Annotated in this window: 56 protein-coding genes, 1 tRNA gene and 2 pseudogenes (1 of these 59 running past the window's edge); 32 read left to right on the top strand and 27 right to left on the bottom strand. The window is 49.3% G+C overall.

Annotated elements, in window-relative coordinates; genetic code table 11:
* The 7 genes from UM181_00295 to UM181_00265 all read left to right on the top strand — a co-directional run.
* A protein-coding gene (locus UM181_00295) for a GatB/YqeY domain-containing protein (GenBank protein ID WQC63088.1) crosses the window boundary here: on the top strand, positions 1-156 show its 3' end. The gene continues 306 nt to the left of window position 1, outside the view; 156 of the gene's 462 nt are visible here — the last part of the coding sequence; its start codon lies beyond the left edge, outside the window; the stop codon is at positions 154-156.
* 601 nt (positions 157-757) lie between these two features.
* Entirely contained in the window at positions 758-2188 is a 1431-nt protein-coding gene (locus UM181_00290; GenBank protein ID WQC63087.1) for a mannose-1-phosphate guanylyltransferase/mannose-6-phosphate isomerase, read from the top strand.
* Positions 2189-2200: 12 nt separating this feature from the next.
* Positions 2201-3319, top strand: a complete 1119-nt coding sequence (gmd, locus tag UM181_00285; GenBank protein WQC63086.1) for a GDP-mannose 4,6-dehydratase — start codon at positions 2201-2203, stop codon at positions 3317-3319.
* Between the two features lie 9 nt (positions 3320-3328).
* The gene (locus tag UM181_00280) at positions 3329-4282 is read left to right on the top strand and encodes a GDP-L-fucose synthase (protein WQC63085.1); all 954 of its coding nucleotides are present in this window, start codon (positions 3329-3331) and stop codon (positions 4280-4282) included.
* A 437-nt stretch (positions 4283-4719) separates the two neighbouring features.
* Entirely contained in the window at positions 4720-5523 is an 804-nt protein-coding gene (locus UM181_00275; protein ID WQC63084.1) for an SDR family oxidoreductase, read from the top strand.
* The gene (locus tag UM181_00270; protein WQC63083.1) at positions 5516-6325 is read left to right on the top strand and encodes a glycosyltransferase family 2 protein; all 810 of its coding nucleotides are present in this window, start codon (positions 5516-5518) and stop codon (positions 6323-6325) included. The genes UM181_00275 and UM181_00270 overlap by 8 nt, the downstream gene beginning before the upstream one ends.
* Complete coding sequence (locus UM181_00265) at positions 6325-7503, top strand: DegT/DnrJ/EryC1/StrS family aminotransferase (protein ID WQC63082.1); 1179 nt, start codon at positions 6325-6327, stop codon at positions 7501-7503. The genes UM181_00270 and UM181_00265 overlap by 1 nt, the downstream gene beginning before the upstream one ends.
* A 180-nt stretch (positions 7504-7683) precedes the next feature.
* Here the strand turns inward: UM181_00265 and UM181_00260 are convergent, their stop codons facing one another.
* Positions 7684-8859 (bottom strand): hypothetical protein, encoded by a 1176-nt coding sequence (locus UM181_00260; GenBank protein ID WQC63081.1) that lies wholly within the window; start codon positions 8857-8859, stop codon positions 7684-7686.
* 501 nt (positions 8860-9360) lie between these two features.
* Between UM181_00260 and UM181_00255 the strand changes: the two genes are divergently transcribed.
* Together UM181_00255 and UM181_00250 are read left to right on the top strand one after the other, a co-directional pair.
* Positions 9361-10173 carry a glycosyltransferase gene (locus UM181_00255; protein WQC63080.1) on the top strand — a complete coding sequence of 271 codons (813 nt, stop codon included), beginning with the start codon at positions 9361-9363 and terminating at the stop codon, positions 10171-10173.
* 70 nt (positions 10174-10243) lie between these two features.
* Positions 10244-10858: an iron-containing alcohol dehydrogenase gene (locus UM181_00250; GenBank protein WQC63079.1), complete on the top strand. Its 615-nt coding sequence runs from the start codon at positions 10244-10246 to the stop codon at positions 10856-10858.
* A 222-nt stretch (positions 10859-11080) separates the two neighbouring features.
* On the opposite strand, the gene UM181_00245 is transcribed toward UM181_00250, so the two are convergent.
* From UM181_00245 to UM181_00230, 4 genes are all read right to left on the bottom strand, one after another.
* A complete protein-coding gene (locus tag UM181_00245; protein ID WQC63078.1) occupies positions 11081-11602 on the bottom strand; it encodes a DUF2244 domain-containing protein in 522 nt (173 codons plus the stop codon).
* A gap of 312 nt (positions 11603-11914) precedes the next feature.
* A complete protein-coding gene (locus UM181_00240; protein ID WQC63077.1) occupies positions 11915-13588 on the bottom strand; it encodes a cytochrome c oxidase subunit 1 in 1674 nt (557 codons plus the stop codon).
* A 185-nt stretch (positions 13589-13773) separates the two neighbouring features.
* Positions 13774-14433, bottom strand: a complete 660-nt coding sequence (lipB, locus tag UM181_00235; GenBank protein WQC63076.1) for a lipoyl(octanoyl) transferase LipB — start codon at positions 14431-14433, stop codon at positions 13774-13776.
* A 47-nt stretch (positions 14434-14480) separates the two neighbouring features.
* On the bottom strand, positions 14481-15107 hold the full coding sequence (locus tag UM181_00230; protein ID WQC63075.1) for a CBS domain-containing protein: 627 nt from the start codon (positions 15105-15107) through the stop codon (positions 14481-14483).
* Between the two features lie 613 nt (positions 15108-15720).
* On the opposite strand from UM181_00230, the pseudogene UM181_00225 reads away from it, so the two are divergent.
* A pseudogene (locus UM181_00225) lies at positions 15721-16853 on the top strand (IS3 family transposase).
* A 187-nt stretch (positions 16854-17040) separates the two neighbouring features.
* Here UM181_00225 and UM181_00220 read toward each other — a convergent pair.
* The 3 genes from UM181_00220 to UM181_00210 form a co-directional block, all read right to left on the bottom strand.
* The gene (locus UM181_00220; protein WQC63074.1) at positions 17041-18018 is read right to left on the bottom strand and encodes a quinone oxidoreductase; all 978 of its coding nucleotides are present in this window, start codon (positions 18016-18018) and stop codon (positions 17041-17043) included.
* Between the two features lie 174 nt (positions 18019-18192).
* Positions 18193-18567, bottom strand: coding sequence for a cyclic nucleotide-binding domain-containing protein (locus tag UM181_00215; protein WQC63073.1), 375 nt, complete (start codon positions 18565-18567; stop codon positions 18193-18195).
* A gap of 374 nt (positions 18568-18941) precedes the next feature.
* A complete protein-coding gene (locus UM181_00210; GenBank protein WQC63072.1) occupies positions 18942-19157 on the bottom strand; it encodes a DUF1127 domain-containing protein in 216 nt (71 codons plus the stop codon).
* 217 nt (positions 19158-19374) lie between these two features.
* Here UM181_00210 and UM181_00205 point away from each other — a divergent pair, with 217 nt between their 5' ends.
* From UM181_00205 to murD, 9 genes are all read left to right on the top strand, one after another.
* On the top strand, positions 19375-20439 hold the full coding sequence (locus UM181_00205) for an Mrp/NBP35 family ATP-binding protein (GenBank protein ID WQC63071.1): 1065 nt from the start codon (positions 19375-19377) through the stop codon (positions 20437-20439).
* A gap of 636 nt (positions 20440-21075) precedes the next feature.
* Positions 21076-21573, top strand: coding sequence for a division/cell wall cluster transcriptional repressor MraZ (gene mraZ / locus UM181_00200; protein WQC63070.1), 498 nt, complete (start codon positions 21076-21078; stop codon positions 21571-21573).
* Between the two features lie 11 nt (positions 21574-21584).
* The gene (rsmH, locus tag UM181_00195; protein WQC63069.1) at positions 21585-22571 is read left to right on the top strand and encodes a 16S rRNA (cytosine(1402)-N(4))-methyltransferase RsmH; all 987 of its coding nucleotides are present in this window, start codon (positions 21585-21587) and stop codon (positions 22569-22571) included.
* Entirely contained in the window at positions 22568-22924 is a 357-nt protein-coding gene (locus tag UM181_00190) for a cell division protein FtsL (protein WQC63068.1), read from the top strand. The genes rsmH and UM181_00190 overlap by 4 nt, the downstream gene beginning before the upstream one ends.
* Entirely contained in the window at positions 22917-24731 is a 1815-nt protein-coding gene (locus tag UM181_00185) for a penicillin-binding protein 2 (protein ID WQC63067.1), read from the top strand. The genes UM181_00190 and UM181_00185 overlap by 8 nt, the downstream gene beginning before the upstream one ends.
* A 48-nt stretch (positions 24732-24779) precedes the next feature.
* Complete coding sequence (locus tag UM181_00180; GenBank protein ID WQC64794.1) at positions 24780-26288, top strand: UDP-N-acetylmuramoyl-L-alanyl-D-glutamate--2,6-diaminopimelate ligase; 1509 nt, start codon at positions 24780-24782, stop codon at positions 26286-26288.
* Complete coding sequence (murF, locus tag UM181_00175) at positions 26285-27700, top strand: UDP-N-acetylmuramoyl-tripeptide--D-alanyl-D-alanine ligase (GenBank protein ID WQC63066.1); 1416 nt, start codon at positions 26285-26287, stop codon at positions 27698-27700. Before UM181_00180 ends, murF begins: the two co-directional genes overlap by 4 nt.
* Positions 27700-28782 carry a phospho-N-acetylmuramoyl-pentapeptide-transferase gene (gene mraY, locus UM181_00170; GenBank protein ID WQC63065.1) on the top strand — a complete coding sequence of 361 codons (1083 nt, stop codon included), beginning with the start codon at positions 27700-27702 and terminating at the stop codon, positions 28780-28782. Before murF ends, mraY begins: the two co-directional genes overlap by 1 nt.
* Before the next feature lie 110 nt (positions 28783-28892).
* Positions 28893-30284, top strand: coding sequence for a UDP-N-acetylmuramoyl-L-alanine--D-glutamate ligase (murD, locus tag UM181_00165; protein WQC63064.1), 1392 nt, complete (start codon positions 28893-28895; stop codon positions 30282-30284).
* A gap of 18 nt (positions 30285-30302) precedes the next feature.
* On the opposite strand, the gene UM181_00160 is transcribed toward murD, so the two are convergent.
* Positions 30303-31496: an NAD(P)/FAD-dependent oxidoreductase gene (locus UM181_00160; protein ID WQC63063.1), complete on the bottom strand. Its 1194-nt coding sequence runs from the start codon at positions 31494-31496 to the stop codon at positions 30303-30305.
* Between the two features lie 142 nt (positions 31497-31638).
* Between UM181_00160 and UM181_00155 the strand changes: the two genes are divergently transcribed.
* Genes UM181_00155 through murC form a run of 3 tightly spaced genes read left to right on the top strand, consistent with a single transcriptional unit; the run spans position 31639 to position 35302 of the window.
* Complete coding sequence (locus tag UM181_00155) at positions 31639-32802, top strand: putative peptidoglycan glycosyltransferase FtsW (protein ID WQC63062.1); 1164 nt, start codon at positions 31639-31641, stop codon at positions 32800-32802.
* The gene (locus UM181_00150; protein WQC63061.1) at positions 32799-33899 is read left to right on the top strand and encodes a UDP-N-acetylglucosamine--N-acetylmuramyl-(pentapeptide) pyrophosphoryl-undecaprenol N-acetylglucosamine transferase; all 1101 of its coding nucleotides are present in this window, start codon (positions 32799-32801) and stop codon (positions 33897-33899) included. Before UM181_00155 ends, UM181_00150 begins: the two co-directional genes overlap by 4 nt.
* A complete protein-coding gene (murC, locus tag UM181_00145; protein WQC63060.1) occupies positions 33896-35302 on the top strand; it encodes a UDP-N-acetylmuramate--L-alanine ligase in 1407 nt (468 codons plus the stop codon). The genes UM181_00150 and murC overlap by 4 nt, the downstream gene beginning before the upstream one ends.
* Here murC and UM181_00140 read toward each other — a convergent pair.
* The 4 genes from UM181_00140 to UM181_00125 all read right to left on the bottom strand — a co-directional run bounded on the left by UM181_00140 (position 35299) and on the right by UM181_00125 (position 38749).
* Positions 35299-36363, bottom strand: coding sequence for an AbrB family transcriptional regulator (locus tag UM181_00140; GenBank protein ID WQC63059.1), 1065 nt, complete (start codon positions 36361-36363; stop codon positions 35299-35301). The genes murC and UM181_00140 overlap by 4 nt on opposite strands.
* 70 nt (positions 36364-36433) lie before the next feature.
* The gene (locus UM181_00135) at positions 36434-36643 is read right to left on the bottom strand and encodes a hypothetical protein (GenBank protein ID WQC63058.1); all 210 of its coding nucleotides are present in this window, start codon (positions 36641-36643) and stop codon (positions 36434-36436) included.
* Complete coding sequence (locus tag UM181_00130; GenBank protein WQC64793.1) at positions 36643-37827, bottom strand: aromatic ring-hydroxylating dioxygenase subunit alpha; 1185 nt, start codon at positions 37825-37827, stop codon at positions 36643-36645. The genes UM181_00135 and UM181_00130 overlap by 1 nt, the downstream gene beginning before the upstream one ends.
* A 103-nt stretch (positions 37828-37930) precedes the next feature.
* Entirely contained in the window at positions 37931-38749 is an 819-nt protein-coding gene (locus UM181_00125; protein ID WQC63057.1) for a helix-turn-helix transcriptional regulator, read from the bottom strand.
* 218 nt (positions 38750-38967) lie between these two features.
* Between UM181_00125 and UM181_00120 the strand changes: the two genes are divergently transcribed.
* Positions 38968-39330 (top strand): hypothetical protein, encoded by a 363-nt coding sequence (locus tag UM181_00120; protein WQC63056.1) that lies wholly within the window; start codon positions 38968-38970, stop codon positions 39328-39330.
* Positions 39331-39533: 203 nt separating this feature from the next.
* The gene (locus tag UM181_00115) at positions 39534-39761 is read left to right on the top strand and encodes a hypothetical protein (protein WQC63055.1); all 228 of its coding nucleotides are present in this window, start codon (positions 39534-39536) and stop codon (positions 39759-39761) included.
* A gap of 136 nt (positions 39762-39897) precedes the next feature.
* On the opposite strand, the gene ilvN is transcribed toward UM181_00115, so the two are convergent.
* The 6 genes from ilvN to UM181_00085 form a co-directional block, all read right to left on the bottom strand.
* Positions 39898-40455, bottom strand: a complete 558-nt coding sequence (gene ilvN, locus UM181_00110) for an acetolactate synthase small subunit (protein WQC63054.1) — start codon at positions 40453-40455, stop codon at positions 39898-39900.
* A 33-nt stretch (positions 40456-40488) separates the two neighbouring features.
* Complete coding sequence (locus tag UM181_00105) at positions 40489-42246, bottom strand: acetolactate synthase 3 large subunit (GenBank protein ID WQC63053.1); 1758 nt, start codon at positions 42244-42246, stop codon at positions 40489-40491.
* A gap of 449 nt (positions 42247-42695) precedes the next feature.
* Complete coding sequence (rplI, locus tag UM181_00100) at positions 42696-43325, bottom strand: 50S ribosomal protein L9 (protein ID WQC63052.1); 630 nt, start codon at positions 43323-43325, stop codon at positions 42696-42698.
* A 12-nt stretch (positions 43326-43337) separates the two neighbouring features.
* Positions 43338-43565 (bottom strand): 30S ribosomal protein S18, encoded by a 228-nt coding sequence (gene rpsR, locus UM181_00095; protein WQC63051.1) that lies wholly within the window; start codon positions 43563-43565, stop codon positions 43338-43340.
* Between the two features lie 24 nt (positions 43566-43589).
* Positions 43590-43955: a 30S ribosomal protein S6 gene (rpsF, locus tag UM181_00090; protein ID WQC63050.1), complete on the bottom strand. Its 366-nt coding sequence runs from the start codon at positions 43953-43955 to the stop codon at positions 43590-43592.
* A gap of 486 nt (positions 43956-44441) precedes the next feature.
* Positions 44442-44873 carry a hypothetical protein gene (locus UM181_00085; protein WQC63049.1) on the bottom strand — a complete coding sequence of 144 codons (432 nt, stop codon included), beginning with the start codon at positions 44871-44873 and terminating at the stop codon, positions 44442-44444.
* 262 nt (positions 44874-45135) lie between these two features.
* On the opposite strand from UM181_00085, the gene UM181_00080 reads away from it, so the two are divergent.
* The gene (locus tag UM181_00080; GenBank protein WQC63048.1) at positions 45136-46473 is read left to right on the top strand and encodes a proline--tRNA ligase; all 1338 of its coding nucleotides are present in this window, start codon (positions 45136-45138) and stop codon (positions 46471-46473) included.
* A 24-nt stretch (positions 46474-46497) separates the two neighbouring features.
* On the opposite strand, the gene UM181_00075 is transcribed toward UM181_00080, so the two are convergent.
* The 5 genes from UM181_00075 to UM181_00055 form a co-directional block, all read right to left on the bottom strand.
* Positions 46498-46866, bottom strand: a complete 369-nt coding sequence (locus tag UM181_00075) for a DUF2237 domain-containing protein (GenBank protein WQC63047.1) — start codon at positions 46864-46866, stop codon at positions 46498-46500.
* A 43-nt stretch (positions 46867-46909) separates the two neighbouring features.
* Entirely contained in the window at positions 46910-47683 is a 774-nt protein-coding gene (locus UM181_00070; protein WQC63046.1) for a DUF2332 family protein, read from the bottom strand.
* 276 nt (positions 47684-47959) lie between these two features.
* Positions 47960-48655, bottom strand: a complete 696-nt coding sequence (pth, locus tag UM181_00065) for an aminoacyl-tRNA hydrolase (protein ID WQC63045.1) — start codon at positions 48653-48655, stop codon at positions 47960-47962.
* A 129-nt stretch (positions 48656-48784) separates the two neighbouring features.
* Positions 48785-49426 (bottom strand): 50S ribosomal protein L25/general stress protein Ctc, encoded by a 642-nt coding sequence (locus UM181_00060; protein ID WQC63044.1) that lies wholly within the window; start codon positions 49424-49426, stop codon positions 48785-48787.
* Positions 49427-49579: 153 nt separating this feature from the next.
* Positions 49580-50743, bottom strand: coding sequence for an alpha-hydroxy acid oxidase (locus UM181_00055; GenBank protein WQC63043.1), 1164 nt, complete (start codon positions 50741-50743; stop codon positions 49580-49582).
* 88 nt (positions 50744-50831) lie between these two features.
* Here UM181_00055 and UM181_00050 point away from each other — a divergent pair, with 88 nt between their 5' ends.
* Positions 50832-51269 carry a MaoC family dehydratase gene (locus UM181_00050; protein ID WQC63042.1) on the top strand — a complete coding sequence of 146 codons (438 nt, stop codon included), beginning with the start codon at positions 50832-50834 and terminating at the stop codon, positions 51267-51269.
* A gap of 17 nt (positions 51270-51286) precedes the next feature.
* On the opposite strand, the gene trpA is transcribed toward UM181_00050, so the two are convergent.
* Positions 51287-52078 (bottom strand): tryptophan synthase subunit alpha, encoded by a 792-nt coding sequence (gene trpA / locus UM181_00045; protein ID WQC63041.1) that lies wholly within the window; start codon positions 52076-52078, stop codon positions 51287-51289.
* Between the two features lie 196 nt (positions 52079-52274).
* On the opposite strand from trpA, the gene ychF reads away from it, so the two are divergent.
* The 5 genes from ychF to UM181_00020 all read left to right on the top strand — a co-directional run bounded on the left by ychF (position 52275) and on the right by UM181_00020 (position 55302).
* Positions 52275-53372 (top strand): redox-regulated ATPase YchF, encoded by a 1098-nt coding sequence (gene ychF / locus UM181_00040; GenBank protein ID WQC63040.1) that lies wholly within the window; start codon positions 52275-52277, stop codon positions 53370-53372.
* Between the two features lie 542 nt (positions 53373-53914).
* A tRNA-Ser gene (locus UM181_00035) sits at positions 53915-54004 on the top strand.
* 498 nt (positions 54005-54502) lie between these two features.
* The gene (locus UM181_00030) at positions 54503-54694 is read left to right on the top strand and encodes a hypothetical protein (GenBank protein WQC63039.1); all 192 of its coding nucleotides are present in this window, start codon (positions 54503-54505) and stop codon (positions 54692-54694) included.
* Positions 54687-54998: a hypothetical protein gene (locus UM181_00025; GenBank protein WQC63038.1), complete on the top strand. Its 312-nt coding sequence runs from the start codon at positions 54687-54689 to the stop codon at positions 54996-54998. Before UM181_00030 ends, UM181_00025 begins: the two co-directional genes overlap by 8 nt.
* Positions 54999-55107: 109 nt before the next feature.
* Entirely contained in the window at positions 55108-55302 is a 195-nt protein-coding gene (locus UM181_00020) for a hypothetical protein (GenBank protein WQC63037.1), read from the top strand.
* Positions 55303-55397: 95 nt separating this feature from the next.
* On the opposite strand, the gene UM181_00015 is transcribed toward UM181_00020, so the two are convergent.
* Positions 55398-55721, bottom strand: a complete 324-nt coding sequence (locus tag UM181_00015; protein ID WQC63036.1) for a hypothetical protein — start codon at positions 55719-55721, stop codon at positions 55398-55400.
* A gap of 63 nt (positions 55722-55784) precedes the next feature.
* Entirely contained in the window at positions 55785-56249 is a 465-nt protein-coding gene (locus UM181_00010; protein ID WQC63035.1) for a hypothetical protein, read from the bottom strand.
* A 286-nt stretch (positions 56250-56535) separates the two neighbouring features.
* On the opposite strand from UM181_00010, the pseudogene UM181_00005 reads away from it, so the two are divergent.
* Positions 56536-57668, top strand: a pseudogene (locus UM181_00005) (IS3 family transposase).
* The last annotated feature ends 3 nt before the right edge of the window (positions 57669-57671 follow it).

The following is a 57671-nucleotide window of genomic DNA, read 5'->3' as shown; positions in this document are numbered from 1 at the left end:
GAAATTTCTCTTGCGGTTGAGACAGCGATTGCAGACATGAACGCCAGTTCTATCCGGGATATGGGGCGCGTCATGGGAGTTTTGAAAAGCAAATATATCGGTCAGATGGATTTTGGCCACGTTGGCCCCTTGGTGAAAGAGAGGCTGACGGCTTAGAGAAAATCCGAGTGGATTTTATCAAGCTGCGAGGCGCTCCTTATCTGGAACAGCTTCGCAAATCGTTCTTTGAATTTTCTTTGATTAAGGAGGCGGGCGATTGAAATTTATCATCTCGACAGCTTACCTTTTAACTATTTTTCATAAAAGTGCGTTTAGTACCTGATCATTAGATTATTAACCAACGCCAAGTCTACCATACCGCTTGTGCTTAGTCTAATGAGTGTGCACGTATAAACTACGTCGTTGAATTTCTATTTATGAAGCATACGCGTTCCCTATCAAAACCTGAGTTTGTTTTAAATTTGTTACAATGCCTCGCGGGTTCATTCGCATTTTCGCCATCTAGGCGTCTGTTGCTCAAATATAGCATTGGAACTAGTCAATTGGAGTTGCTCACAGGCGCAACTCTCGGTTATACAAAGCATACCATGGAATTGAGAGTTCGGATAAGCGAAAAGGTCAATTTTGAAGAATTTTAAATTTCCTTAAGTTGAATAGAAAATATTTTAGTTATTTACATAAGCTCTCCGAAACGATCAAAACTAGACAAGAATGAATACAAGAGATAACGGTTCCCTATTTGGAAAAGGTGATCTTTGTGGCAATATATCCCGTTTTACTCGCTGGTGGGTCTGGAACGCGCCTTTGGCCATTATCACGGAAATCATACCCAAAGCAGTTCTCGAAGCTTATTGGAGATAAGACACTGTTTCAATCGAGTGCACAGCGACTGACATCCTCCAGCACACTAGATTTTGCTCCGCACATTACACTTACGCACTCTGACCTCCGTTTCATTATTGGCGATCAATTACAAGAAATTGGTATTGACCCCGGCCCCATTTTAATTGAGCCAGAACCAAAAAATACTGCTGCTGCCATATTAGCAGCCAGCATTTTCGCGCTTTCCAGAGATGAAAAAGCCGTCTTACTGGTTGCACCATCTGATCACGTGATACCTGACACGAATGACTTCCATGAATCAATTAAGGTGGGTTTAACACATGCCCAAAATCGAAAGATGGTTACATTTGGCATTAAGCCAACACACCCAGAGACAGGATATGGATATTTAGAACTCTCGATAGATCCCCTTGATGATTACGGTTCATCTGATCTCAAAACCTTTGTCGAAAAACCTAATTTGCAGAATGCGAAGCAGATGGTGGAGGCTGGTAACTATCTTTGGAATGCTGGGATCTTTTTATTCCGTGCGCAGGATATGATTGATGCCTTTAGGACCTACACGCCAGAAGCTTTAGATCTGGTTTCACAATCCATAAATGAAGCCTCAGCAGACTTAGGTTTTTTACGCCTGGCTGCAGAGCCTTGGTCCAAGATCGAGGGTATCAGTATCGATTATGCCATTATGGAGAAAGCGCAGAACCTCGTTGCAGTTCCTTATGCTTCAAAATGGTCTGATCTGGGAGGCTGGGATGCAGTCTGGTTAGAGAGTGAGCCAGACACATCAGGCAATGTTACCTCTGAAACTGCACATGCGATTGAATGCTCGAATAGCTTACTGCGCTCTGAGAGCGGTAGCCAGCAGGTGGTTGGCCTAGGATTGAATGACATTATGGCAATCGCTATGCCCGATGCGGTGCTTGTCGCTCCCAAAGAGCGTGCGCAAGATGTTAAAAAAGCTGTAGGATTGCTTAAGTCAAAAGACATCGCTCAAGCAGAAATATTCCCGAAGGATCATCGCCCATGGGGCTGGTTTGAGAGCCTGGCTTTAGGTGAGCGTTTTCAGGTTAAGCGCATTTGTGTAAAGCCTAGAGCGGCGCTGAGCTTACAGAGCCACAAGCATCGGTCAGAGCATTGGATTGTTGTTGAAGGAACGGCAAAAGTCACAATTGACGATGAGGTCAAACTTGTGAGCGAAGGCCAATCAGTCTATGTGCCACTAGGTGCCAAACACCGCATGGAAAACCCCAGCAAGCTTCCAATGGTCCTAATCGAAGTACAAATTGGAACTTACTTAGGCGAGGATGACATTATTCGATATGAAGATGTATACGCTCGTAATTAGAAGAGACATAAAATGAAGCGCGCATTAATTACAGGTATTACTGGCCAAGACGGCTCTTATCTTGCGGAATTTCTGCTCGAGAAAGGCTATGAAGTACATGGCATCAAGCGACGCTCTTCTCTCTTCAATACACAGCGCATAGATCATATTTACCAAGACCCACACGTAGAGAATAGCCGCTTCAAACTTCACTACGGCGATTTGTCTGACACTTCAAATTTAACGCGTATCCTTCGCGATATTGAGCCTGATGAGGTCTATAACTTGGGTGCTCAGTCCCATGTTGCTGTAAGCTTTGAAAGCCCTGAATATACTGCTGATGTAGATGGCGTTGGCACGTTGCGTATGCTTGAGGCCATTAGGTTTTTAGGTTTGGAGCAGAAAACAAAATTCTACCAAGCTTCCACGTCTGAGCTCTATGGATTAGTTCAAGAAACACCGCAAAAAGAAACGACGCCTTTTCATCCGCGTTCGCCATATGCGGTTGCGAAACTGTATTCCTATTGGATCTGTGTAAACTACCGAGAGGCATATGGAATGTATGCTTGCAACGGTATCTTATTTAATCACGAAAGCCCCCGCAGAGGCGAAACTTTTGTTACGCGTAAAATTACGCGGGGATTAGCCAATATTGCAATTGGGCTAGAAAGCTGCCTGCATATGGGAAACATTGATGCATTGCGCGACTGGGGACACGCAAAGGATTATGTCCGTATGCAATGGATGATGCTGCAGCAAGATGAAGCCAAAGATTATGTAATTGCGACAGGCAAGCAATATTCGGTGCGAGAATTTATTACTTGGTCAGCAAATGCACTTGGTATTGATATAGAGTTCAAAGGGACAGGTTTAGATGAGGTTGGTGTCGTCACTGGCATCTCAGGCGATCTTGCACCGAAGATCTCAGTCGGACAAGTAATTGTCAGAATTGACCCGCGTTACTTCAGGCCTGCAGAAGTTGAGACCCTTTTGGGAGATCCATCTAAGGCAAAAGCTGAATTGGGGTGGGAGCCTGAGATAACTGCGCAAGAAATGTGTAAAGAAATGGTTGCAGAAGACCATAAGGCGGCGCGGCGTCTTGCGCTTCTGAAAGAGCATGATCTTGAACTTCCTGTATCGATCGAAAACTGAGGCTACGTGATGAAAAAGATCTTTGTAGCAGGTCACAGGGGTATGGTTGGCAGTGCAATATGCCGACAATTACAAAAGCAAGCAGATGTTGAAATCATCACGCGCGCGCGCGATGAGCTAGATTTATGTGATCAGCCAGCAGTTCATGAGTTTATGAACTCAGAAAAGCCTGATGAAGTTATTCTAGCCGCGGCTAAGGTTGGAGGCATTCACGCGAATAATACCTATCCGGCAGAGTTTATTTACCAAAACCTCCAGATCCAAAACAATGTCATCCATGCAGCGCATATAAACGATGTGCAAAAACTACTCTTCCTTGGTTCATCTTGTATTTATCCACGTGCGGCGGAACAGCCGATGAAAGAGGAAACGCTTCTTACGGGCGTACTAGAGCCAACAAATGAACCTTATGCGATTGCGAAGATCGCAGGCATTAAGATGTGCGAGAGTTACAATCGTCAGTATGGCAGGGATTATCGCTCTGTGATGCCAACGAACCTATTTGGACCAGGAGATAACTATCATCCAGAGAATAGTCATGTTGTTCCGGCACTCATCAGACGGTTCCACGAGGCGAAAGAAAACAACCTAGATGAAGTAGTGGTATGGGGGTCGGGAAGGCCAAGGCGAGAGTTCCTTTATGTAGACGACATGGCTAAAGCGAGTTTGTTTGTGCATTACCTGGATACGGAAACTTTATTAGACGCTACGAAACCAATGCTGTCGCATATCAATGTAGGTACTGGGACAGATGTTACGATTAGAGAGCTAGCTGAAACAGTGAAAGATGTAATTGGGTTCACTGGAGCCCTTGTGTTTGATCGAACCAAGCCAGATGGACCGCCAAGAAAACTGCTGGATACAGCATTTTTAAAAAGGTTGGGATTTTCCAATACTATTAGTTTGAAAATGGGATTGGAGATTACTTATGAAAATTTTACCTCTTTAACTGGAGAGTGCTGAAGTAAAACATCGAATGTACAATAGGCAATTGTAAAGTTTTTTGTGAATTCAAAAAGATTACGGACATTGGATAAGACCCTAGTTTAATGATGCGCCTTGCATTTAGTCCGTACCACAATAATTCTTCACTGTTCGTACAATGATTTCTCATGATGTTGCACTAATGACTCGGAAATCTAGTGGACATTGAGCTTTATTGACGATCTTTCAAATTTATTCACATTACGATGACTTTCCCGTTTTACTTACGTCTTTATTCCCCCAACTTTATTGCTTAGGCGGTAAAAGGTTTGATCACTGCTGTAGGATCAAAAGCAAATCGGCCAATAAAAAAATTCTTTACTGATCATAGGTTCAAATTGAATATTCTACTCTGGTAACTTTTGCTGACTTCTTCTAATTAAATAATGCCAACGGTTCGAGGGTTATAGGAATAGATGGTACTACGAGTTTTGGTAACAGGAAGTGGTGGAATTGTCGGAAGTCATGTAGTTAATGCACTTCAGTCAAGGGGTGAATCTATCGAGATTGTTTGCTTCTATGGCGATTTGACAGATAGCGCCAATACTAAGGCCTTCATCAAAGAAGCGGGTAAACTGGATACGGTTATTCATTTAGCTGCTAAAGTAGCTGTAGACAAAGTAAAAAAAGATCCCTCAAATGCATATTTAGTGAACGTTGGTGGTACGATCAATCTTCTCAATGCAATCGCTGAAATTGAGCATAAGCCCAGTCTTTTCTACTGTTCATCGGCGCATGTCTATGCTCCGCAAACTAACACAGTTTCTGAAGATTCTAAAACTGAGCCTATTTCTCTTTATGGGCGCACTAAGTTAGTTTCCGAAACTATCGCCAAAGATGTTTGTTTGGCATATGATATTTGCCTGTGTATCGGTCGAGTGTTTTCTATCCATGATCCTAAACAAACCGGGTCATATCTACGACCTAGTATTTTAAGGCGTCTTGCTACACATGATTTCAATCGTTCTTTCGACTTATATGGCGCTGACAGTGTTCGCGATTTTTTAACTGCGCAGCAAGCTGCTAAGATTATCGTAGACTTGGCAATCAACAAATACGCCGGCATAATAAATATTGGATCAGGCCAACCTACAACGATCCGTGATTTTGCTCAATCATTTTCGACAGAGCCTTTGAATATCGCTCATTTGGGAGCGCGAGACAATCTTGTGGCGGACACGACTCTTCTTGCCTCATTCATGGAGAAGCTTGTTGATTGAACTTAAACGTACAGGCGGCGACAAATCGCTGGTGAGCATTGTCATTCCGACTTTTAATCGTGCAAAGATTTTGCAAAAAGCAATTGATAGCTCGCTTGCACAGAGCCATGATGTTGAGGTCATCATTGTAAATCATGGCTCTACCGATAATACAGATGAAATTGTGTCTTCTTATGGAGACCGTGTTTATTATATAAAACGGGACAGAGATTTTGGACCTCACTTTTGTTGGCTTGATGGAGTCCTTCATGCCAACGGTGATTTTGTTCACCTACAATTTGATGATGATTGGATAGACGTAAACTTTATTAGAGAAAGCATGGCTGTTTTTGATGAAAAAGTTGGATTTGCCTTTAGCGCAGTAAATCTTGTTGACGAAAACAAAGGTGGGCTCGATAAGAAAATGTTCTCTGATTGGCTGCCAACAACTGGTATCTATCCGAAAAGAAAAATTGAGCGTCGTATACTACGGTCTTTGATTTCTCCTGGCGCTGCTGTTTATAGAAAACAAATCCTTTTGGATGCGCTCTATCAAGGGCGGTTACCTCTTTCCAAATCTGAATATCATGGGGTGGGGCCAGACTGTTTAGTTACTCTACTATCAATGTTGCGATATACACATATTGGCTATGTGAAATTGCCCCTTGCAACTTTTAGGATGCATGATACTTCGATCACTATCGATGCACATCAAGATGCGAGCAAAAAAGAGCAACTTAAACGTGCTTACAAAGAGGTAAAGCGTTATTATCGCGAGATGAAAGCTTTACGAATTTTACGCAGATTAACGGGGTTCAATTGATGCTAAGTGCAAGCAACGAAGTACTTTTAGCTGACGACACAATAACAATGCCTGAATTAGAAGCATTATCGGAATGGATGCTGGATGGAAACAGGCTCACAAAATCTGAGCAAACAATAGCGTTTGAAGAAGAGTTCAAAGATTGGATGGGATCTCGGCATGCAATCTTCACTAACTCGGGTTCATCATCTAATCTACTTATGATATTTGCCCTCAAAGAGGCAGGTCTTTTGCGAAATAACAAGGCAATAGCGGCGGCGGTTAGCTGGGTAACAACGGTTTCTCCACTGATGCAATTTGGCTTTGATGTATCGCTTTGCGACTGTGACTCAAAAAATTTAGGGTTGGACTTAAACCACCTTGAGTTTCTCTGTAAGACTCAGCAACCATCCATTCTAATTCTTGTTCATGTACTTGGTCATGCCAACCACCTTAAGGAAATCAAACAAATCTGCGATCGTTACGGTGTGCTAATGCTCGAAGATGCTTGTGAGGCACTAGGGAGCACATATGGCGAAAAAAAGCTTGGCTCACATGGAGTGGCAGGCTCATTTTCATTTTATTATGGACATCACATTTCAACTATCGAAGGCGGAATGGTCGTGACAGATGACTCTGACTTGCATCAAATTATGTTATCACTACGTTCACACGGGTGGTCACGCGATCTATCAGAGGATCGACGAAAAGTTTTAACATTGCAAAATGACATTGATGCATTTCGTAATTTGTATACTTTTTATTATCCAGGTTTCAATTTACGCTCGACAGATCTTCAAGCATTTATTGGCCGATCCCAATTAAAAAAACTAAATGGTATTATTGAAAAACGAGAACAAAATTTCGAACTTTATAAAACAAACTTGCCAAATTTCTTTTGCCAGACAGGACCAACCCAAAAGCTTTCCTCCTTTGCCTATGGAACTTTGGTAACAAACCGTCTCGAAATATTTGAATTTTTGAAACAACAAAATATCGAGTGCCGACCATTAATTTGCGGTAATATAGGTAAACACCCATTTTGGTTGCGGTCGAATGGAATGTCCGAATTACCTAATGCCGATAAAATACATGATTTTGGAATTTACCTTCCGAATCATCACAATCTTACAGATGAAGATATTATGCGGGTCACCGAAGCCTTCCTGACGGTTGCTCGTCCCTATGACGAAGAGTGAATCTAAAATTGCCTTAAAGAGGTCAGTCCACCTGTGGGTTGAACTTTCTCGGACAAGATTTAGATTTCCATAAATAGAGTCGTAATCTGTAATTTTGAAGGAAATGAGATTTATCTTTACAAGGTGAGTAACCTGATAATGCTTTTAAGTTTTTTCAGATCAGGAAATTTCAAACTAAGTCTACATATCACCGTAATTTGGTGATCGGCCTTCTGCAAGAGTATCTGCCGACTTTTGTATCTGTGCTAATATAGCGTCTCGTGCAAGGAGTGTTTTGGCGCGATATGCATCAAAGTTTTGCACCATAGCCATGATTTTTAACGCAAAATCAGCACTATCTGTAGCCGCCTCTGCATTGCCGAAGATTAGAAACTCCTCCATCCCGATCCCATTTGTATAAACAATAGGTTTTGCGGCCAGTACACCATCGATGATGATACCCGATCCGCGGGCCTGATAGGCTTTTAAGTTGTAGGGAATAAGCAAAAAATCTACCGAATGAATGGTAGAGACAAATTTCTCAGTCGATAATTCTTCGGGCAGGAGAGTGAGGTTTATCTTTTTTTGAGGCTTTACAGTATTTCGTAGACTACGACGCATTTTATAATCATGAATTACCTTTCGTAATCTTGTTTTGTGCTTTGGCGTTTGCATCACTAACTCAAATGACAGCTCTTTATCGAAATTGTTGAGCAAGTTTTTTAAATCTGCAAAAATTTGTGGTAATTTGTCTAAGCCTTGTTCTTTTCGTCCCCCTCCAAGATAGCCAATCTTAAAATGTGAGCTAATGCTTGCCTCATGGTGAGGTGCTTTGTCCTTCGGATCAACAGAGCAGGGCAATAAAAATTTATTTTGCGCATTGATTTGGTATTTACTTCGTAATAGCTCGGATAAAGCTTCCGTTTCGGTGACAATGCTGATTAATCCGGCCTCGACATAGCTTTGTAGGCTTGCTCGCTGAGATTTAGTGAGTTTGTTGACGCACTGATAAGTAAGAACTCTTAGAGTGAAGACTATCTTAGTACTATTTTGAGCAAGCAGGTCCATGCAGACTAGGAGCTCATGTTTTTCAGCAGTTGGTACTAGGATGCGAAAATTTTTGCTATCATTTGATTGGCGAATTATATTTTTGAGAACAGAAACATCATGTTGGAGTGCTTTTAATTTTTTTTTCTTTTGCTCTTGTCGGGTCGATAATACACGTTTGATAATATAGGCGGGTGGCAAAAGTACATTCGAATTGCATGCCGTCAGAATGATCAAATTTTCATCTTTCGCAAGATTTTCTACGGCCTTAATTTGCGACAGCCAATGTCCGCCAGTCTTATCAAGATGTTTTTCGATTATTGTGATCATTCAGAATTTACCATATTTTAGTCGACGCGCTTTATGCATTATTACTAAAAACAAACTGCTAAAAATGCCTATTTAAAGCGTTGACCTCTAGAAATTCAAATAGCTTAATAATTTTATACGGCTTATTAGCAAGTGGCATAATCAATAAAAATAGAATAATCTCAGAGCGGTGACATGAGTGCGTGTAAGTGTTCTTTTCGAGTTTATCATTATTTAGCTTGGCGTCACAAGCTCACTCTATTAGTATACAAGAAATACCTCCACGGCGTTTTAAATTGCAATTAATTTATCGATCGCGTCACTAATGCTATCTACCGGATTTCATGTTTCAAAAATAGAGTCAGAAAGGAGTTGCGGTATTTACCTTTAATAATCCTATAGACGTAACCAGCTGATTTAGTTGGTATTATTGAAACGTTTGTACCGAACCAAAAATTGCCACTTCCGTTAGTGAACGAAAACTTTTAACAAATGATGCCGAACTGACTACTTGGATGCTAAATGATTACAGAACTTGTTATAGCGACTTTCCAGAAACCGAGGTATTTGGCGACTGTTCTGCAATCTCTCCTAAAACAGCATTGTTTGCCAAGCGAAATTTGCATTGCCGACGATGGTTCAGATCGCGATACAGAAAATGTTATTCAAAATTTTCAGTATGCAAACCCCAGCTTAAAAATTCGCCATATATGGCACAAAAACTTAGGGTTTCGAAAAAACCTTATCCTTAACGATGCGGTGTATTCCAGCCAAGCGGATTACATAATTTTTATTGATGACGATTGCGTAATGCATCCTTGTTTTATTTCAAGGCATTTGAAAAGAGCTAAAGAGGGTCACTTCGCAACTGGCTCGGTAATAAGGCTAACGAAATGTTTCTCAGATAAGATACTTGATCAAAGAGAAATATCTTGGTCCAAACAATGGCTACCAGTAGGATGGCAACCAAGGTCAATTTCAGAAAAATTAAAATCAATGTCGTTTGATTATCGAGCTATGTGTGTATTAGATTCTTTATCCCCGGTGCGCTGTTCTTGGGCAGGGGGGAATGCATCTACGTTTAGAGACCATATTCTGAAAGTTAATGGTTTCGATACAGAAATGGCGTATGGTGGAGAGGATAAAGAGTTTGGTGCAAGACTGATTAATTTGGGGGTCAAAGGACGCCACTTGCGATACACTGCTCCGCTTTACCACCTCCATCATGATCGGGGTTATGTGAATAGATCTCAGCTGCAAAAGAATCGTGCGATATTAGAACAGACACGCTCTTCAAAAAAAACGTTCACAAATAACGGAATTTTTACTAAGTAGCTTCATCACATTTTTCTATTGTATATAGTGCTAATGTTAAACTTATGACGGAATCCTGATTGACACATGTTTGCCATATCAGAAAGCATGTAACGGTCTTGATGCATTGGCACAATCGATAGAAAGCGCTTGGGCTGCAGGGTCTACAGAACAAAGCCGCGGCTATGCATTTGAAGCCGTTGAATTATGCGCAAAAAACCTTAAGAGCGTTGTAGAAGGCGATGCAAATCCGTTGACGTTACAGGGCATGTCAAACGCAGCATATCGAGCAGGGAATGCAATCAATATTTCTAAAACAACCGCGGCGCATGCATGGTCCTATGGGATTACCAATCATCATGGGATACCCCATGAGCATGCGGTTTGGTTAACGCTGCCCAAAATATTTAAAATGCATGCCACAGCCCATAGAGAGCAGGTTAGCGATGCGAGAGGAAGCAAGCATTTACAAGAAATCATGCAGAAATTGATGAAATCCTTAGATATTGAAGTTGCTAAACAGGCTGACACGATTTTGGAAAATTTTATAATAAGTCTCGGTGTTCCACATAAACTTACGATGATTGGAGCAGAGACAGTAGAGCAACGGGCTTTTCTTGCCAAACAGGCAAATATGGAACGTATGTCAAATAATCCGGTTAGCTTCACTGACCGCGATATTACTGAAATATTTTCACTAGATTAAATATATAAGGCCTAGTTTTTTATAGAACAGGCACCTGTAAGCTGATGAGGTATCGTATCAAATTAAGTTATCGGGTTAACAAAGCTTAGAGTAACAACACTATTTTTTTGTCTCATGTGAATTTAAATATTAGGAAGTTTGCCTGCAAGCAGCACTTTGGTTCATTGAGGTTTAGAAGGGGCGTTAGCTGGCTGCATAAGCATATTGTTTGTCATATTCAGGTTACACAGGATCGTGTGCGCTTCTTTCAGGATTGTGATAGTTGGCCAGGGCAGACTTTAATTCTTTAAAAAGAGATTTGCGTTCGTCTTCGCTTAAAAAAGCTCCTATTTCAACCTCTCTTCCATTTCCGCTTAGGGTCACGTAATTGGGAAGCGGTCCTTCGGTGCCGTATAAATGCACCTGTGCCCAATATCCGTTACACTCCCATGATTTAATCTCGCCTTTTGGCTCTTGGCGCACCAAGCGCAAATTATCGGCGGTGAAGCTCAATTGCTCTAATATCTGGCTGTCAAAATAGTTGCGCCGCAACGCCCACCAGATCGCCCAAACGGTGAGCATTAAGAAGGGGAGTAGGGCCCAAAAGAGTTTTGTACCCAGCAAAGCGTAAAGCGGAAGCGTAATCAAGATGAAGGTCGTCATGATGAAAGCGGCAAAGCCCTGTGGCGGCAAAGAGCGATGCGGCCACAGCTCTAAGCTGGCCTGCGCTTTATCCTCTGTCTGTTCTAACCAAATATATGGCATTTTACCTACCCACCTCTCACCTTCCAAGTTATTGCGCGTATATGCAAAGAAAAGGGTCTGGCCGGATTTGCGTTTAAAAAATCCATTTAAATGCGTTTATTTAGCGCGTTTTTATCTACAAAACGGGCCGTCTTCGTAAATTGCCATATGGGGGCTTGGATCATTCGCCCGTTCTAATAGAAGCGATCACTTTATATGGGCCATTTACCATCGCATTTGATACAAAAAACCCTCGCCTTTTGAGCTTATATAAGCAAAGGCGAGGGGTGTTTCTTTTCGAGGCGCGATCGCACCAATATCAGCCCATTTTTGTTAATGGCTAGGGGCTTTGTCCCATTCTTCCTGCTTCGGCAGGATTTCGAACGTGTGCTCTGGAGGCGGTGAGGGAAGCGTCCATTCCAGCGTATCAGCATATTCGTTCCAATAATTATTCTCGGTCACTTTCGCCCCGCGCAGCAGCGAATAGGCAATGATACCAAAGAAGAAGATGAACGAGGCGAAAGACAGGAATGCCCCCCAGCTCGACCATTGGTTCCAATAGGCAAAGGCTTCCGGATAGTCGATATAGCGACGTGGCATACCCTGACGGCCTAAGAAGTGCTGGGGAAAGAATGTCAGGTTTGCACCGATAAACATCATCCAGAAATGCAACTTACCAGCCCATTCAGGATAAGCGCGCCCTGTCATCTTACCGAAATAGTAGTAAATCCCGGCAAAGATGGTGAACACGGCACCAAGGCTCATCACATAGTGGAAATGTGCCACCACGTAATACGTGTCATGATACGCTCTGTCTACGCCCGCTTGCGCCAGAACAATGCCGGTGACCCCGCCCACTGTGAACAGGAACAAGAAGCCAAACGCCCATAGCATTGGCGTTTTGAATTCAATCGATCCGCCCCACATGGTGGCGATCCAACTGAACACTTTAACGCCTGTGGGCACCGCGATCACCATAGTGGCCAGCATAAAATAGGATTGCTGAGTCAGCGACATGCCGACGGTGTACATGTGATGCGCCCAGACAACAAACCCCAAAGCACCAATCGCGATAATCGCCCATACCATGGGCAAATAGCCAAATACGGGCTTGCGCGAAAAGGTTGCGATTACGTGGCTAATCAAGCCAAATCCGGGAAGGATGATAATGTAAACCTCTGGATGTCCAAAGAACCACAAAATATGCTGGTACAATATTGGGTCTCCGCCACCGGCAGGATCAAAGAAGGTTGTGCCAAAGTTACGATCCGTCAACAACATGGTGATCGCGCCAGCAAGAACCGGAAGCGACAGCAATATCAGCCAGCTTGTCACGAAGATTGACCATGAAAACAGCGGCACTTTGAACAGCGACATCCCGGGGGTACGCATATTCAAGAAAGTGGTGATCATATTGATCGCACCCAGAATGGAAGAGGCGCCCGAGACATGCACCGCAAAGATCGCCAGATCCATCGACATACCGCCTTCGTTCACCGAGAGCGGTGGATACAGAACCCAGCCCACACCAGAGCCCAGTTGATCATTGCCGCCTGGCGCTAAAACCGAGCAGATCGCCAGCGTCGTACCGGCCACATAAAGCCAGAAAGAAAGGTTGTTCATGCGCGGAAATGCCATATCCGGTGCACCAATTTGCAAGGGCATGAAGTAGTTACCAAATCCGCCAAATAACGCCGGAATAACCACGAAAAACATCATCAAAATACCATGACCAGTGATCAAAACATTCCAAAGGTGGCCGTTCGGAGTACAAGGGGTGGATGCATCTGCAAACATCCGTGCGCCTTCGAGGCACATATATTGAACGCCCGGATCCATCAATTCAAGCCGCATATAAACGGTGAAGGCAACCGATACGAATCCAACAAATGCCGATGTGATCAGGTACAGGATTCCGATGTCTTTATGATTCGTAGACATGAACCAACGCGTGAAAAACCCTCGTTGATCTTCATGTTCGTGGCCATGAATGGCTGCATCTGCCATAATTGCCTCCTAATTGAGTTATTGTGGTGGAATTAAACAGTTTGATAATCCCTTGGCTTAGGCTTGCTTTTAATGCGCATTTGCGGGCTCGGCAATGTATGACTTTGCCGCAGGGTGGGAAAAAATGACGCGGCCTTATCCGGGCTGTGTTGTCATGCCTGCGGTGGGCCCGCTTTCTGATGCGTTTAGGGTGTCAAAAACTGTTTTTCAAACTGGTCTTTCAGAGCCATATCAAGATCCGCCATGCTTACGGGAAGCCCAAGATCCACCAAACTTGTCACGCCATGCTCGCGAATGCCGCAGGGTATGATCCCCTCGAAATGCGATAAATCGGGATCAACATTGATCGAGAGCCCGTGAAACGAGACCCATTTTCGAAGCCGTATCCCGATCGCGGCTATTTTATCTTCTTGGCACAATCCTGCCGGCGTTAACGGCTTTTCCGGTCGATCAACCCACACGCCAATACGACCGTCGCGAATGGCTCCTTGCACGTTAAAGCAGGCCAATGTGGAGATTACCCACCGCTCTAGCTTTTGTACGAATGCGCGCACATCCTTGCCATGCCGGTTTAAATCGAGCATCACATAGACAACCCGCTGGCCCGGCCCATGATATGTATATTGCCCGCCGCGTTTGCTGCTGAACACAGGAAATCTGTTCGCGTCAATCAAATCCTCGCGATTGGCGCTGGTCCCCGCAGTGTAAAGCGCGGGGTGTTCAACCAACCAAATGGCTTCCGGCGCATCGCCTTTAGCGATAGCATCGGCGCGCGTCTCCATAACCTGAACAGCCTGCAGGTACCCTGTCAGCCCATCGCTAATGTTCCATTCAATCGGCAGCATTGTCTCTTATGATTTTGATTTGCTATTTTGGCAAATCTACCTTTGGGTCACTGTTTTTTCAACCAAAGGCGTCTTAAATCATAATCCATCAAAAAATCGATGATTTCATTGTTTTCTTTAACGGAAACGAATGGCGTCTTGCTGTCAGAAACTAATTTAAACGCGTCTTGTGTCGTATTCTCGATATCTATTTCTGGCATGCCATCGCTGAGCGACTTTAGTGATTCATAGGCTTCTGTATTCTTCGCCATGGTTTCCATCAAACGGCCTTTTGCAGCCGCTAATATTGAAAGGATTCCAACGAATTTGCCATCAACTTCGATCGGAAGGTTACGAAAACGCCCCTCGATCATTATTTTCAAGGCGTCTATGCACAGCATCTCCGGCGTGCCCGTTTTGGGATTTGCCGTCATAAGGGCATCTACGGTAAGGTTTTCTTCGATCACGCGATGCGTGCCCATATATAAAACGATATCGCGCCCGGTGACGATGCCGACCACGTGGTTATTTTCGTCGACCACGGCAAGGCTGGCTTCGCGCGGATCGGATAAAGTGACGATCATATCCAAAACTTTATCGGTTACTTTGCAGTATAACGGGATATCCGATGTATCTTGCGTATACCAATCTGCAACTCTGCTGCGTTTTTCGGCAAAATAGTCTTTGATCTTCATAGGGCCGCCCTCTTGCACTTTCTTTGCAATAGAATACACGCCACATCCTGCTAATCAACGCATAATACGGCGCGGTCTTTGGCTTCCCCCGGCAATTACGGATATACCTCTACCCCTGCTGAAAAACGAGGCAAGAAAGATTTGTTTGAGATTAAGTGCGAACGTTTAGAGTTGGGTTAAACGGGGCGCATGCCAGCGTCCGAATTTTGGCGGCAAAGCGCAGTCCGCGAGCGATAATGCCGAAAAATAAGTGATTTACTATCCTCCTGCGACAAGATCGGACGGGCGGGTTTTGGAGCATAGTGGGGCGGGGCGTCGCGAAGTTGCGGGAATATCTGGTATATTTCTGCGCGCGCTTCCGCGCCAAGCATCTTTAATGCCTCTGGCCCGGTATACAAGCTTTCGGACGCGGCACCTTCTGCAAACACCACTTGATGTTGATCGCAGATAAAATGCCAATAGGTGATTTCGGTCAGGTCGATTGCGATTTCTATGCCCGGGACGCCGATTAAATCCTTTGCAGAGATAAATATTTCTTTGGATCCGGTTTCCGCAGAGTGTCTTAGCCCCCTAGAACTGTGCCAGTATATTTTGGCATAGGGAGTAAGGAAACATGGCTCGGAAGCGTTATTCTGATGAAGATGTGTTGAAGTTATTGCGCGAGATTGATGTTCATTTGCACGATGGTTTGGACGTTGTGAGTGCGTGTCGCAAAGCTGGGATTTCAGATAAGAGTTATTATTACTGGCGTAAGAAGTTTGGAGGCCTTTCTCGTTCACAGGTTTCAGAGATGAAATCGCTCAAGAAAGAAAACGAGCGCTTGAAGAAGATCGTCGCTGACTTGCAGTTAGACAAGGTGATCCTGAAGGAGAGCCTTGATCATCTAAAGCCACGGGCCTGACGCGGGCTCAGCTTCGTCAGGCTGTTATTCATACGCGTCAAAAGCTGGATATTTCTGAGCGGCGTGCTTGCGCTGTTCTGGATGTAGCCCGCTCAAGTCTGCGCTATCAAGCCAAACAAGTAGATGATACCAAACTACGCTTGGCGATGATCCGGCTGGCCAAACAGTATGGGTGGTATGGTTATAGGAAAGTCACAGCCCTGCTGCGCATGGAAGGCTGGCGTGTTAACCACAAGAGGATCGAGCGCTTATGGAACGAAGAAGGTTTACAGCTGCCGCGCCGGCACAAGAAGCGCAAACGGCTTTATCACAAAGACAGCTCCATCATCAGGCTGCGGCCCACACATCCCAACCATATTTGGGCGATCGACTTTGTGCACGATAAGCTTAGCAATGGGTGCAGCTATAAAATGCTCACGGTTCTAGATGAATATACCCGTGAAGCGCTCTACGTGGCAGTGCGATCCAAAATGAATGCGAACGACGTTTTGGAGACACTGCACCCGCTGCTGATTAAACATGGTAAGCCAGAGTTTATTCGCTCTGACAACGGACCCGAGTTCATTGCCACGCATCTACAGGACTGGCTGAAGAGGATCGGTATCAAACCAATGCAAATCTATCCGGGCAGCCCTTGGGAAAATGGATACAACGAACGCTTTAACGGCACCTTGCGAAAAGAAGTGCTAAACGCTGAATGGTTCCACACCACACGGCAAGCCCAGGTCGCTATCAATGTTTGGCTCAGGCAATACAACCAGATCAGACCTCATCACGCATTAAACATGCGCCCACCCGTCCCAGAAACCTTATTAGAGAAACCAAAACTCAATGGGCGAGTATAGGGGGCTAGACAACAGCTGTTTACTCCGCATGCGTTTCATAAGAACCTCCGAATATGTTGAAGGGCCTTTCTACAGGAAATAACACCAAAAATATACCTTTGATTATAATTTAATTCAAAAGTATAGGTTCGATGCGCTGGGTTTATATTTTGTTACAGGCGCGGTTTCAGGTTGACCGGTGTTGGGTTTAGATTGTGAGCACCGTGCTGCCCGTTGTTTGGCGGCTTTCCAGCGACCGATGCGCGGCGGCAACATCCTGCAAGGCGAAGCGTTGGTCAATCCGGATCTTTACCGCACCTGTGGTGACTTTATCGAATAAATGTCGCGCCATGGTTTGGCAGGTTTCATGCTGCGCGATATGGGTGAAAACTGAGGGTCTGGTAATTTTCAACGATCCAAGCGGCGCAAGCTGCGCTAGGTCGAACGGGGGGGTCTTTCCAGATGAATTGCCGAATGTGATCATCATCCCGAATGGTTTCAAACAGGCGAGAGACTTGTCAAATGTATCTGCTCCGACCGAGTCCATCACCACATCAACGCCTAGGCCGTTGGTCAGTTTTCGAACCTCGTTTGGAAAGTCTTCACGTTGATAATTTATACAATGTGCCGCGCCGTGGTTCAGCGCATGTTGGCATTTTTCATCGCTGCCTGCAGTGCCGATCAACGTGATTCCTTCAGATTTTGCCCATTGGCAGGCGATCAAGCCCACCCCGCCCGCCGCCGCGTGGAACAAAACTGTATCGCCGGCTTTTAAGGGCGTGGTGCGGTGGAAAAGATATTGAACCGTCAGGCCTTTCAGCATCATTGCAGCGCCTTCTTCAAAGCTGATCGAGTCAGGCAAAACGCAAACCTGATCTGCGGGCATAACGCGCATTTCACAATAGGCGCCGGCAGGGGCGTTGAACGCATAGGCGACCCGATCGCCCGCGTTCAGATGCGTGACATTGCTGCCAACCGCGTCAACAAGGCCGGCGGCTTCTGTGCCCAATGTATGCGGCAGGGGCATCGGGTAAAGCCCCGTGCGCTGATAGATGTCGATGAAATTCAAGCCGCAGGCTTTATGCGCAATGCGCACTTCATTCGGCCCCGGCTCACCAACCTGTTCTTGGATGACCTTTAATTGATCGGCCCCGCCAAATTCTTCTATTATGATTTTTTTGCTCATCCTGAGGTCTCTTTTTTTGCGATTACGCCCTCTTATCTAGCATAGCCAGCGCCCATAACCATCCCGCGGCAAGGCTGTTCACGGGCAGGGGTGCGGTTTATTTCAAAAGTGAGTGCTTTTTGTTCGTATTTAAAAGCTCAACGCCGCGCCCGCTTGCGGGTCTGATCCGCCCCGTCAGGTTAAGGATTTATACATCTGAAGTTCGCTCCAGATCTTTTCATTCGTGCTATTGGCTTCGGTCAGGCGGGTTGCCAAGGCGCGAATAATGCCCTTAATTGCGGGGTCTACTTTTTCCATTTTTTGGGTCAGCACTGCCGAAGAGACATGCGTTAAAATGCAATCGGTACGCGCAATGGCATTCACCGTTCGCCGTTCGTCGAGCAATTGACCAATTTCGCCAAAAATTTCGCCCGCGTGCAATGTGGTCAGATGCATATGGCCGGGCGATACGAGATCCACCTCGCCCGAATGCACGATATAGGCGCCGTCGGGCATCGTGGAGGCTTTGTAAATTGTTTGTCCGGCCTTAAAGTTAAAGAAGACAGCCATGCGAGATATCCTATCATAATTTAAGAAGACATGCGCCGGCCAATCTTTGCAGTTTTGCCTAAATATGCGCGCTTCTGCTTTCAGCGAAAGCGAATTTTTACCGTAGATCAAGGGTTAATTTTGACGACATGTATATTTTAGCAATAGAGACCAACCGAACTTTAGCAGGCGGAGCCGTCCATTGGACCGGGACGAAGCGTGGCAGGGCGATGGCAAGACCTGCGTTGTTTTTGTGACGCGCCGCCACGCGCGAAGCTGCAAAAGGTGCCGCTGCGCGCAGCCCCTTAATATAGTTGCGGCCGCGCTTGTGGGAGGACAAGAGCAGCCGCCGAAGATCGAAAACCCTTGGGAGGTAGGGATTTTCGAGTTGCCTTTTAAAGCGCGTTGGCCGCGTCCAGTGCTAAACGGCGAATTGACGCGCGGCTTACCCCTAAATCGGAGAGATCGCGATCGCTTAACGCGCTTAGCTCGTTCACGGTTGTGCGGTAAACCCGCCGACGCTGCATTGCTTCGGTCAGTTTGTTGAGGGCTGCGAAAATGCCGCCAAATGCGGCTGGTTTGGCAAATGAACTGTCAGCTGTGTAAGCCATATTATTATCCTTTATGAGAAGAGTTGTCTCTGCGTCTCTGGTGATAAGAGAGATAAATTTATTCTGCGATTGCACAATAGATAAGCCTGCAATGCCGCTATGCAGCATTTGCATGATTGGGGTTGGGGCGCTAAGTCGCGCAGGCGGATATATGATCCGGCTTGCATGTTTATTCTAAATTCGGCATGTCGGCTGGAAAGCGATGAAAGGCAAGAACATGCGCGATCAAATTATTCAAGAATTAGACAAAATTAAGATGCCAAACGGCCAATCTATCGTCGCGCTTGATATGGTGCGGGCGCTCACGATCGACGAGGGCCATGTACAATTTGTGATCGAAGCCCCATCTGCTGCGGTGGCCGGCGCGCTAGAGTCGCTGCGGCAGCAAGCGGTTGAGGCCGTTACCGCCTTGGCCGGTGTCAATAAAACCAGCGTCATTTTAACCGCACATAGTGGCGCTGCCGAAAAGCCCGAGCCGCCTCAATTGAAAATTGGGGGCCACCCCAAGCCGCAGGCGGCGCCGATGAAGCCGGCGGGTGTGGCGCGCATTCTGGCCATCGCCTCTGGAAAGGGGGGGGTAGGAAAATCCACCGTTTCGTCAAATTTGGCGGTTGCTTTGGCCAAGCAGGGCCGCCGCGTGGGCTTGTTGGATGCGGATATTTATGGGCCATCGCAGCCGCGTATGATGGGGGTGCAACAGCGCCCGGCCAGCCCGGATGGTAAAACCATTATACCGCTCCAGGCCCATGGGGTGACGATGATGTCGATTGGCCTGATGCTTGACCCTGACAAAGCGATTGTGTGGCGTGGGCCGATGCTAATGGGCGCCTTGCAGCAAATGATTTCACAAGTGGCCTGGGGGGAGCTAGATGTTTTGATCGTTGACCTTCCGCCTGGAACCGGCGATGTGCAGCTGACGCTGTGCCAAAAATCAGAAGTCAGCGGGGCGATTGTGGTGTCAACGCCGCAGGATGTTGCGCTGATAGATGCGCGCAAAGCGCTGGATATGTTTTCCACATTGAAAACACCCGTGCTTGGGCTGATCGAAAATATGTCGGTGTTTCATTGCCCACATTGCGGGGAACCCAGTGAAATTTTTGGGCATGGCGGCGTGGCAAAAGAGGCCGAGGCGCTCAATCTTCCGCTCTTGGCGGCATTGCCGATCGATCTTGAGACGCGCACAGCGGGCGATGCGGGATGTCCCGTCGCGGCGGGCACTGGCCCGGTGGCCGAAGCCTATGGGGCGTTGGCCGCACGTCTTGTACAAGGCGGTATGGCCTGATTGGGCGTGTTTGCGCAGGGCCTTGCACGAAAGCTTAACGGCGCTGGGGCCTTAAAGAACGCAAATTCCACAAGAATTGGGAATTCGTGGGAAGTGTCTATTTGAGGCCTATCTATCGCAATTTTTTCGTCAGAAAGCTCGAAATATATCTGTCTATTCAAGAAACTCTACCAGTTCTTCTGCAAAATTGTGGGAATTGAACCGTGAGGGCGGATTTTTGCACGTTATGCTTCCCTCACAAATAAATCTACATTTAGTATTTTTTTATATGGTGCATACACTATGTGGGAGGATTTGGGTGATCTGTTTTGAGTCTCAATTTCAACTTGTATTATTTTCCCATAATTTACCATAAAATCCCAAATTTTTCTTGATATAAGGCGACTGACATGGCATCAATGGCCATAGGTAAAGCGGGATATCAAAATACGGACGCTAAGATCCGAATTCCTTTGGCAGGTTTCATGCAGGCCCCGACTTTACCGCAGCAAGATGTCCGGCGCGCTCACGTTCTCCCCCCCCAGGTCTGCGCCGCCGGACGTTTCCGCCCCGCGGAGCAAGATTGGCGGATTGGGTGTATGTCTCCTGATCCGCCGCTTTGTTTTAAAGGGTGTTGGGGAAAGGCGTTGGGCGCGAATGCGAAGATTTAGAGGCGAAAGTCTGCATAAGATCGATGCGAAGGGCAGGGTGTCAATCCCGGCGCTATTTCGCCGCGTGATCCAAGCCTGCGATCCCAATTGGCAAGAAGGCTTGCCCCCCGAATTGGTCATTGTCTACGGCGATGCGCGCCGACCCTTTCTGGAATGTTATACGGTTGAGGCCATCGAAGAGGTGGATCGTAAAATTGATCAATTGCCGCGCGGATCGGTGGGGCGAAAAACGCTGGAGCGGTTATTTCACGGACAAAGCCATCCTACCTCTGTTGATGAGACGGGTCGTTTGGTCTTGCCTGCCAAGTTGCGTCAGAAAATTGCGGTTGAGGGCGAGGCTTATTTTATCGCCGCCGGTGACACGTTTCAAATTTGGAACCCTGACAGCTACAGCGAGGATCAGGCCAAAACCGAGGCGTGGTTGAGCGACCAGCCCGATGATTTTGATCCGCTAAGCTTTTTGGATGGCGGTCAGGAAGGGTGAGGGTAGCATCTGTGGCGATTGCACAGTCAGACAAGCCTCATATACCGGTTCTGATCGAGCAAATCCTTTCGCAGATCGCTCCGGTTTCGGGCCGCTGGTTGGACGGTACTTTTGGCGCCGGCGGCTATACGCGTGCGCTGTTAGAGGCCGGGGCTGAAAAGGTTTTTGCGGTGGATCGCGATCCTGCGGTTTTTGATCTGCCGCGGGCTTGGCCGACGGCTTTGCAAAGCCGTTTAGAGTTTATTCCGGGCTTGTTTTCGAAGCTTGATGACTATGCGCAAGAGCTGGATGGGATCGTTTTGGACCTTGGGGTCTCTTCCATGCAGCTTGATCAGGCTGAGCGGGGGTTTTCATTCATGCGCGATGGCCCGCTGGATATGCGGATGAGCCAGTCGGGCCCCAGCGCGGCTGATTTGGTGAATGGTTTGCCCGAAGCCGATATTGCCAATCTGCTATATTTATACGGAGAAGAACGCGCCAGTCGCAGAATTGCCAAATCGATTGTGCAACGCCGCAGTGACGCCGCTTTTAAAACCACGTTGGATCTGGCGCAGCTAATCGAAAAGGCGCTGCCGCGCACCAAACCTGGGCAATCCCACGCGGCGACGCGCAGCTTTCAGGCGCTGCGCATCGCAGTGAATAATGAATATGGTGAGCTTTTCGCAGGCTTGCTTGCAGGCGAGCGTGCGTTACGGGCAGGCGGTTTGTTTTGCGTTGTGAGCTTTCATTCAATTGAAGACCGCATGGTTAAACGTTTTTTCCAAATGCGCGCGGGCCGTGCAGGCTCAAACAATCGTTACGCGCCGCATAGCGCGCCATTGCCCATCCAATTTGAATTGGTTTCGCGCAAGCCAATTTTGGGAACGCCCGAAGAAATTGCACAAAACCCCCGCGCACGCTCTGCGAAGTTACGAATTGCGCGGCGCACCGACAGCGCGGCGGGCGGGGTTGTTAAACCCTCGGATTTGGGAATGCCGCTCATGGATTTGCCGCTATGATGCGCAGTTTTCTTTATATCACCACGGCAAGCGCTGTGATCGCGTTGGCCTATTGGGCCTATACGGAAAACATAAAAACGCAAGCGGCCATAACTCACACCGAGCAGTTGCAGGCTGAAATAGGCAAGCAGCGGGCCCGCTTGGCCATTTTAAAAGCCGAATGGGCCTATCAAAATCGGCCCGAGCGGTTACAAGATTTGGCCAATCTGAACTTTGATCGGTTGCAATTATTGCCTTTGCGTGCGGATCATTTTGGCATTGTTGAGCATGTTTCCTACCCGCTTTTGCCCAGCTTTAATTTATTGCTGGTTGATCCGGTTGATGTGGCGGAAAGGTCGGTGGAACGTGACTGATTTCAGCCAATTTTCGGGACTGCGCAGCCCATTGCGTCCGCTCAGTCAGATTTTGCCGGCGCGGGCGCGTGGCGAAGATACGCGCCAAATCGAACAAGACAATATCAAGGCGCGGCATCTTGCAACGCGCGATAAATCCCGCCTCACGGCGCAGGGGCGTATGCTGGTGCTGGGGGGGATTTTCTTGTGCTTATATGCGGTATTGGTTGTGCGTATTGGCATGTTATCCAGCGCTGAGCCGACTGAGCCCACCGCGCAAGATTTGGGCCTGTCAATTGTGGCGCAACGGGCCGATATCGTGGATCGCAAGGGCCGCATTCTTGCGACCAATATGGAAACCCATTCCTTATACGTTGAAACCCCGCATCTGGTGGATGCGGCCGGCACGGCGCAGGCTTTGGCGCGTATTTTTCCCGATTTAGACGCGGAAAAACTGTCTAAAAGTTTCACAGATGGGCGAAAGTTTTTATGGATTAAGAAAAAGATAAGCCCAGAGCAAATGCAGCGGGTGCATGATATTGGCGATCCGGGGTTGCGGTTTGGGCCCCGTGAAATGCGGCTTTATCCCAATGGAAACTTGGCCGCGCATATTTTGGGGGGCACCAGCTTTGGCCGCGAGGGCGTGCATTCGGCCGAGGTTGTGGGCGTTGCGGGTGTAGAAAAATCTTATGATGCGCGTTTGCGTGATCCCAGCCAATCCGCCACAGCTCTGAAATTATCGATTGATTTATCGGTTCAGGCCGCAACCGAACAGGTTTTATGGGGCGGTATGCAATTAATGAATGCTAAAGGCGCGGCGGCGGTGCTCATGGAAGTTGAGACCGGAAAAGTGATTTCATTGGCGTCTTTGCCCGATTTTGATCCCAATGATCGCCCGGCGCCGCCGGTTCAGGGGCAAGCTGCCGACAGCCCTTTGTTCAATCGCGCCGTTCAGGGCGTGTATGAGTTAGGCTCTACGTTTAAGATTTTTGCCGCAGCGCAAGCGATGGAGCTTGGGCTGGTTAACCCGCAAACCATTATCGATATTCGAGGCCCTATTCGGTGGGGCCGGTTTTCCATCCGTGACCACCATTATCTTGATAAAGAGCTGTCAGTGGCAGATATCATCATCCGTTCAAGTAATATCGGAACGGCGCGGATTGCACAGTTGATCGGCGCCGAGCGCCAACAGATCTTTTTGGGGCAGCTTGGTCTGCTGACGCCAATCCCGTTTGAGATGATTGAAGCCAGCGGTGGCAAACCAATTTTGCCTCCAAAATGGTCCGAGCTCTCCGCGATGACGATTTCTTATGGCCATGGCCTTTCGGCGACGCCGCTGCATCTGGCCAGTGCTTATGCCACCATCGCCAATGGCGGATTTAAAGTGCAGCCAACCTTGTTTGATGCGCCGCGCTCTGGTGAAAAAGAACGGCTGATCTCACCAGAGGTGGCCAGCGCGTCTTTGGCTATGTTGCGCGAAGTTGTGCACGGCAAGCAGGGCACGGCTTCCTTTGCCCGACTGCCGGGCTACGCGGTTGCTGGTAAGACGGGCACAGCTGATAAGCCAAACCCGCGTGGCGGCTATTACAAGGATAAGGTCTTGGCCACGTTTGCTTCGGTTTTTCCGGCAGATAATCCTAAATATGTGTTGGTCGTAACGCTTGACGAGCCAGAAGAACGCTCGGGCAAAAAGCCCCGCCGAACCGCCGGTTGGACGGCCGTTCCCGTTGCCAGTGAGCTGATTGCCCGCATCGCACCGCTTTTGGGGCTGCGCCCGCAGATTGAAACCCAGCCACAGGCTGCTATAACCTTCGCATCCAGTAATTAAGGGAGGGCGCAGACCTATGGTCCGGTGTCTTGGTTTTCAAACCCGACGATGTCTTCGGATGCTGAGGGCGCTGCGTTGAAATCCCTGGCTGAGCTGGGTCTCACCGCTTTAAGGCCATTTTCAAAGCCACTTTCGGGGCTGTTTATTGACAGCCGGCTGGTGCAGGAGGGGGGCCTGTTCATCGCTTTGCCTGGCACGCAAAGCCACGGGGCTGAATTTGCAGCGCAAGCGATTGAGCATGGAGCAGCTGCAGTTCTGACCGACCAAGACGGTCACGCTCTTATGCGCCAATCTTTGGCAGAGATATCGGTCGCGATGGTGGTTGTTGAGGATCCGGCCGCCGCGCTTGCATCTGCCGCGGCCCTTTGGTTTGAGGCGCAGCCACAAAAGATTGTTGCGGTGACCGGCACCAATGGAAAAACATCCGTGACGCATTTTTGCCGACAAATTTGGACAGAGCTTGATTGTCAGGCCATCAATCTGGGCACCAATGGTGTGCAAGGGGCGTTTACGGCGCCGCTATCTCACACCACCCCGGATGCACTTCTTTTGCAATCGCTTTTGGCAAAAGCGGCGTTGGCCGGGGTGACGCATGCGGCAATTGAAGCCTCCAGCCACGGTTTGCAGCAGCGCCGGCTGGACGGGGTGAAACTTTGCGCTGCAGGCTTTACCAATTTCACGCAAGATCATTTGGATTATCACAAAGATTTTGAGGATTATTTTAGCGCCAAAACGGGTTTATTTGATCGGCTGTTACTGCAAGATCAGCCCGCTGTTTTAAATATTGATGATCCTAAGCTGGCTGAGCTGGCAGCGCGGCTTGAACAATCAGATCAAGCGATGATCACGATTGGGCACTGTCCCGAAGCTGATATCCGCATCGATAATTTGCGCTTTACCGCCACCGGGCAGGATATGCGATTTACCTATCAGGAAATACCGCGGCTTGTCAGCCTGCCGCTGCGTGGAAAATTTCAAGCTGAAAATGTTCTGATGGCCGCGGCTTTGGTGATTGCTGCCGGCGCAAAGGCTGCGTCGGTGTTTGAGACTTTAGAGCATCTCACGACCGTGCGGGGCCGGATGGAATTGGCGGCGCAGCGTGAAAATGGAGCGCTGGTTTTTGTCGATTATGCGCATACACCCGATGCGCTTGAAAAGGCTATTTCCGCTTTAAGACCGCATGTTTTGGGGCGTCTGGTGGCGGTGATTGGGGCCGGCGGGGATCGCGATCCCTTCAAACGGCCATTGATGGGGGCTGCGGCTGCAGGCGCGGCTGATTTTGTGTTTGTGACCGATGATAATCCGCGCAGCGAAGATCCAAGCGAAATTCGCAAAATGGTGATCAGCGGCATGTCAGAGCCAGCGCAGGTAAAAGAAGTGGGGGATCGCGCCGAAGCTATCTTGCGCGCGGTTGATATGCTTAAGCCAGGTGATGCGCTGTTGATTGCTGGCAAAGGGCATGAAACCGGTCAAGTGATCGGAGATGATATTTTGCCTTTTGATGATGTTGAGCAGGCCAGTTTGGCCGTGGCCGCGCTGGATGGAGGGCTTGTATGAGCTTATGGAGCGCACAAGACGCAGCTTTGGCTACGGGCGGAAAGACTGCTGGAAAGTGGCAGGCTGAGGGTGTTTCGATTGACACCCGCACCCTTCGGGCAGGGGATTTGTTTGTGGCGCTTGCGGATCAGCGCGATGGCCATGATTTCGTTGCTGATGCGCTGCAAAAGGGCGCTTCAGCAGCACTTGTCTCGCGCCGACCTGCAGATGTTTTAAGCGATGAAAACCTTCTTTATGTTCAGGATGTTCAAATTGCGCTTGAGGGGTTGGCCCGTGCGGCGCGCCAGCGCAGCGCGGCGCAGGTGATCGCGATCACTGGATCAGCGGGAAAAACATCTACCAAAGAAATGCTGCGTGTGATGCTGCAAGCTCAGGGCAAAACCCATGCCTCTTACGCCAGTTACAACAATCATTGGGGCGTGCCCTTAACTTTGGCCAGCTTGCCGCGCGACGCGGCTTTTGCAGTGGTTGAAATTGGCATGAGCAATCCAGGGGAAATTGCGCCTTTGGCGCGTTTGGTGCGCCCGGATGCGGCTTTGATCACCACAGTGGCGCCGGCGCATTTGGCAGCCTTTGAAAGCCTTGAGGGTATCGCGCGTGAGAAAGCCGCGATCGTGCAGGGCCTTTCTACGCGAGGATATGCGGTTTTAAATGCCGAAGCGCCCTGCATATCGGTGATGGAGCAGGCGGTCGCAGCACAGGGATGCCAGAGCCTTTGGTTCGGGACCGGTGCGGCGCAAGCCAGGATTGCGCAACTGAGCTTAAAAAATGGCCTGACGCAGGTGATGGCCAGTATTGGGGATTTATCCCTAAAGTTTGAACTGCAAACGGTGGGGCGGCATTTTGCCTTAAATGCGCTGGGTGCGTTGGCGCTCTTGTCTAAACTGAACGCGGATGTTGAAAAAGCAGCGCGAACGCTGGCGCAGTGGCAGCCTGCAGAAGGTCGGGGGCTGCGCCACCAGTTGAACGCGTCCTTTGGCGCGGTTGAATTGATCGATGATGCCTATAATGCAAACCCTGTCTCGATGCAGGCAGCGCTGGATGTTTTGGCGCAAGCCACGTCATCCCGGCGGGTGGCTTTTTTGGGTGATATGAAAGAATTGGGTCTGGATGAGCGGGCGCATCACAGCGCCTTGGCGCGACTGCCCGCCATAAAAAATGTTGACCTTATTCATACGGCAGGCCCGTTGATGGCGGCCTTGCATCGCAGCTTGCCGGTGGAAAAGCGCGGGCAGCATTTTGCCAATGCCGAAGAGATGGCGGCCTGTGTTGAAGATTTGCTGCAGGCTGATGATTGCATTTTGGTAAAGGCCTCTTTGAGCAGCGGTTTGCGGCAAGTGGTTGACGCGATCAAAATAATCAGCCAATTCGAACCCGATTGCGCGGCGCGCCCGGTGGAAAGGAAACGATAATGCTGTATTGGCTAACAGCTCTGTCAGACGGCGGAGATGCTTTTAACCTTTTCCGCTATATTACCTTTCGCGCCGGTGGAGCGTTTTTCACCGCGCTGATATTTGGTTTTTTATTCGGTCCGCCCTTGATCAATGTGTTGCGCCGCCGTCAGGGCAAAGGGCAGCCCATTCGCGCCGATGGCCCAGAGGGGCATTTTGCCAAAGCGGGCACGCCCACGATGGGGGGCTTGTTGATCCTTTTGGCCGTGCTGAGCTCTACTCTGCTTTGGGCGCGGCTTGACAACGGGTTTGTTTGGATTGTGCTTTTTGTAACCTTTTCTTTCGGGTTGATTGGTTTTGCTGATGATTATGCAAAAGTCAGCCGGCAAACCGCGGCAGGTGTTCCGGGCAAGCTGCGGTTGGCTTTGGGCTTTGCAATTGCGGCGATTGCGGCCTATCTTGCCACCTCTTTTCATCCTGATCCGCTTCAATATCAGGTTGCCTTGCCAGTTTTTAAAAATCTTTTGGTAAATTTCAGTTTCTTATTCTTACCCTTTGCGATGCTGGTGATCGTCGGTTCGGCGAATGCGGTCAATCTAACCGATGGGCTCGACGGGCTTGCAATTATGCCCGCTATGATCGCCGCAGGGGCGCTGGGCGTGATCGCTTACGCCGTTGGTCGGGTCGATTTTACCACTTATCTTGATGTTCATTATGTGCCTGGAACAGGCGAAATTCTAATTTTCTGCGCCGGATTGATCGGCGGTGGCATGGGGTTTTTGTGGTATAACGCGCCGCCTGCAGCGGTGTTTATGGGTGATACTGGATCTTTGGCCTTGGGCGGCGCGCTGGGCAGTATCGCAGTGATCACCAAACATGAAATCGTTTGGGCGATTATTGGGGGTTTATTCGTGCTTGAGGCGCTGTCGGTGATCATTCAGGTCTTGTCATTCAAACTCACGGGTCGGCGGGTGTTCTTAATGGCGCCCATTCATCATCATTACGAAAAAAAAGGATGGGCCGAGCCAACAATCGTGATCCGGTTTTGGATTATTGCGCTGATTCTTGCGATGATTGGTTTGGCGACCTTAAAGGTGCGCTAACGCCTTTGCCGGGGGCATGTTCGCGAGGGGGTTGCCCCGTGTTTTAACCGCTTGTCAGATCCCGCTTAGGCGATAATTATGGGCATAATTGCCAGTTAGAAGGGTGTAATATGATTCCAGCGCAGGGTGTGACGGGCAAAAACGTAGCGGTGCTCGGGCTGGGCCGTTCGGGTTTAACCGCGGCGCTAGCGTTGCGCGCTGGTGGCGCTGAAGTGCGCGTGTGGGATGATCAAGCGCCGGCGCGTCAAGCCGCCGAGGCGCAAAATCTTATTTTAGAAGATTTGGGCGCGCGCGCAGATTGGACGCAGATTGACCTGTTGATCGTCAGTCCTGGCATTGCGCATCTCTATCCAAAGCCGCATCCGGTGATCGCTACGGCGCAGGCTGCAGGTGTGACCATTGATAATGATATCGGCTTGTTTTTTCGCTCTTTTGCAACGCGCGCGTGGGATGAGTTTGATCGCCCTGCCAAAATTGTTGCGGTGACAGGCTCTAACGGAAAATCCACCACATGCGCGCTGATCCATCATATTTTAGAGCAAAACGGCATGCTCACGCAGCTGGCGGGGAATATCGGTCGCGGCGTTATGGATCTTGAGCCGGCGCGCTCAGGCGAAGTAATCGTTTTGGAGCTGAGCAGCTATCAAACCGAACTTGCCCGCAGCTTAACGCCCGATATTGCCGTTTTTACGAATTTATCCCCCGATCATCTTGATCGCCACGGGGGGCTTGGCGGGTATTTTGCGGCAAAGCGCCGGCTTTTCGCAGAAGGCGGGCCGGATCGGGCTGTGATCGGCATTGATGATGCTGAGGGCCGCTTTTTGGCGGCGCAACTGCAACAAGGGCGCAATGATGACAGCGTGCTTCAAGTATCGGCCTGCAGAAAATTAACCGGGACAGGGTGGATGGTGTTTGCCCGCAAAGGGTTCTTATCGGAATATCGCAAAGGCCGACAGGTTGCCGCTTTTGATTTACGCCAACACGCCGCCCTTCCCGGAGCGCATAACCATCAAAACGCCTGCGCGGCCTACGCGGTTTGCCGCGCGCTGGGCCTCTCGCCTAAAAATATCGAAACCGCGATGGCAAGTTTCGCTGGTTTGCCCCATCGATCACAATTGGTTGCTGAAATTAATCAGGTGCGGTTTGTAAATGACAGCAAAGCCACCAATGTTGAGAGTGCCAAAAAAGCATTGATGGCTTTTGCAAATATACGTTGGATTTGCGGCGGTGCAGAAAAAGAAGGCGGCTTAGACGGGTTGCAAGGCGCGGCAAGCGCTGTGAGCAAAGCCTATGTCATTGGTGCCGAGGCGGCAGCCTTCGCGGCCCAGTTGCCCTGCCCTTATGAAATTTGTGAGACAATGGATGTGGCCGTTAAGGCCGCCAATGCACAAGCGCAACCGGGGGATGTGGTTTTGCTGGCGCCAGCCGCGGCCAGCTTTGATCAATATAAAAGTTTTGAGCAGCGCGGCGAAGATTTCGTAGCACAGGTTGCGGCGTTGTAACGGATGTCAAAACCGAATTCAGCGCGGCGCTTCGGGCTGATGTGCAATCGCTTGCCCTGCGGCCCATCCTGAAGACCAGGCCCATTGGAAATTATATCCGCCCAGCCAGCCTGTGACATCCACAGCCTCTCCTATGAAATAAAGCCCGGATACGGTTTTGCTCATCATGGTTTTTGAGGACAGCCCGTTTGTGTCCACCCCGCCCAAGGTGACTTCTGCCGTACGATAGCCTTCGCTGCCGGCGGGCCTGAGCTGCCATGCATGAAGCTGCCGCGCCAAAGCATGAAGCGCTTTATCAGATTGATCGGCTAGATTTCCAGTTAATCCCAGATCCTGCACGATGAAATCAGACAGGCGCGCCGGCATAAACCCCGCCAAGATGGTGGATACGTTTCGCGCGCCTTTTTGTTGGCGCTGTGCGCGCAACGCCTCATAAATCGAACTGTTGGGAAAGAGATCGATCTCAAACGCTTCGGTTTCTTCCCAATAAGAGGAAAGTTGCAATATTGCCGGCCCAGACAGGCCGCGATGGGTGAAAAGAACCGCCTCGTCAAAGCTGGTCTTTGCGTTTGAAACGCGGGCTTCAATGGCAATGCCTGCCAAAGGCTTGAAGTGCTCTGGCTCAAAGGTCAATGGAACCAGCGCCGGGCGCGTTCTGGTCACGTTCATTTGAAATTGTGCCGCAATGTCATAAGCCAGCCCGGTGGCACCCATTTTGGGAATAGATTTGCCACCGCAGGCAATCACCAAATTGCGGCAGCTTATGGCGTATCGTTGCCCCTCGCGCTCAAGGTTTAACGCAAAGCCCTGATCGGTTTTGTTAAGAGCTGTTAGGCGCGTGTTTATCCACAACTCTGCGCCGCGCGCATCCAGCTCATCCAGGAGCATTGTGATAATCTGTTTGGCGCTAATGTCGCAAAACAGCTGGCCCAACGTTTTTTCATGATAGGCAATTTTATGTTTTTCGACCAAATTGATGAAATCCCACTGTGTGTAGCGGCTGAGTGCACTTTTGTGAAAATGGGGATTATTGGATAAAAACCGATCGGGTTGAATGTTAAGATTGGTAAAGTTGCAGCGACCACCGCCTGAAATGCGAATTTTTTCGCCGGGGGCTTTGGCGTGATCGATCACCAAAATCCGCCCCTGCGCCTGCGTTGCGCACATCAGGCCGGCCGCACCTGCTCCGATTATGAGTGTATCAAATTGCATAGATGATCCGATGCAGGGTTTTGCTCGGTTTGACAAGAGTGAAGCTTTTTATCTGGTCTTGAGACAATATATTGCGTATGTTTGGCTCAAGATCCCATCAATGGGGCAAAGCAGGTTTGAACAGGCAGGTTAGGCGCGTCGTATGACAGAAATGGTCTATGGATCAGCCCCGGTGCATCGGGATGAGCCGTTACTTTCAAAATGGTGGAGAACGATCGATAAATGGAGCTTATCCGCCGTGCTAATCTTGTTCGGCATAGGGATATTGCTTGGTTTTGCCGCCTCTCCTCCGCTGGCAGAGAAAAATGGATTTCAGCCGTTTCATTATGTCCACCGGCAAGTAATGTTCGGCGGCTTAGCCCTGTTGGCAATGCTGATCACCTCGATGATGTCGACGCGTTTGGTGCGTCGCTTGGCCGTTTTGGGATTTATCGGGGCTTTTGTGGCTGTTATGCTTCTGCCGTATTTTGGAACAGATTTTGGCAAAGGCGCGGTGCGCTGGTATGCGCTTGGATTTGCAAGCGTGCAACCCTCTGAGTTTTTGAAGCCTGGTTTTATCGTGGTGACAGCTTGGTTGATTTCTGCAGCCGATGAAATCAACGGCCCCCCCGGGAGGCTTTGGTCGTTCCTTCTGGCGGTTACCGTGGCGGCTTTATTGGTGATGCAACCAGATTTTGGGCAAGCCTGTCTAATTTTATTCGGCTGGGGCGTTGTTTATTTTATTGGCGGTGCACCGCTTTCACTTTTGTTGGTATTGGCCAGTCTTGTCAGCGCCGCGGGGGCGTTCGCCTATAATATGTCGGAACATTTTGCGCGCAGAATTGATGGGTTTCTGTCCGCAGATATTGATCCGCGGACTCAATTGGGCTATGCCGCCAATGCCATTCAAGAGGGCGGGATCTTTGGGGTTGGGCCCGGGGAAGGGCAGGTTAAATGGTCATTGCCCGATGCGCATACAGATTTTATCATCGCGGTCGCCGCCGAAGAATATGGCTTTGTGATGGTTGTGCTGATCATTGCGATCTTTGCCAGTATTGTGATCAATTCCTTATTTCGCTTGCTGCGCGAGCGCGACGCGTTCAACCGATTGGCGGGGGCTGGTTTGGTCTGCATGTTTGGCGTGCAAGCGATGATTAATATTGGGGTGGCTGTGCGCCTTTTACCCGCAAAAGGTATGACTTTGCCTTTCGTAAGCTACGGTGGATCGTCCTTGATTGCAGGCGGTATTGCGATTGGTATGGTACTGGCTTTCACGCGAAAGCGGCCGCAGAAAGATGTGTCTGATCTGCTTGGAGCCCGGTCATGAGCCGCAAACCGCTTTTGGTTCTGGCTGCCGGGGGCACCGGTGGGCATATGTTCCCGGCACAGGCCCTTGCAGAGCATATGCTGGCGCAGGGCTGGCGCGTGAAACTGGCAACGGATCGGCGCGGAGCGCGCTATGCAAAAGGCTTTCCTTCCGAGGTGAAGCGGGTTGTCCTTTCCTCTTCAACATTTGCCCGCGGAGGAATTTTTGCAAAACTGATTGTACCGTTTCAGATCTTTTTTGGAATTTTATCGGCGCTGATCACGATGCTGATCGATCGCCCCACCGTGGTGATCGGCTTTGGTGGATATCCCAGTATTCCCACGCTTAGCGCCGCATGGGTGTTAAGATGTCCGCGTTTGCTGCATGAACAAAATGGCGTTTTGGGGCGGGTCAACCAGATTTTCGCCAAACGTGTAGATGCGGTTGCCTGTGGCTTATGGCCCACTGCGCTTCCGGAAGGTGTTAATGGTCATCACACGGGCAATCCGGTGCGCGCGGCTGTCAGAGCCCGCGCCAAGGCGCCTTACATCGTGCCTGGGGATTACCCGTTATCGGTTTTGGTGATCGGGGGCAGCCAAGGCGCGCGCATATTATCGGATGTGGTGCCGCCAGCTTTGGCGGATTTGCCTTGGAATGTTGTGCAAAACCTCAGGGTCAGCCATCAAGCGCGGATTGAAGACCAGCCACGCGTGTCTCAGTTTTACGCTGAGAATGGGATCACGGCAGAGGTCGAAACGTTTTTTGAGGACATTGCCACGCGGATGAGCGAAGCGCAGCTGGTGATCAGTCGGGCAGGGGCGTCTTCGGTTGCAGATATTGCCGTGATTGGGCGACCGTCTATATTGGTGCCCTTGGCAATCGCGCTGCGCGATGAGCAAAGCTCGAACGCTTCCGTTTTGGTGCAAGCTGGGGCGGCTATTTTGTGTAAAGAAGCTGATTTTGAAGTGGGGCCTTTGAATGCAATCCTGACCGATTTTTTTGACAAGCCGGAGGTAGCCTTGAAAATGGCCCAATCGGCGGGCAAGTCAGGGATTGAAAACGCCACCGACCAGCTGGCGGCGTTGATGCATAAAGTGATTGAGGCGGCAAAGTCATGAGCGCGATGACCAAATTGCCGATCGATATTGGGCCAATTCATTTTATCGGGATTGGCGGCATAGGCATGTCGGGGATTGCGGAGGTTTTGCTTAATCTGGGCTATCAAGTGCAGGGCTCAGATTTGAAGGAAAGCAAAATCACGGCGCGGCTTGAAGCGCTGGGTGCAACGATTTTTATCGGGCAAAGCGCAGATAATTTGGGCGCGGCAGAGGTGATTGTGATTTCTTCGGCGATCAAAGCGGGCAATCCTGAACTGGACGCGGCGCGGGTTGCCAGCTTGCCGATTGTGCGGCGGGCCGAGATGCTGGCCGAATTGATGCGGCTCAAATCCAACGTGGCGATTGCGGGCACGCATGGCAAAACCACAACCACAACGATGGTTGCTGCGCTTTTGGATGGGGGAGGTCTTGACCCTACGGTCATCAACGGGGGGATTATCCACGCTTATGGCTCCAACGCACGATTGGGGCAGGGCGAATGGATGGTGGTGGAAGCAGATGAAAGCGATGGTACCTTTACCCGCTTGCCAGCCACCATTGCTATCGTGACCAATATTGATCCCGAGCATATGGAGCATTGGGGGGATTTTGAGGCACTGAAAGCTGGTTTTTTGAACTTTATCTCTAACATCCCTTTCTATGGGGTGGCGGTGTGCTGCACGGATCACGCTGAAGTGCAGGCATTGGTAGGAAAAATAACCGACCGCAAAGTGATTACCTATGGGTTTAATGCCCAAGCTGATGTGCGCTGTCTGAATCTGCAATATAAGGATGGATCAGCCTTTTTTGACGTGGCTTTGCAAGGTGAAGACACCCTAATCACGGGCTGTCATTTGCCGATGCCTGGGGATCATAATGTATCAAATGCGCTATCGGCGATTGCTGTGGCGCGGCATTTGGGGCTCAGCGCCGCCGAAATTCGCGCGGCGTTAAGCGGTTTTAAAGGTGTGAACCGGCGCTTTACGAAAGTTGGTGAGGTCAATGGCGTTACTATCATCGATGATTATGGGCATCATCCGGTTGAAATTGCTGCTGTATTAAAAGCAGCTCGGCAAAGCTGCTCTGGAAAAGTGATCGCCGTGCACCAACCACATCGCTACACCCGATTGCACAGTTTGTTCGATGATTTTTGCACCTGTTTTAATGATGCGGATGTTGTGGCCATTGGTGATATTTTTGCCGCTGGTGAGGCGCCGATCGTGGGGGCCAGCCGCGATGATTTGGTGGATGGGCTTTTGCGCCATGGGCATAGGGATGCCCGGGCTTTGGCATCAGAAGATGCGCTTGAAGCCTTGGTGCGGGCGCAGGCGGGGTCAGGCGATATTGTCGTGTGCCTTGGCGCGGGCACGATCAGTGCTTGGGCCAATCGCTTGCCCGAACGTTTGTCCGGTTCCCATCTTTAAGGTCTTTTAAAGACCGCGCTAAAGCGGCTTACCCCAGTGATCAGAATAACAGTGGCTGTGATCCGAAATATGTGATGCACCGTGATCAAGGCTGGGCTGGTTTGCAGACTAAGAGCGATCAATGACATTTCTGTCACCCCGCCCGGCGAAAAGCTGATCAGCAAAACGTCAAATGGCAAACCGGTATAAAGCGAGAGCAGCGCGCTGAGGGAAAGCGCGAGGCTCAGCATGGCCAGCGCGCTTAACAATCCAAGGCTGGCGCTGCGCCTTAGCGCGGCGTAGCCAAATCCAACAAACCGGCTTCCCAAGCTGACCCCGATTATGATCTGGGCGATGATCAACAGGCTATTGGGCAATTGTACGCTGCCATAGCCGGACAGGTTGAGCAGGCCTGCGGCTAAAGCGGGCCCAATGAGTTGCCCCGCTGGCAATTTCAGCCGGCGCCCCAAATATAAACCGATCAAACCAACCACCAGCGTGAGTAAGAGGTTTTGAGTTGTAAACAGCGAAGGGTCAGATCCGGGCAAGGCAAGGCCGGCAGCGCTGCCCACAGGGCTTCCCATCCAAAGCGACAGACCGCTTGGAACCAGGATGATAACAAAAATTACCCTTAGAAATTGCTGCAGGGTTAAAATGCGGCTGTCACAGCCATATGTTTCTCCAAGCGCAATGCTTTCCAATAAGCCGCCCGGGGCGCTGCAAAAAAACGCCGTTGCAGGATCATATCGGCCCAAGCGTCTGAAAATCAAAAAATTGACGCTCAAAGCTAGGCCGATAAACGCGATTAACCCAAGCAAGCTGGGCAGTATATTGGGCACGTGTTGTATCACTTTCCAAGTGATCTGGCTGCCAATCATTACGCCAATCACGGCAATGAACAGCATACGAAACCTATGCGGGAATTGATAAGAAGAAGGAATATTTCCCCATCCCAAAATGCTAATAAGAGCCGTTGCCACTAACGGACCCAGCATCCATGGTAATGGCAAAAGGGTTTTGCTGCAGATAAAGCCGGCAAGCGCCCCCAGGCTAATCAGCGCGGCTGTTGTTTTTAAAACCATGGCTTTTAAGCACCGTCTCACTCAGGTAGTACTGCGGGAATGCTGCAAAGCCTGAGGCTTGTCAAATCGCTTAAGCGTCACGCCTGTTTTGTACCAAAAACGCATGCAGCTGTTCGGCCAGGGGATGGTTGCTTTCAAGCGCAAAAATATAGGCTTGAGTTGCAAGAAAGCATTGTTCGTCAAGCGTTTGAGCCGTGGCGCTGCCGGCGGCATAGAGCTCTGCCAATGCGGCGGAATCTTGGCGGCCATGCGCCGCTTGCACCTGAATATCGAGCTGCATCACGGTGCAGGAGCAAAGGCAGAGGCGGGCGAATGCTGGGCCGGTTCGTTTTGTGCTTCTGTCAGCGTCTTAGCCACCCAAGCGTGAAAGCAATGCGTCGGAGCATCCATCGCGGGCGAAAAACGCCCTCCGTCAAACCCCGGTCCATGGCGCCCGCGCTGCATCCCCTCGACCACAAAAATATCTTCTTCCAAGACAGATTTCCACTGCGCGGTGTTCTGTGCCCGCAAGGTTGGTTCGGTTGCGTCTGTGGCATAATATAAATGTACATGCTCGATACTTTTTTCAGGCCCTAAGGGCGCGATAATCACCGCAAAAGCATGATCACGATGGGTGCCCAGAAGCACATTTGGATAAATGGCCAGATATTCAGCGGCTTGGTTCCATTTGCTACTTAGATTTTTGAAATCAGGGAATTTTTCGGCCCGATTCCCGGTTAATTGCCGATAGACGGTGGTGCCTTGGCCAGAATAACACCCCGCGGATTGAATGTTGTAATGATCTTCGAGCCGCGAATAGCTGTTCAACCCGGGATGCACCCACGGCAAGTGATAGCTTTCGCAATAATTCTCAACCGCCAATTTCCAGTTGGTGTTCAACGCAAGCTCAAAACGGCTATCTGCGCCGCCATGAAAAAGCGGTTGGTCAAATTCAGACCAGCGTTCCATTGGCTCGGCCATTGCTATTTCAAACGCGGGCGCCGTGCCTGAAAGGTTGACCCAGATAATATCGCGCCAAATATAACTCGCAACTTCGATCAATCCTAGCGCGTCGCGATCTATATCTTCATGGGTATTTATACCCGGACCGCCCACATGGGGGGTGCTGATCAATCGACCATCTGTGGCATAGCACCAGCTATGATAGGGGCATCTGATTGCCCCTTCGATTTTTTTAGGCGCGTCGATCAAGATCATACCACGATGCCTGCAGATGTTTTGAAACACTCTAACGCGATTTGAGCGATCGCGTATCATCACCAGTGGCACGTCTAAGAAATCAACTGGCTTTGCATCCCCTATCTGTGGAATATCTGCGGCAACGCCCAAGCCTGCCCATTGCCGAAATAGCAAGGCATGTTTTTCAACCTCATAGACGGACAGGTCCGTGTAATGTGCGTTTGCAAGCCCTCTGGCCCGTGCAACGGGGTTTTGGACTGCCTCTAAATCAGAAAATGGTTCCATCATTTGCCTCACCGGTTTGCTTGAAGCCTTGTGGCAGTCAAGTCTTTAAATCTGGTTCCGTGCGCGCCAATTCGCGACCTGTCGATGCCGCAACTCACCTAATTTAAGAAAAACCGTCCTCGGGTTTGAGCAAAGTTTTGTGGTAGGGAACCAAATCATCGGCCTCGCAAAACCCTGCATTCCGCGCCGTTGATAGGATTGCGGATCGGTTTTGCCCAAGATGCTCGTAAACCAACCGGGTGACACGATCGCCGGTGGGTTTTTCTTGCACTGTGCGGGTGCTATATCCAAGCCAGTAATTGTTTTCAAATGAGGGAACCGGCGTTAAAAAATTAAAAGAACAACTCATCGACCCGCGGCGAAAAACCAAAGCCGCTATGCCCCCTTCCTGCGCGATTACAAAGCCTCGAAATTCGCGAATTTTTGGCAGACTTGCTAAGCCTTGCCCCGAAATGGCCTCTTTGGCTTCCATGCCGCGTAAAAAGCATTTCTTGTTTTTACGATAGACAAAAATCAAGCCTTGGATAAAACGTTGATCATCCACAAAGCTGCGCCGCGAGAAGCGGTAAAAGCCGCTGGGAAAGCTGTTTGTGTTGACAAGGCTTGAGGCTGCGGTGAGGAAATCTTCCATCTCATTGCTAAAAATCACATCCGTATTACTGTTTTGCACTTCGTGCAGGGGCTGTAACAGAATACGTGCATCCACTTTAAAATATGCGCAGATTCTTTGTAAAATATCTGGCCGTGGAAAGCTTTCACCCGATAGGTAGCGGTTAAATTGGGTGCGATTGATGCCCAATTCGCGGCATAGCGCCGAGACCGACGCGTAGGGCTGGCATAAGAGGCGCAGATTTCGCCCAAACATGGCACGAAGTTCGGCTGGCGACTCGGATCTTTCTGAATGGTTTTCTATCATTTTCATTTATCGCGTTTAAATTTAAAATACTAAATAAAATCAACCCTAACGGGTGCACTGATCGTTTAACGTGTAAATTTATGCTTTGTCGCGTCAGCGGCGACACAATATGAAACTATGTTGAAGTTTTTCGACACAAATTGCAAGTCAGTGTTCAGATTCAAAGATAGAGTATGGCCCGCTTTTCCCGCAAAATCAGTTCATGGTTAGGAAAGGATGATGTGATGAACGGCGTTATTATTTGGAGTGAACACGTATCGAAGCGCGCAATTATCTGGTGTGAGGATCATGGGCGTTTGGCATTTTTCAAAGCTGAGGAGACGCTTCAAGGTGAGTTATCTCGCAAAAATCAGGTATTTGCCTATGAAAGTGGCGATATGGTGTCTTTCACCGTAGATGAGCAAGCTGATTTACGGCTCGCCCGCGATTTACAATGGGTCAGCCGTCAGAAATATCCGCATCTTGCCGAGCAATTGAAAGCGGGTTCTTCTTCTGTCGCTGCGGTTGCGCGCCCCTCGGGGAACATTGTTCAATTCAGATGCGTTGAACCAACGGATCCGGGTGCTGAAGCTTATGAGGTGGCTTGAAGCGCGGGATTATAAAACTGCACTACTGTTCCCTACGATGCAATTGGCTTAGCGAAGCAGAAATCTAAACCCAAGACGAAAGCGTCTTAAGCGCGGCTAAACCTTCGTCAGGGATGTGTCAAAGCCTGAGTGAGCCATGCAAAAAACCTAACCTTTTGTATGTGCGGCGCAGGAAAATAAAATGGAAAAAAGGATGTAATCAAATGGGCATTCATCAAATTTTATACGATAGGCGCGTGCAAGAGGCTTTAGATGCGTATAATGCGGCACATGGTTCTGATCTTGTGTTACGGTGTGGCCCCGATGACCTTTGGGCTTTCATGTTAACCGTAGAAGCTCTTGGCCCTCAGACGGAGTTACCCCCAGATTTATTGGCATGTTTGCAGCATGCGCCGCAAAGTAAGGCGCAACCAAGGATCGTAAACGAATAGCAGGCGCGAAACCGCGGCTTAATTACTTGCTAAATCCAGTCTTAACAATTTGCTTTAAAAGAGACCAAGCGTCACCGTAGTCAAGATAGCCGGTCGAACGCCAAAAGCACCCTCAGCGTCCAAAAACCATTGCAGTTTAGCCGCGCGAAAGCGCCGCCACGCCCGTGCGCGCTATTTCAGTTAAACCAAGAGGGCGCATTAGATCCGCAAACGCGTCTACCTTTTCGATGGTACCGGTTATTTGGAACACAAAACTGTCTAGCGTGCTGTCTACAACATTCGCGCGAAAAATATCTGCAAGGCGCAGCGCCTCAACCCGCTTTTCGCCGTTTCCCGATACTTTTATCAGAGCCAATTCGCGCTCGACCGATTGGCCTTCCACGGTGAGATCACGCACTTCATGCACGGGCACAATTCTGCTCAGCTGGGCTTTGATTTGCTCGATCACTTGAGGTGTCCCTGTGGTTACGATTGTGATCCGGCTAAGCTGGCCTTGATGGTCAACCTCGGCAACCGTTAGGCTATCGATATTATATCCACGGCCTGAAAATAAACCAATCACCCGCGCAAGCACGCCCGCCTCATTATCGACCAAAATCGTTAGAGTATGCGGTTCTTCCATTTCAGCATAATTGGCGCGCAAGTTATACGCCGAATGCTTTGATGAACCCTTTTCGATTTTTAAAGCTGACATGCCATTTCCTTTACTGCGCGGATAAACCGCTGGTTACACCAACACGGCGCCTGTGCTATCGATTGCGTCTTGCGTTGAGGCCTCACCCAAAAGCATCTTATTATGTGGCTGCCCTGATGGGATCATAGGAAAACAGTTTTCGTGCTTTTCAACCAAACAATCAAAAATCACTGGACCATCATAGGCCAACATTTCCATAATTGCATCATCTAGATCAGCCGGATCGCTGCATAAAATACCTTTGCACCCAAACGCCTCTGCCAATTTAACGAAATCGGGCAGGGCTTCCGACCAGCTTTGCGAATACCGCTCTCCATGCAGCAATTCTTGCCATTGGCGAACCATCCCAAGGCGTTCATTGTTTAAGATAAACTGCTTAACTGGGGCGCGATATTGAACCGCAGTGCCCATTTCTTGCATATTCATTAACCAGCTGGCTTCGCCTGCCACGTTGATCACAAGCGCATCTGGATGGGCGATTTGCACGCCAATTGATGCAGGAAACCCATAGCCCATCGTTCCCAAGCCCCCTGAGGTCATCCATTGATTTGGGTGCTCAAATCCCAAATATTGCGCCGCCCACATTTGATGCTGACCAACTTCAGTGCAGATATAGCGATCTTGGCGATGCTTTGTCAGCGCTTCTAGGCGCGTCAATGCATGTTGCGGTTTGATGGTGGATGTATTGGGCTTAAAATCGAGGCAACGCACTTTTTGCCATTCGTTGATTTGCGCCCACCATTTTGTAAGGGCCGCGGCGTTGGTCTTGCGGCCGCGCGATTTCCACAGCTTCAGGATATCCTCTAAGATATGGCCCACATCCCCGATGATCGGGATATCGGTTCTTATCACTTTATTTATTGAGGAGGGATCAATATCGATATGCGCTTTGAGCGAGCCGGGGCTGAACGCATCCAAGCGCCCTGTGATCCGATCATCAAAGCGCGCCCCTATATTGATCATTAAATCGCAATCATGCATGGCCAGATTGGCTTCATAAAGACCATGCATGCCCAACATGCCAAGCCAGTTCTCACCCGAAGCGGGATATGCCCCTAGCCCCATCAAGGTTGAGGTGATTGGAAAACCACTTGCTGCCACCAATTCGCGCAGCAAGGTGCTCGCGGCAGGGCCAGAGTTAATGACACCACCACCCGAGTAAATGATCGGCCGCTCAGCCGTTTCCAACGCTTCCACCAATTTGGTGATTTGGTCCATATCGCCTTTGACGCGTGGGTTGTAATGCTTTGAAGCCACTTTTGTTTTGGGCGTGTAGGTGGCTTCGGCAAATTGTACATCTTTGGGAATATCGATCAAAACCGGGCCAGGGCGGCCCGACGTTGCGATGTGAAAAGCCTCGTGGATCGTAGAGGATAAATCCGCCGTGTCTCGAACCAGCCAATTATGCTTGGTGCAGGGGCGAGTGATGCCCACCGTATCGGCCTCTTGGAACGCGTCAGAGCCGATCATAAAGGTTGGAACCTGCCCAGTTAAAACAACCAGCGGGATTGAATCCATCAACGCATCTGTCAGCCCGGTCACCGCATTTGTGGCGCCTGGCCCAGAGGTCACCAGCACAACGCCGGGCTTGCCGGTTGAGCGCGCATAACCTTCTGCGGCGTGTACAGCGCCTTGCTCATGCCGCACCAGAATATGCTTAATATCGTTTTGCAAAAATACTTCATCATAGATCGGCAGCACCGCTCCACCTGGATATCCAAAGATAGTATCGACGCCCTGATCTTTTAGGGCTTGTACAACCATTTTTGCTCCACTCATTTGGCGCGTCATATTCATCTCCAGTTTAACCTTATCGCTGCAATGCAGCAGCCTTCCTAATATTCTGAATTCAAAAAAAAACCCCGATTATTCGGGGTGCGACGGACGAATGATCAAAAGGATCTTTACGCCTCGCTCTATCGCACCACCACAGAAATCAAAATTTTCATTGCTCCAGCCTCATTCTCTGAATTTTCCTTAAACTAAGCAGGCGTCTAAGGAAGGTCAATACGCAATCAAATAAAAAGCTGGCCAATTCTTTTCGAAAATTATCAAAGCCCAAGTAATTTTTGAAACTTTTAGAAAGATACCTCTGTTTTTTGGCAAGGCGTGCATGATTTTCTTTGGTTTTGTTGGGGCGGGCTGCATCCTTCCTCAACAATTATGGGCATCTGATAAAAAAAGGCGCCCCGACGTGTATGCGGGGCGCCCTTAACGAAGTTGTATATCATTTAGGCGTGTTAGCCGTCTTGATTGCTTTCGTCATCTGCAGCTGGAGCGGCGGGGGCCGCGCTGTCAAACTCATCCTCTGCGGCTGCACCGCCGATATCGTCAAACAGCTCTGCAATTTCAAACTCGGCAGCAGCTTCTTCTTCTGCGGCCAATTCTTGGATCGATTTGCCAGAGGCTTGCAGTTCGGCTTCTTCGGCTGAGCGCGCCACGTTCAGAACGATCGTAGCAGAAACTTCTGGATGAAGACGCACGAGCATCTCATGCAGGCCCAGCTCTTTGATCGGACGGACCAAGGCGATCTGTTTGCGATCTACACTGAAACCGCCGGCCGTTGCCACTTCCATCGCATCGCGCGGTGTCACAGAGCCATAAAGAGCCCCTGCATCAGAGGCCGATCTGAGCACTACGAATTGTTGTCCATCGAGGCGCGAGGCCAGATCTTCCGCTTCTTTCTTGGTTTCCAAGTTGCGCGCTTCTAACTGCGCCTTTTGGGCTTCGAAATTTGCGATATTGTCTTTTGACGCGCTACGGGCTTTGCCTTGCGGCAATAGGAAGTTGCGCGCATAGCCTGGTTTTACATCAACCACATCACCCATTTGGCCCAATTTGGCCACGCGTTCCATAAGGATTACTTGCATGATCAGATCTCCCTATTTCACAGCATATGGCAAAAGAGCAAGAAACCGTGCGCGTTTGATTGCGCGGGCAAGCTCTCGTTGCTTTTTGGCTGACACAGCCGTGATCCGTGATGGAACAATCTTGCCGCGCTCTGAGATATAGCGTTGCAATAGTTTTGTATCTTTATAATCGATCGCCGGAGCTTTATCGCCAGAAAAAGGGCAGACTTTGCGGCGGCGGAAAAAAGGTTTGGTTGCCATGATCTATCGTCCTTTTCTACAAACTTAATCGCGACGTTCGCGGCGTTCACCGCGGTCACCACGATCATCGCGGCGTTGCATCTGTGCAGATGGTCCTTCGGCGTGCTCTTCAACTTTGATCGTCAAAATCCGCATCACGTCTTCATGAAGACGCATCAGCCGTTCCATCTCTTGCACCGCAGGCGCAGGTGCGTCCGATTTTAGCATCGCATAATGGCCTTTGCGATTTTTATTGATCTTATAGGCCATCGTTTTAACACCCCAATATTCGCTTTCAACGACGTTTCCGCCATTATCTGCAAGGATTGTTGTGAAATGTTCAACAAGGCCTTCGGCCTGCGCGCTGGATAAATCCTGACGCGAAATAAAGACATGCTCATACAGGGGCATGCGCTCTCCAGTTCTATTTTTGGCACGTTTCAAAGGGCGGCTATGAGGTTTTCGCGTCCACCCACGAGGGACCGTGCGATAAAAGTAAGTGCGAAAACAGATGTGCCTTCTACAGGAAAACCAGAGCGGTGCAAGGCTTTGAGGTGTAAAATAGCCAAGAATCTAGATAATTTGCCCTATAAGCCTTTAAGTTTCCGCTATAATGACAAAGTCTTGCCTTAAAGGGCGCTTAGCCTCTTAGGTGAATAGGGGGTGTTATTTATTTTAGCACCAACTTATTTATATGTGGGGTTTTCCCGCCAGAGCTTGAGGTTTCGGTGAGCACATATCTATGCCTCGAGTGATTATCTCACCCCCTATTCTCAACACCTCATCAAAAACGCCAAAAGACCGGCGGATTCCCCTAGGGATGCCATAGCCCATGAGGGCGGCCCAAGCAGCGGCCTGCCAAAAATACCAACTGTCTGAAATGGCAGCCTTGATCCGTCAATTTGCGCTCCACAGGGCTGTGCAGATCGGATGCTCCAAGGCGGCTTTGGGCGTTTGCTTTGCCAAAGAAAGGCATAAGCCAAGCAAATCTTTATGCAGCTTTTCGATATCTTTCAGGAGGTTTTTGTTCGCCACGCTTGCCTGTTTGATTTCGAACCTTTCGTTTGGTTTAGAATAAAAATACCCTGTATCAAGGCCCGTTTGAAGGCATGTTTCCGCGCGCCTTATCAGGGTATCATCCCGCAAACTCCGCCAATTTTTCATCTGAAGCGCCATAGATTGAATGGTGCCCTGATCATTGGTTTGAAGCGCGGTTTCGCAGATTGTTACAACCGCCCTGTGCTGGGAATTTGCAAAGGCCGCGTGCATAGGCAGAAGGCAAGACAGCATCAGCGTGATATAAAAAGGCTTTTTGGGGAAACAGTTCACAGGCTTTCCTTTATGTTCAACGAAATGATACACCGCCCCGCCCCATGCTCCAAACGGAAACTATAGGCTTACATATCTTCAACAGGGCTGCCGTTGATTTAAACGATTGATCTGCCTCCCCGGCTCTACAAGATTGCAACGGATCTGAACCAGATGGCGCCAGCGCCATGCAAGCCGCTGGCAGACAGAGCAAGGCTTGTGGAACGGATGTTTTCTTCTTAAACAGAGCGCTCGACCGTTTTTTTATTGCAAAGGACCTTTGATGCGCCTGTCCCGCTATTTTATCCCCGTTTTGAAAGAAAACCCTGCTGACGCACAAATTGTGAGCCACCGTTTGATGTTGCGGGCCGGCATGATTAAGCAATCGAGCGCCGGCATTTATTCATGGTTGCCGCTCGGGTTCAAAGTGTTGCGCAAATTGGAAGATATTGTGCACGAAGAGCAAGTGCGCGCCGGCCATATTCCAATGCTCATGCCGACGCTGCAATCGGCGGACCTTTGGCGTGAAAGTGGGCGCTTTGATGATTATGGGCAAGAAATGTTGCGTATTCAGGATCGCCATGGGCGTGACATGCTTTATGGGCCAACCAATGAAGAGCTGATTACGGATATTTTTCGCAGCCATGTGGGCAGTTATAAAGACCTGCCGATGACGCTGTATCACATTCAATGGAAGTTCCGCGATGAAATCCGGCCCCGGTTCGGTGTGATGCGGGGGCGCGAATTTTTTATGAAAGATGGTTATAATTTTGATATCGATAAGCCCAGCGCCATGCATGCCTATAACCGCCATATGGTCAGTTACCTGCGCACCTATGAGCGGATGGGGCTGAAGGCAATTCCGATGCGCGCCGATAGCGGCCCGATAGGAGGCGATGACACGCATGAATTTTTGGTGTTGGCGGATACGGGCGAGTCTGAAGTGTTTTATGACAGCCAGATCCTAGATTTGACTTTGGGCAATCGCGCGGTGAATTATGATGACTGGGAGGAATGTGCCGGAATCGTAGAGGAATGGACCACCCCCTATGCGCGCACCGATGAAACCCATGATGCCAGCCTCTTTGACGCTTTGCCCGAAGAGCGCCGGTGCAGCAGTCGCGGTATAGAAGTTGGGCAGATTTTTTATTTTGGAACCAAATATTCTGAAGCGATGGGCGCCAATGTGGTGAATGATCAAGGCGTCCGGGTGCCGGTCCATATGGGCAGTCATGGGATCGGCGTGTCGCGTTTGATTGGTGCGATTATCGAGGCCAGCCATGATGAGAATGGAATCATTTGGCCAGAAGCCGTCACGCCTTATCACTGTGGAATTGTGAATTTGAAGCAGGGGGATGCGGCAACAGATGCAGCTTGCGAAGCGCTCTATACCAGCCTCACAGCTTTGGGGCTTGAACCGCTTTATGATGATCGGCAAGAGCGGGCAGGCGGCAAATTCGCCACCATGGACTTGATTGGCCTACCTTGGCGGATCACCGTAGGGCCGCGTGGTTTGAAAAATGGTGTGGTCGAGCTGACGGCGCGCAAAACTGGAGAAAGCCAAGAACTTCCACTGGAGCAGGCTGTCGAAGCGATTGCGCAGATTTACGCGGCGCTTTAGCCTGTCACGGCAGGCGGCATAGGATTAGAGCTGATAGGCTTGTAAAATCTCAAGCGAAACGATTTCTAAGGCGCGCGCATGCGTGGCAGAGAGATTGACTTTTGGCGCGCAACCTTCTTCATGGGCCTGCAAAAACCGGCCTGCGCAAAGGCACCAATGGTCACCGGGTTTTAAGCCTACAAAGCCATATTCCGGCCGCGGCGTGCTAAGATCATTGCCAAAATATTTTGAATAGGCCAAGAACTCGGCCGTCATCACCGCGCAGACGGTGTGGCTGCCTTGATCCGCTTCGCAGGTGTTACAATGCCCGTCGCGAAAAAAGCCCGTGACCGGATCCTGTGAACAGGCGGCCAGCGCAGCGCCAAGGACATTAATTTCTGGATCTTTTTGCATGATCATTGGCTCCTATTTTGGGGAAACTTAGCGATCAGCCAGCTTAAGACAAGCCCTTAAACGGGCGATTTCCGACCCATGTGATCCAGCGCCTGTGAAAATCTGCTCGGCCCAGTTCAATCACATGTTCGCCCGGCCATAAAGTGAAGCAAGATGCCGCGCCTAAACCTTGGCGATCAGCTTCCATTGAAAAATGTGCCATTGTGGTTGCGCTGCTTGCCTGTTGTCTGGCGGTTTCTGGCGCTTGCCTGCAGTTTTGTTGCGTTTGGAGAGAAAAATATTGCCTCGCGACTGTGTTGAAGACCAAATGGAGATGCCCAGGATATCCCGTTGCGAGCCGGAGGCGAAGCCAATCAGCTGCATCACCTTGCGCAATGGCAAGGCGCTGCGCGGGGCAAATACGCGCCAATTGCTGTCGGCGTTCGGTTTGGTCCGGCCAAGTATAGGCACAAAGCCTCAAAAATCCTTCAGAGCTCCGAGGGTTTATCGGCGACAGATTAACGCCGGAGCGCCCGGCGATTTTGGCTCTGCCCGGTGGGGGCGCTGGGCCCCGCCAATCGGGCGTGAGCGTCAACTTGGCCTTATGGGGCTGATATGTGAACCCAAAAGAGGATAGCGCAAACCGGTCAAATAAGAGGTTTAATCCAGCGCTTGCCCCCAGCTCTGACACAATCAGCGGCAGGTTTAAACGCCGCTCTATAATCAACGCGGTGGCAACCAACACGGCGTAGCGCCGGATTTCATTTGTTTGCGGGATATAGTTTAGCCATTGCAAGATATGCGTTGCGTGATTGCGCAGCGCCGCTTTAACTGCCATGCGCAGTTTTACCAGTGGCGCGGTTTGTGGGGGGGGGGCTTATAACACGCCTTAAGCGCTGGGTTCTGGCCGCTCAGGAGCAACGCATGCAGCCCTGCAGCCAGTTTGAGCAGTTGTATTTATCAGGTGCAGGACCGCCAGACCAGATGTTTAGCCGGTTGATAAGTGTAACGGGGTATAAATCGCCATCGGTAAGCAGATGCAACAGTCTGCGCATAAAGCATGAGCCTAAAGCGCTGCAGGCTTCGGCTTGCTGGTGAAAGTGATTGGAATTCGTTATTTGAATTTATCGATCAACCTTTGAAGTGGATTTCTTACGGGATCTTCCTTATCTGGCGATTGTGGTTTTTCAAGGGCGGCTTCGTTCTTGTGCGGCTGGGCCGCTTTTGGTTTTTGGGGTTTTTGCGCCTGCGCTTTGAGCGCGACTTTATTCATAAAGCCTGCCGGATCTTTACCAGCTAATTTTACAACGCCCTCGCCAATACCGCTGAGTAAATCATCTAACCAGGCCTGATCTGCTTTGGCAAAATCATGAAGCACATATCCGGCCACGCGGTCTTTATGCCCTGGATGCCCGATGCCCAAGCGCACGCGATGATAATCACCCCCGATATGCTGGTGGATTGAGCGCAAGCCATTATGCCCCGCATGGCCGCCCGCTGTTTTTAGGCGGCATTTTCCCGGTGCTAAATCCAATTCATCATGAAACACAATGATCTCATCGGGCGTCAGCTTAAAAAACCGCATCGCCTCTCCGACCGATTGTCCGGACAGGTTCATAAAGGTTTCCGGTTTTAACAAAACCAGTTTTTCTGATCCCAAGCGGCCTTCGCTGATCACGCCGTTAAATTTTTTTTTCCAAGGTGAAAACCCATTTTCAGAGGCGATTTTATCAAGCGCCATGAATCCAATATTATGGCGGTTCTGGGCGTATTTTGAACCGGGATTACCCAATCCGACGAATAGTTGCATGTAAACGCTCCTGCTCAGCGATATGGTGTCTATAGCGCTGCCCGTTCGAAACGCAAAGCGCATAAAAAAAGCAGAGCGGTTGCTCTGCTTTTCAAATTTTTACTGACCGCCTGCGAAAACGCAGTTGTCTTATTCCGCGGAGTCTTCTGCGGGTGCATCGCCTGTTTCGGTTTCGGCTTCTTCTTCCTCGGACGCAGAAATGCCACCCGGCGCCGATAGATTGGCGATTACAAAATCGCGGTCAATCGTGGGGCGTGCCCCCTCTGGAAGACTGATTGCAGAAATCGTAATCACATCCCCCACGGCAACCTCCGCAAGGTCGACGGTGAGCTTTTCGGGAATGTCGCCCGCGGTAACCACCAATTCAACTTCAGGGCGTACGACGTTCAAATAGCCTCCGCGCTTGATCCCCGGACATACGTCTTCATTTAGAAACTCAACGGGGATGAATAGGTTGATTTTTGAGGTGCGGCGTAAGCGCATCAGATCCAGATGGGTTGGCAGATCTTTTACGACGTCACGCTGTACATCCCGGCAAATCACCCGAACATCCTCATGGCCTTCAACTTTTAAGTTAAACAGCGTTGATAAAAAGCGCCCCGCTTTCAGGCGCTTAAACAACACGTTGAATGGGATTTGAATGGGCAGCGGATCAACGCCGCCTCCATAGACAACACCCGGCACCATGCCATCGCGCCGCGCCTGACGAGCGGCGCCCTTGCCTGTCCCCGTGCGTGGCAAAACTTCAAGATTTGGAATCTCTCCAGCCATAATTCTCTCCATAATAAATGCAAGGGGTCCCTCCAAGGCTGTGACCCCAATGAAGACGCGCATATAAACCAGTTATTTACGGTTTAAAAGGCCAAAATACAGAATTATGAAGTCGCCCCAGCGGGGGGGGGGCGTTAAGGGGGAACGCCGGTTTTATTCCCAATCCCCCGCAAACCCTTTCGGGATCAACAACGTGTTGCGATTTAGGTCCTGAACCCGTTTATGGCCGCATAGTGCCATGGAAATATCGAGCTCTTTGTGAATAAGCTCAAGGCTTTTGCGCACGCCTTCTTGGCCCATTGCCCCAAGCCCATAAATATGCGAGCGCCCGATATAGGTGCCTTTCGCCCCAAGCGCTAAGGCCTTCAAAACATCTTGGCCAGAGCGGATGCCACCATCCATATGCACTTCAATCTTATCGCCCACCGCTTCAACAATGCCTGGAAGCGCTTTGATCGAGCTTAGCGCGCCATCCAATTGCCGCCCGCCATGGTTGGAGACGATAATCGCATCCGCGCCCACTTTCAGGGCCATCTTGGCATCGTCTTGATCTAAAATGCCTTTTAAAATGACTTTGCCGCCCCAGACATCCTTTAATCGGGCCACCTTGTCCCAATCAAGCGCCGGATCAAATTGCTCGGCTGTCCAAGAGGATAGGCTGCTTGGGTCGCTGACGCCTTTGGCATGGCCGACAATATTGCCGAAAAACCGCCGCTTCGTGCCCAGCATTTCTGTGCCCCAGCCCCATTTTGTGGCCAAATTGGCGATCGATTTGGGCGTCAGTTTGGGCGGTGCCGACAGCCCGTTGCGAATGTCTTTGTGACGCTGGCCCAAGATCTGTAAATCCAGCGTGAGAACCAAGGCAGAGCAATTTGCGGCGCGCGCGCGCTCGACCAAGCGATCATTAAAATCATTGTCCTTCAGCATGTAAAGCTGCATCCAAAAAGGCGCCTCAGTATGGGCCGCGACATCCTCGATTGAACAGATTGACATTGTGGACAAGGTATAGGGCACGCCAAAGCTTTCGGCCGCCCGCGCGGCTTTTATTTCGCCATCGGCAGATTGCATTCCAGTCATGCCAATCGGGGCCAAAGCCACGGGCATGGCAACCTGCTGCCCCACCATGGTGCTGGTGGTGCTGCGCCCTGTCATATCAACTGCAACCCGCTGGCGAAGTTTAAGCTGTTGAAAGTCAGTTACATTTTCATCAAAGGTTTGCTCTGTCCAGCTTCCAGATTCCGTGTAATCATAAAACATGCGGGGCACGCGGCGCGCATAGATTTTTTTAAGATCGTAAATATTGGTGATTACAGGCATTTAAGCTTTACCTTACTGGGTTGTCGCGGTCATATCTACAGGCGATATAACATCGTTAACCTATAAAACACCAGAGCAGGAGCGGGCGATGTATTTTGAAGATTTTGTGGTCGGGTTTCATTTTGAAGCCGAACCAAAACAGATTTCGAAAGCGCAAATTCTTGCCTTCGCGCAAGACTGGGATCCTCAGCCGTTTCATCTCGATGACGCGCAGGCCGAAGCGTCCCCCTATGGTGGGATCATCGCCAGCGGCTGGCACACCGTTTTAATCGGATTTGAAGCGGTTTTTCGCACCAGGCTGTTTGAAAAATGTTCAATCGGGTCGCCAGGGGTGGATGAGGTGCGCTGGTTTATTCCGGTCTATCCAGGCGATATTTTAACCTGCGCGATTACGGTAGAAGAGGCGCGCCACTCACGCAGCAAGCCAGATCGCGGATTTATCAAAACTCGGTTTGTGATCCGAAACCAAACTCAAAAAATCGTGAGCAGCTTTTTGGCCACGCAAATGCTTCTTCTGGCCGCATAAGTCATGCCAACAGAGCTTTAACCGCGATGCGCCCCATCTGAGAGGGTTTTGACAAACGCCAACACCTCTGCGACTGGTTTGCCATTGGCCAATTCACTGACAATCGCGGACCCTACCACGGCGCCATCGGCAATTTCAGCGATGCTTTGCGCCGCTTCAGGGGTGTTGATGCCAAATCCAACGATAACCGGCAGATCCGTGTTTGCTTTAATTTGCGCTACTTCAGGCCCCACGTTTTGGGCTTGCGCTTCGCCGGCGCCCGTGATGCCAGTGATCGACACATAATACACAAAGCCTGATGTATTCTGAAGAACCTTTGGCAAGCGTTTGGCATCCGTTGTTGGCGTTGCGAGGCGAATAAAATTTAAGCCCGCGGCTTGCGCCGGAACGCAGAGTTCATCATCCTCTTCGGGGGGCAAATCCACGATGATCAACCCGTCAATTCCAGCGGTTTTTGCATCCAGCAGAAATTGGTCCACACCATGATTATAGATCGGGTTGTAATAGCCCATCAGAACGATAGGCGTTACATTATCTTGGTGGCGAAATTCGGCGGCTAAAGTCAGCGTTTTTTGCAAGGTCATGCCGGCTTCAAGCGCGCGCTGCCCCGCCAACTGAATCGTGCTGCCGTCTGCCATTGGATCGGTGAAAGGGAGCCCCAGTTCAATAATATCCACACCCGCTGCGGGAAGGCCTTTCACCAGCTCAAGCGCGGTGTGGTAATCTGGATCTCCAGCCATGACATAGGAGACAAATGCCTTTTTCCCATCTGCTTTTAATGCGGCAAATTTATCGTCAATCCGAGTCATATTAGGCACCTTTCGCTTCGTCATGCTCTCCCATGCCCAATCGAATACGAAAAATCAATGCCAAGCGAACATTTCACGAAAAAGCTTGTGCTGGAAAAGAAACCGTAAGTCGCAGCGCGGCTTTTGCATCTTCGCCGCTTGCCTCCGGGCAGATCTGTCACTAGAAGCCCTCAACAGCGCTAAAAGGAGCAGAGCCATGGGGTTTAAAATGGGTATTGTCGGGTTGCCAAATGTTGGTAAATCCACCTTGTTTAACGCGTTAACCAAAACCGCAGCCGCGCAGGCGGCAAATTTTCCGTTCTGTACCATTGAGCCGAATGTGGGCGATGTGGCCGTACCCGATGCACGGCTTGATACTTTGGCTAAAATCGCCAGTTCAAAGCAAGTCGTCCCAACGCGTATGACATTCGTTGACATTGCCGGGTTGGTCAAAGGCGCATCAAAAGGCGAAGGGCTTGGCAACCAATTTCTGGCAAATATCCGCGAGGTCGATGCCATCGCTCATGTGCTACGCTGTTTTGAGGATTCTGATGTTACCCATGTTGATGGGCGCGTCGACCCGGTATCTGACGCCGAGACGATCGAAACCGAGCTGATGCTGGCCGATATTGAAAGCATTGAGAAGCGCCTGCAAGGCCTTAGCCGCAAAGTGCGCGGCGGTGATAAGGAGGCAGTGCAACAAGAGCGCTTGCTCAAAGCCGCTTTGGTGGTGCTTGAAGAAGGAAAACCAGCGCGCAGCGTTGAGGTTGAGGAAGAGGATCTGAAAGCTTGGAAAATGCTGCAGCTTTTGACCAGCAAGCCGATCCTATTTGTGTGCAATGTGGATGAAGAGACCGCGGGCACGGGAAATACTTTTTCGCAACAGGTGCATGATATGGCGGCTGCGCAGGGCGCGGGAACCGTCGTTATCAGCGCCCAGATTGAAGAAGAGATCAGCCAATTAGAGCCTGAAGAAGCCGCCATGTTTCTGGATGAGATGGGCTTAGAAGAGGCTGGATTAGATCGCTTGATCCGCGCCGGCTATAAGCTCTTGGAATTGGAAACCTATTTCACCGTTGGCCCTAAAGAGGCGCGAGCCTGGACGATAAAGGGCGGCACCTACGCCCCCCAAGCCGCGGGGGTGATCCATGGCGATTTTGAGCGCGGTTTTATCCGCGCCGAAACTATTGCCTATGAGGATTATGTTGCCCTTGAGGGAGAGCAGAAATCCAAGGAAGCCGGAAAAATGCGCGTTGAAGGTAAATCTTACATCGTGAAAGATGGCGATGTTTTGCATTTTCTGTTCAACGCGTAAGGCGCTGCGCACAGGCAATTTGCTCTTCCTGCGGGGCGTGGCGCAATAAGGTTGCATGCTGGGCCATATTTTAAACGCTGCAAAGCCTTTTATTGAAATCGTGCGTTCTATGTCAGCTTCTGTCAAAGAGCTAAAGGAAGAGGGACTTGCCGGGTTGCGTCGTTGGACAAAAAAATGTCAATGGCGGTTTGGTGACTGGTCAAATGATGCCTGAATTGCGTAGGATGCTCTCTTTCAACGCTATACTGTTAAGGCATTGAGAGTTTTTTTGTGCTTTGGAAACAAAGCGGATACGCAGTAAGCGCTACGCTTGCTGTTATTTTATTTGCCAACAGACGATCTCTTTGCACGATGCGTCAAACATTCGATTTATTTCCTATGTCTGGGCGGGTTGTTTGGATGGAGTTTCTTAAAAAATGCACAGAAAAAGTGCAGGCGTTGCGCGTCAGCTGAGGGTGTAGGAACGAACAAATCGTAAAAAGTGAGGGTTTCTTATATTTTCCGCTTGTTTTGCTATTCGATAAAATTGTAGACCCATCAGCGGAGACGTGGCCGAGTGGTCGAAGGCGCTCCCCTGCTAAGGGAGTAGGCCCGGAAGGGTCTCGAGGGTTCGAATCCCTTCGTCTCCGCCACAAAATTCCCGTAAATTATTGATATTAATGTAACTTATGGGTTTGTGTGCGCTTATAGTCCACATTTTAGTCCACATTTGTGCAGGACTTGTTTGAAAATTCCTGCACTGCCCGTCCATTTCCGCAGTAACCAGCCCATACCCCGGGGGTACCCCCCGCTTTGTCAGATAGGAGTCCCATATTTGCTATGTAAGACTAATCTAGACGAGGGAATTGGCGCGCTGCTGTTTAAGTAACTGGTATCTGCCTGCAACTTACAGTCGCACTGAATGAACATCGTCGTTTTTTGATAGTTCTATTCCGTGTGGGGGCACCATAAAACTCTATTAAATTATTGATTTAATTGCATTAATAGTAAAATTTATTTGTCACGTTACATATTACGTTACACTTTTGATACCATTTGTTTAAAGACTTCACATATTTCTGAACCGCGTTACTCTGGGATTGTCAGTCTGTCTAAAGAGGCAGGACGCTGGCGTTATGTGGGAAGTAGAAATGTTTGAATATTCTTGGATGTTAGTTTTTGTGGCCATCAATGGACTGCTAACAGTTGGTGAGATGGATACCAAAGAAGAGTGCGCAAGCGCAGCTGCTCAAATGGAAAAAGTGGGAACTGAAGGGATTACAGGAAATTTTGCCTGTATTCCTGCGCCAAATTACATTGCTGAAGGTAGTGTATATGAGTGAAAAGTTTATTTTAAATACAGTCTTTAAGCACGAAACTAAGCCAATCGACGAGCAAGCAATGAGGGATTATTTGGCATTTATAAAAGAGGAATTAGACCCAGAAAGTGAATTTTGGTTAGAAAATATATGGTATAAAATTGATGACTACACGCATGGATCAATCTCATTTTATGCCTCCGAGGAAGGGTATCAAGAAATGATTGGTAGGATTGAAGCCCAAAGAAATGTTGCCAATGAGTTTAACGGCGTAACAATGGTTCACGAGTTTAAAGGCAAAACCTTTGCTGTTCTGACAGAAGTCTAAGTTAAACGCACCTCAGATCATTACCGTCAAAACAGGATTTTTGATTGCTATCTTTTGTAAGGAAATACACTATTAGTTCAATATAGATACTTAAAGCGAAGGCGTAGCAGTGACTGATGATAAAAAACCATCGAAAGAACCACTATTTCATCCAAATAACCCGCTGAACCCCCGCAAATGGAGTTGGTGGGGTTGGGCACTGGCTATTTGGGGCGTATGGTTTATTTTTCGCATTTATATGAGGGCAAATTGTGCATCAAATGGTCAGGTTTGTCAGTTTATTCGCGAATTTACAGCTGGCTGAAAAATGCTGACTAATTGCCGTATTGCAAAAATTCTTTAACGATATTTTTGGCTACCAGTACTGCTCTAGCCCTATTAGGCCATTTAACAGCTTGCCTAATATTGTGATTTCACTTTTCCAGAACGCATCAGAGTGCCTTTCCATTTGAGATCATCCTCGTCCACCTGCTGAAACTTTTCACCATTGTGTAAAAAATAAAACGTAAGGTGATCGAGATTGAGAATAAGTAAATCCTCTAGTGCTGGTTGATAGAAAAAATCAAATACGTCTTGCGTGTTTATGTCATGCACCAAACGCTCAGCAATAAGGGAAGGTAAGCTGAAATCTGCCAAACCTTCAAACAATAGCCATTCGCCAACAACATGTGTTTGGCTAGCGGCTTTATTCAATTGCCAGCTATTTCCTTTCGAAAAATTCATGCTGCTGCATGTACAAAGCTTTATATGACTGGTTTGCACGCACATAACTTTCCCCCTTGTATCTCAAAAGACTTGTCTAAACCCAAACAAGAGAACCCCGAAAACTCCAATAATTACAAAGATAACAAGGGCAATAATCCCTACACCCAACACGGTTGCCGCAAATTGAGCTAACAACATACCTGCGACCATACCCACAAATACAAAGATTTGACCAATTACGAAAAAGACACAAGCAAGCGGAAATGAAACTATTATTGCAAATCTATCCCACCTTGGGAAAGTTCCACTTGGCCAACAGCCTTGGAAATAAAACGAAAACATCAAACAGATTGCCAACACAATAAGCTGGAAGCTGTTGAAATGACCCGCAAACCAAGCATCCACCGACGGAATTAACAGAAATAAGAACGGACTGTAGTACATAATAAGCTTGAAGAAACAAACCGTCCAATCCCAACTGCTCATTTGTCTTTGAGGCTTCAGTGGCCTGTTGACCCACCCCGTCACCCAATCTTCAAAACTCATAGTCTGACCCCAAACTTTTCAGTCTCAAACCTACACCCTTGAAAACAATCTAAACAAGTTAAGTTTTCATGGTGGTTTATGAGGTTGGGTGTGTTGAAGTCTAGTGAGGCAGCAGTTTCTCAAACCGATCTGTTATCTTAGCCTTATGGAGCGTTAGAAAATGCGCAGCTATTTGTTCTGCATCGCAAGCTATAGGCTGCTCGTTATAGGCATCATTGAAAAACAAGCCGCTGTCTTAGCCCCCTAGAACTGTGCCAGTATATTTTGGCATAGGGAGTAAGGAAACATGGCTCGGAAGCGTTATTCTGATGAAGATGTGTTGAAGTTATTGCGCGAGATTGATGTTCATTTGCACGATGGTTTGGACGTTGTGAGTGCGTGTCGCAAAGCTGGGATTTCAGATAAGAGTTATTATTACTGGCGTAAGAAGTTTGGAGGCCTTTCTCGTTCACAGGTTTCAGAGATGAAATCGCTCAAGAAAGAAAACGAGCGCTTGAAGAAGATCGTCGCTGACTTGCAGTTAGACAAGGTGATCCTGAAGGAGAGCCTTGATCATCTAAAGCCACGGGCCTGACGCGGGCTCAGCTTCGTCAGGCTGTTATTCATACGCGTCAAAAGCTGGATATTTCTGAGCGGCGTGCTTGCGCTGTTCTGGATGTAGCCCGCTCAAGTCTGCGCTATCAAGCCAAACAAGTAGATGATACCAAACTACGCTTGGCGATGATCCGGCTGGCCAAACAGTATGGGTGGTATGGTTATAGGAAAGTCACAGCCCTGCTGCGCATGGAAGGCTGGCGTGTTAACCACAAGAGGATCGAGCGCTTATGGAACGAAGAAGGTTTACAGCTGCCGCGCCGGCACAAGAAGCGCAAACGGCTTTATCACAAAGACAGCTCCATCATCAGGCTGCGGCCCACACATCCCAACCATATTTGGGCGATCGACTTTGTGCACGATAAGCTTAGCAATGGGTGCAGCTATAAAATGCTCACGGTTCTAGATGAATATACCCGTGAAGCGCTCTACGTGGCAGTGCGATCCAAAATGAATGCGAACGACGTTTTGGAGACACTGCACCCGCTGCTGATTAAACATGGTAAGCCAGAGTTTATTCGCTCTGACAACGGACCCGAGTTCATTGCCACGCATCTACAGGACTGGCTGAAGAGGATCGGTATCAAACCAATGCAAATCTATCCAGGCAGCCCTTGGGAAAATGGATACAACGAACGCTTTAACGGCACCTTGCGAAAAGAAGTGCTAAACGCTGAATGGTTCCACACCACACGGCAAGCCCAGGTCGCTATCAATGTTTGGCTCAGGCAATACAACCAGATCAGACCTCATCACGCATTAAACATGCGCCCACCCGTCCCAGAAACCTTATTAGAGAAACCAAAACTCAATGGGCGAGTATAGGGG

Source organism: Alphaproteobacteria bacterium US3C007 (assembly GCA_034423775.1).
Classification (GTDB): Bacteria; Pseudomonadota; Alphaproteobacteria; order Rhodobacterales; family Rhodobacteraceae; genus Thalassovivens; species Thalassovivens spotae.
The sequence above is the reverse complement of the archived record's forward strand: the minus strand, read 5'-3'. Positions and strand labels throughout refer to the sequence as shown.

Coding starts and splice junctions, on each gene's coding strand:
- gmd (WQC63086.1), top strand. CDS start 2,201: ATGAAGCGCGCATTAATTACAGGTATTACTGGCCAAGACGGCTCTTAT.
- UM181_00010 (WQC63035.1), bottom strand. CDS start 56,249: ATGAGTTTTGAAGATTGGGTGACGGGGTGGGTCAACAGGCCACTGAAG.
- UM181_00015 (WQC63036.1), bottom strand. CDS start 55,721: ATGAATTTTTCGAAAGGAAATAGCTGGCAATTGAATAAAGCCGCTAGC.
- UM181_00245 (WQC63078.1), bottom strand. CDS start 11,602: ATGCCATATATTTGGTTAGAACAGACAGAGGATAAAGCGCAGGCCAGC.
- UM181_00135 (WQC63058.1), bottom strand. CDS start 36,643: ATGCAGCTCGATATTCAGGTGCAAGCGGCGCATGGCCGCCAAGATTCC.
- UM181_00030 (WQC63039.1), top strand. CDS start 54,503: ATGTTTGAATATTCTTGGATGTTAGTTTTTGTGGCCATCAATGGACTG.
- UM181_00190 (WQC63068.1), top strand. CDS start 22,568: ATGATGCGCAGTTTTCTTTATATCACCACGGCAAGCGCTGTGATCGCG.
- UM181_00125 (WQC63057.1), bottom strand. CDS start 38,749: ATGAAAATGATAGAAAACCATTCAGAAAGATCCGAGTCGCCAGCCGAA.
- UM181_00070 (WQC63046.1), bottom strand. CDS start 47,683: ATGGCAGTTAAAGCGGCGCTGCGCAATCACGCAACGCATATCTTGCAA.
- UM181_00210 (WQC63072.1), bottom strand. CDS start 19,157: ATGGCTTACACAGCTGACAGTTCATTTGCCAAACCAGCCGCATTTGGC.
- UM181_00180 (WQC64794.1), top strand. CDS start 24,780: ATGTCTTCGGATGCTGAGGGCGCTGCGTTGAAATCCCTGGCTGAGCTG.
- murD (WQC63064.1), top strand. CDS start 28,893: ATGATTCCAGCGCAGGGTGTGACGGGCAAAAACGTAGCGGTGCTCGGG.
- mraY (WQC63065.1), top strand. CDS start 27,700: ATGCTGTATTGGCTAACAGCTCTGTCAGACGGCGGAGATGCTTTTAAC.
- trpA (WQC63041.1), bottom strand. CDS start 52,078: ATGACTCGGATTGACGATAAATTTGCCGCATTAAAAGCAGATGGGAAA.
- rpsR (WQC63051.1), bottom strand. CDS start 43,565: ATGGCAACCAAACCTTTTTTCCGCCGCCGCAAAGTCTGCCCTTTTTCT.
- ilvN (WQC63054.1), bottom strand. CDS start 40,455: ATGTCAGCTTTAAAAATCGAAAAGGGTTCATCAAAGCATTCGGCGTAT.
- UM181_00130 (WQC64793.1), bottom strand. CDS start 37,827: ATGGAACCATTTTCTGATTTAGAGGCAGTCCAAAACCCCGTTGCACGG.
- UM181_00055 (WQC63043.1), bottom strand. CDS start 50,743: ATGCCTGTAATCACCAATATTTACGATCTTAAAAAAATCTATGCGCGC.
- UM181_00115 (WQC63055.1), top strand. CDS start 39,534: ATGGGCATTCATCAAATTTTATACGATAGGCGCGTGCAAGAGGCTTTA.
- UM181_00075 (WQC63047.1), bottom strand. CDS start 46,866: ATGCAAAAAGATCCAGAAATTAATGTCCTTGGCGCTGCGCTGGCCGCC.
- UM181_00105 (WQC63053.1), bottom strand. CDS start 42,246: ATGACGCGCCAAATGAGTGGAGCAAAAATGGTTGTACAAGCCCTAAAA.
- UM181_00160 (WQC63063.1), bottom strand. CDS start 31,496: ATGCAATTTGATACACTCATAATCGGAGCAGGTGCGGCCGGCCTGATG.
- UM181_00240 (WQC63077.1), bottom strand. CDS start 13,588: ATGGCAGATGCAGCCATTCATGGCCACGAACATGAAGATCAACGAGGG.
- mraZ (WQC63070.1), top strand. CDS start 21,076: ATGCGAAGATTTAGAGGCGAAAGTCTGCATAAGATCGATGCGAAGGGC.
- UM181_00120 (WQC63056.1), top strand. CDS start 38,968: ATGAACGGCGTTATTATTTGGAGTGAACACGTATCGAAGCGCGCAATT.
- UM181_00205 (WQC63071.1), top strand. CDS start 19,375: ATGCGCGATCAAATTATTCAAGAATTAGACAAAATTAAGATGCCAAAC.
- UM181_00260 (WQC63081.1), bottom strand. CDS start 8,859: ATGATCACAATAATCGAAAAACATCTTGATAAGACTGGCGGACATTGG.
- UM181_00265 (WQC63082.1), top strand. CDS start 6,325: ATGCTAAGTGCAAGCAACGAAGTACTTTTAGCTGACGACACAATAACA.
- rplI (WQC63052.1), bottom strand. CDS start 43,325: ATGCAAGTAATCCTTATGGAACGCGTGGCCAAATTGGGCCAAATGGGT.
- UM181_00230 (WQC63075.1), bottom strand. CDS start 15,107: ATGAAGATCAAAGACTATTTTGCCGAAAAACGCAGCAGAGTTGCAGAT.
- UM181_00080 (WQC63048.1), top strand. CDS start 45,136: ATGCGCCTGTCCCGCTATTTTATCCCCGTTTTGAAAGAAAACCCTGCT.
- UM181_00060 (WQC63044.1), bottom strand. CDS start 49,426: ATGGCTGGAGAGATTCCAAATCTTGAAGTTTTGCCACGCACGGGGACA.
- rpsF (WQC63050.1), bottom strand. CDS start 43,955: ATGCCCCTGTATGAGCATGTCTTTATTTCGCGTCAGGATTTATCCAGC.
- murC (WQC63060.1), top strand. CDS start 33,896: ATGAGCGCGATGACCAAATTGCCGATCGATATTGGGCCAATTCATTTT.
- UM181_00220 (WQC63074.1), bottom strand. CDS start 18,018: ATGAGCAAAAAAATCATAATAGAAGAATTTGGCGGGGCCGATCAATTA.
- UM181_00215 (WQC63073.1), bottom strand. CDS start 18,567: ATGGCTGTCTTCTTTAACTTTAAGGCCGGACAAACAATTTACAAAGCC.
- ychF (WQC63040.1), top strand. CDS start 52,275: ATGGGGTTTAAAATGGGTATTGTCGGGTTGCCAAATGTTGGTAAATCC.
- pth (WQC63045.1), bottom strand. CDS start 48,655: ATGCAACTATTCGTCGGATTGGGTAATCCCGGTTCAAAATACGCCCAG.
- UM181_00155 (WQC63062.1), top strand. CDS start 31,639: ATGACAGAAATGGTCTATGGATCAGCCCCGGTGCATCGGGATGAGCCG.
- UM181_00150 (WQC63061.1), top strand. CDS start 32,799: ATGAGCCGCAAACCGCTTTTGGTTCTGGCTGCCGGGGGCACCGGTGGG.
- UM181_00255 (WQC63080.1), top strand. CDS start 9,361: ATGATTACAGAACTTGTTATAGCGACTTTCCAGAAACCGAGGTATTTG.
- lipB (WQC63076.1), bottom strand. CDS start 14,433: ATGCTGCCGATTGAATGGAACATTAGCGATGGGCTGACAGGGTACCTG.
- UM181_00025 (WQC63038.1), top strand. CDS start 54,687: ATGAGTGAAAAGTTTATTTTAAATACAGTCTTTAAGCACGAAACTAAG.
- murF (WQC63066.1), top strand. CDS start 26,285: ATGAGCTTATGGAGCGCACAAGACGCAGCTTTGGCTACGGGCGGAAAG.
- UM181_00280 (WQC63085.1), top strand. CDS start 3,329: ATGAAAAAGATCTTTGTAGCAGGTCACAGGGGTATGGTTGGCAGTGCA.
- UM181_00140 (WQC63059.1), bottom strand. CDS start 36,363: ATGGTTTTAAAAACAACAGCCGCGCTGATTAGCCTGGGGGCGCTTGCC.
- UM181_00050 (WQC63042.1), top strand. CDS start 50,832: ATGTATTTTGAAGATTTTGTGGTCGGGTTTCATTTTGAAGCCGAACCA.
- UM181_00275 (WQC63084.1), top strand. CDS start 4,720: ATGGTACTACGAGTTTTGGTAACAGGAAGTGGTGGAATTGTCGGAAGT.